The sequence below is a fragment of the Pseudoxanthomonas sp. SE1 genome, assembly GCF_029542205.1.
Lineage (GTDB): Bacteria > Pseudomonadota > Gammaproteobacteria > Xanthomonadales > Xanthomonadaceae > Pseudoxanthomonas_A.
Genome location: NZ_CP113783.1, coordinates 1,619,618 through 1,676,557, shown reverse-complemented (window position 1 = coordinate 1,676,557; position 56,940 = coordinate 1,619,618). Strand labels below are relative to the sequence as shown.

General features: G+C 67.7%; 50 protein-coding genes, 2 tRNA genes and 1 pseudogene (2 of these 53 only partly in view). 23 read left to right on the top strand and 30 right to left on the bottom strand.

Translation table 11 applies throughout. The features are described from left to right. From OY559_RS07935 to OY559_RS07915, 5 genes are all read right to left on the bottom strand, one after another. Nucleotides 1-42: the 5' portion of a bleomycin resistance protein gene (locus OY559_RS07935; protein WP_277729492.1), read on the bottom strand. Its footprint begins 318 nt before the window's first position; the window shows 42 of its 360 coding nt (coding positions 1-42); it begins with the start codon at nt 40-42; its stop codon lies beyond the left edge, outside the window. 123 nt (nt 43-165) lie between these two features. Next, the gene (locus OY559_RS07930; RefSeq protein WP_277729491.1) at nt 166-405 is read right to left on the bottom strand and encodes a hypothetical protein; all 240 of its coding nucleotides are present in this window, start codon (nt 403-405) and stop codon (nt 166-168) included. A 34-nt stretch (nt 406-439) separates the two neighbouring features. Next, entirely contained in the window at nt 440-982 is a 543-nt protein-coding gene (locus OY559_RS07925) for an SRPBCC family protein (protein ID WP_277729490.1), read from the bottom strand. Next, on the bottom strand, nt 979-1,890 hold the full coding sequence (locus OY559_RS07920) for a M48 family metallopeptidase (protein WP_277729489.1): 912 nt from the start codon (nt 1,888-1,890) through the stop codon (nt 979-981). The genes OY559_RS07925 and OY559_RS07920 overlap by 4 nt, the downstream gene beginning before the upstream one ends. Before the next feature lie 17 nt (nt 1,891-1,907). After that, nucleotides 1,908-3,638, bottom strand: coding sequence for a formylglycine-generating enzyme family protein (locus OY559_RS07915; protein WP_277729953.1), 1,731 nt, complete (start codon nt 3,636-3,638; stop codon nt 1,908-1,910). 243 nt (nt 3,639-3,881) lie between these two features. Between OY559_RS07915 and rnd the strand changes: the two genes are divergently transcribed. The 5 genes from rnd (at nt 3,882) to paoC (ending at nt 9,738) form a co-directional block, all read left to right on the top strand. Then, nucleotides 3,882-4,991, top strand: coding sequence for a ribonuclease D (gene rnd, locus OY559_RS07910; protein ID WP_277729488.1), 1,110 nt, complete (start codon nt 3,882-3,884; stop codon nt 4,989-4,991). A 17-nt stretch (nt 4,992-5,008) separates the two neighbouring features. Then, nucleotides 5,009-5,084 (top strand) — tRNA-Ala (locus OY559_RS07905). 858 nt (nt 5,085-5,942) lie between these two features. Next, complete coding sequence (paoA, locus tag OY559_RS07900; protein WP_277729487.1) at nt 5,943-6,593, top strand: aldehyde dehydrogenase iron-sulfur subunit PaoA; 651 nt, start codon at nt 5,943-5,945, stop codon at nt 6,591-6,593. After that, nucleotides 6,590-7,546, top strand: coding sequence for an FAD binding domain-containing protein (locus OY559_RS07895; protein WP_277729486.1), 957 nt, complete (start codon nt 6,590-6,592; stop codon nt 7,544-7,546). The genes paoA and OY559_RS07895 overlap by 4 nt, the downstream gene beginning before the upstream one ends. Next, nucleotides 7,543-9,738, top strand: a complete 2,196-nt coding sequence (paoC, locus tag OY559_RS07890; protein WP_277729485.1) for an aldehyde oxidoreductase molybdenum-binding subunit PaoC — start codon at nt 7,543-7,545, stop codon at nt 9,736-9,738. Before OY559_RS07895 ends, paoC begins: the two co-directional genes overlap by 4 nt. 42 nt (nt 9,739-9,780) lie before the next feature. On the opposite strand, the pseudogene OY559_RS07885 reads toward paoC, so the two are convergent. The 4 genes and pseudogenes from OY559_RS07885 to OY559_RS07870 form a co-directional block, all read right to left on the bottom strand. Further along, nucleotides 9,781-10,095: pseudogene (locus OY559_RS07885) on the bottom strand (IS30 family transposase); the annotation flags it as partial. 244 nt (nt 10,096-10,339) lie between these two features. Next, the gene (locus OY559_RS07880) at nt 10,340-13,108 is read right to left on the bottom strand and encodes a TonB-dependent receptor (protein WP_277729484.1); all 2,769 of its coding nucleotides are present in this window, start codon (nt 13,106-13,108) and stop codon (nt 10,340-10,342) included. Nucleotides 13,109-13,423: 315 nt separating this feature from the next. Continuing rightward, a complete protein-coding gene (locus OY559_RS07875) occupies nt 13,424-14,350 on the bottom strand; it encodes an alpha/beta hydrolase (RefSeq protein WP_277729483.1) in 927 nt (308 codons plus the stop codon). Between the two features lie 17 nt (nt 14,351-14,367). Then, nucleotides 14,368-15,984 (bottom strand): alpha-glucosidase family protein, encoded by a 1,617-nt coding sequence (locus OY559_RS07870; protein ID WP_277729482.1) that lies wholly within the window; start codon nt 15,982-15,984, stop codon nt 14,368-14,370. Nucleotides 15,985-16,358: 374 nt separating this feature from the next. Here OY559_RS07870 and OY559_RS07865 point away from each other — a divergent pair, with 374 nt between their 5' ends. Beyond that, entirely contained in the window at nt 16,359-17,744 is a 1,386-nt protein-coding gene (locus tag OY559_RS07865; protein WP_277729481.1) for an MFS transporter, read from the top strand. Between the two features lie 50 nt (nt 17,745-17,794). Next, on the top strand, nt 17,795-19,420 hold the full coding sequence (locus OY559_RS07860; RefSeq protein WP_277729952.1) for an alpha-amylase family glycosyl hydrolase: 1,626 nt from the start codon (nt 17,795-17,797) through the stop codon (nt 19,418-19,420). Between the two features lie 167 nt (nt 19,421-19,587). On the opposite strand, the gene OY559_RS07855 is transcribed toward OY559_RS07860, so the two are convergent. The 7 genes from OY559_RS07855 to OY559_RS07825 form a co-directional block, all read right to left on the bottom strand. Continuing rightward, entirely contained in the window at nt 19,588-20,625 is a 1,038-nt protein-coding gene (locus tag OY559_RS07855) for a LacI family DNA-binding transcriptional regulator (RefSeq protein WP_277729480.1), read from the bottom strand. 180 nt (nt 20,626-20,805) lie between these two features. Further along, nucleotides 20,806-21,288: an OsmC family protein gene (locus tag OY559_RS07850; protein ID WP_277729479.1), complete on the bottom strand. Its 483-nt coding sequence runs from the start codon at nt 21,286-21,288 to the stop codon at nt 20,806-20,808. Further along, nucleotides 21,285-21,953 (bottom strand): c-type heme family protein, encoded by a 669-nt coding sequence (locus tag OY559_RS07845; RefSeq protein ID WP_277729478.1) that lies wholly within the window; start codon nt 21,951-21,953, stop codon nt 21,285-21,287. Before OY559_RS07845 ends, OY559_RS07850 begins: the two co-directional genes overlap by 4 nt. Beyond that, on the bottom strand, nt 21,950-25,201 hold the full coding sequence (locus tag OY559_RS07840; protein WP_277729477.1) for an efflux RND transporter permease subunit: 3,252 nt from the start codon (nt 25,199-25,201) through the stop codon (nt 21,950-21,952). The genes OY559_RS07845 and OY559_RS07840 overlap by 4 nt, the downstream gene beginning before the upstream one ends. Nucleotide 25,202: 1 nt before the next feature. Beyond that, nucleotides 25,203-26,276, bottom strand: coding sequence for an efflux RND transporter periplasmic adaptor subunit (locus tag OY559_RS07835; protein ID WP_277729476.1), 1,074 nt, complete (start codon nt 26,274-26,276; stop codon nt 25,203-25,205). Nucleotides 26,277-26,290: 14 nt separating this feature from the next. Beyond that, nucleotides 26,291-26,494 carry a YgaP family membrane protein gene (locus OY559_RS07830; protein ID WP_277729475.1) on the bottom strand — a complete coding sequence of 68 codons (204 nt, stop codon included), beginning with the start codon at nt 26,492-26,494 and terminating at the stop codon, nt 26,291-26,293. A gap of 34 nt (nt 26,495-26,528) precedes the next feature. Further along, nucleotides 26,529-27,800, bottom strand: a complete 1,272-nt coding sequence (locus OY559_RS07825) for an NAD(P)/FAD-dependent oxidoreductase (protein WP_277729474.1) — start codon at nt 27,798-27,800, stop codon at nt 26,529-26,531. 107 nt (nt 27,801-27,907) lie between these two features. On the opposite strand from OY559_RS07825, the gene OY559_RS07820 reads away from it, so the two are divergent. The 5 genes from OY559_RS07820 (at nt 27,908) to OY559_RS07800 (ending at nt 30,333) form a co-directional block, all read left to right on the top strand. Then, nucleotides 27,908-28,297: a rhodanese-like domain-containing protein gene (locus OY559_RS07820; RefSeq protein WP_277729473.1), complete on the top strand. Its 390-nt coding sequence runs from the start codon at nt 27,908-27,910 to the stop codon at nt 28,295-28,297. Then, complete coding sequence (locus OY559_RS07815) at nt 28,294-28,653, top strand: ArsR/SmtB family transcription factor (protein WP_277729472.1); 360 nt, start codon at nt 28,294-28,296, stop codon at nt 28,651-28,653. Before OY559_RS07820 ends, OY559_RS07815 begins: the two co-directional genes overlap by 4 nt. Continuing rightward, nucleotides 28,650-29,015, top strand: a complete 366-nt coding sequence (locus tag OY559_RS07810; RefSeq protein ID WP_277729471.1) for a rhodanese-like domain-containing protein — start codon at nt 28,650-28,652, stop codon at nt 29,013-29,015. The genes OY559_RS07815 and OY559_RS07810 overlap by 4 nt, the downstream gene beginning before the upstream one ends. A gap of 23 nt (nt 29,016-29,038) precedes the next feature. After that, nucleotides 29,039-29,392 carry a carboxymuconolactone decarboxylase family protein gene (locus OY559_RS07805; RefSeq protein WP_277729470.1) on the top strand — a complete coding sequence of 118 codons (354 nt, stop codon included), beginning with the start codon at nt 29,039-29,041 and terminating at the stop codon, nt 29,390-29,392. Between the two features lie 80 nt (nt 29,393-29,472). After that, nucleotides 29,473-30,333, top strand: a complete 861-nt coding sequence (locus OY559_RS07800) for an MBL fold metallo-hydrolase (RefSeq protein ID WP_277729469.1) — start codon at nt 29,473-29,475, stop codon at nt 30,331-30,333. A 6-nt stretch (nt 30,334-30,339) separates the two neighbouring features. Here OY559_RS07800 and OY559_RS07795 read toward each other — a convergent pair whose 3' ends face one another. The 6 genes from OY559_RS07795 to OY559_RS07770 all read right to left on the bottom strand — a co-directional run bounded on the left by OY559_RS07795 (nt 30,340) and on the right by OY559_RS07770 (nt 37,926). Then, a complete protein-coding gene (locus OY559_RS07795) occupies nt 30,340-31,077 on the bottom strand; it encodes a murein L,D-transpeptidase catalytic domain family protein (protein WP_277729468.1) in 738 nt (245 codons plus the stop codon). A gap of 56 nt (nt 31,078-31,133) precedes the next feature. After that, nucleotides 31,134-32,174, bottom strand: a complete 1,041-nt coding sequence (locus tag OY559_RS07790) for a L,D-transpeptidase (RefSeq protein WP_277729467.1) — start codon at nt 32,172-32,174, stop codon at nt 31,134-31,136. Nucleotides 32,175-32,347: 173 nt separating this feature from the next. Beyond that, nucleotides 32,348-33,637 (bottom strand): threonine synthase, encoded by a 1,290-nt coding sequence (thrC, locus tag OY559_RS07785; RefSeq protein WP_277729466.1) that lies wholly within the window; start codon nt 33,635-33,637, stop codon nt 32,348-32,350. A 53-nt stretch (nt 33,638-33,690) separates the two neighbouring features. After that, the gene (locus OY559_RS07780) at nt 33,691-34,620 is read right to left on the bottom strand and encodes a homoserine kinase (RefSeq protein WP_277729465.1); all 930 of its coding nucleotides are present in this window, start codon (nt 34,618-34,620) and stop codon (nt 33,691-33,693) included. A gap of 31 nt (nt 34,621-34,651) precedes the next feature. Further along, nucleotides 34,652-37,141: a bifunctional aspartate kinase/homoserine dehydrogenase I gene (gene thrA, locus OY559_RS07775; protein WP_277729464.1), complete on the bottom strand. Its 2,490-nt coding sequence runs from the start codon at nt 37,139-37,141 to the stop codon at nt 34,652-34,654. A 329-nt stretch (nt 37,142-37,470) separates the two neighbouring features. Beyond that, nucleotides 37,471-37,926, bottom strand: coding sequence for a GNAT family N-acetyltransferase (locus OY559_RS07770; protein WP_277729463.1), 456 nt, complete (start codon nt 37,924-37,926; stop codon nt 37,471-37,473). Between the two features lie 117 nt (nt 37,927-38,043). Here OY559_RS07770 and OY559_RS07765 point away from each other — a divergent pair. From OY559_RS07765 to OY559_RS07740, 6 genes are all read left to right on the top strand, one after another. Further along, nucleotides 38,044-38,120, top strand: a tRNA-Arg gene (locus OY559_RS07765). A 258-nt stretch (nt 38,121-38,378) separates the two neighbouring features. Further along, nucleotides 38,379-39,911 (top strand): L-piperidine-6-carboxylate dehydrogenase, encoded by a 1,533-nt coding sequence (locus OY559_RS07760; RefSeq protein WP_277729462.1) that lies wholly within the window; start codon nt 38,379-38,381, stop codon nt 39,909-39,911. Nucleotides 39,912-40,057: 146 nt separating this feature from the next. Then, nucleotides 40,058-40,336: a DUF4190 domain-containing protein gene (locus OY559_RS07755; protein ID WP_277729461.1), complete on the top strand. Its 279-nt coding sequence runs from the start codon at nt 40,058-40,060 to the stop codon at nt 40,334-40,336. Nucleotides 40,337-40,350: 14 nt separating this feature from the next. Further along, the gene (locus tag OY559_RS07750) at nt 40,351-41,406 is read left to right on the top strand and encodes a quinone-dependent dihydroorotate dehydrogenase (RefSeq protein WP_277729460.1); all 1,056 of its coding nucleotides are present in this window, start codon (nt 40,351-40,353) and stop codon (nt 41,404-41,406) included. Further along, nucleotides 41,403-42,443 carry a UDP-N-acetylmuramate dehydrogenase gene (gene murB / locus OY559_RS07745; RefSeq protein ID WP_277729459.1) on the top strand — a complete coding sequence of 347 codons (1,041 nt, stop codon included), beginning with the start codon at nt 41,403-41,405 and terminating at the stop codon, nt 42,441-42,443. Before OY559_RS07750 ends, murB begins: the two co-directional genes overlap by 4 nt. 231 nt (nt 42,444-42,674) lie before the next feature. After that, on the top strand, nt 42,675-43,583 hold the full coding sequence (locus OY559_RS07740) for a DMT family transporter (RefSeq protein ID WP_192200864.1): 909 nt from the start codon (nt 42,675-42,677) through the stop codon (nt 43,581-43,583). 12 nt (nt 43,584-43,595) lie between these two features. Here OY559_RS07740 and OY559_RS07735 read toward each other — a convergent pair whose 3' ends face one another. Next, on the bottom strand, nt 43,596-46,316 hold the full coding sequence (locus OY559_RS07735; protein ID WP_277729458.1) for a serine/threonine-protein kinase: 2,721 nt from the start codon (nt 46,314-46,316) through the stop codon (nt 43,596-43,598). A gap of 95 nt (nt 46,317-46,411) precedes the next feature. On the opposite strand from OY559_RS07735, the gene OY559_RS07730 reads away from it, so the two are divergent. After that, nucleotides 46,412-47,308: a GGDEF domain-containing protein gene (locus OY559_RS07730; RefSeq protein ID WP_277729457.1), complete on the top strand. Its 897-nt coding sequence runs from the start codon at nt 46,412-46,414 to the stop codon at nt 47,306-47,308. Nucleotides 47,309-47,323: 15 nt separating this feature from the next. Here OY559_RS07730 and OY559_RS07725 read toward each other — a convergent pair whose 3' ends face one another. Next, nucleotides 47,324-48,265, bottom strand: a complete 942-nt coding sequence (locus OY559_RS07725) for a DedA family protein/thiosulfate sulfurtransferase GlpE (protein ID WP_277729456.1) — start codon at nt 48,263-48,265, stop codon at nt 47,324-47,326. Nucleotides 48,266-48,648: 383 nt separating this feature from the next. Here OY559_RS07725 and OY559_RS07720 point away from each other — a divergent pair, with 383 nt between their 5' ends. Together OY559_RS07720 and OY559_RS07715 are read left to right on the top strand one after the other, a co-directional pair. Beyond that, nucleotides 48,649-50,064, top strand: a complete 1,416-nt coding sequence (locus OY559_RS07720; protein ID WP_277729455.1) for a pectin acetylesterase-family hydrolase — start codon at nt 48,649-48,651, stop codon at nt 50,062-50,064. Between the two features lie 55 nt (nt 50,065-50,119). Continuing rightward, complete coding sequence (locus OY559_RS07715; RefSeq protein WP_277729454.1) at nt 50,120-50,731, top strand: hypothetical protein; 612 nt, start codon at nt 50,120-50,122, stop codon at nt 50,729-50,731. A 171-nt stretch (nt 50,732-50,902) separates the two neighbouring features. Here the strand turns inward: OY559_RS07715 and OY559_RS07710 are convergent, their stop codons facing one another. Together OY559_RS07710 and ispG are read right to left on the bottom strand one after the other, a co-directional pair. After that, nucleotides 50,903-51,574: a phosphatase PAP2 family protein gene (locus OY559_RS07710; RefSeq protein WP_277729951.1), complete on the bottom strand. Its 672-nt coding sequence runs from the start codon at nt 51,572-51,574 to the stop codon at nt 50,903-50,905. Nucleotides 51,575-51,578: 4 nt separating this feature from the next. Beyond that, complete coding sequence (ispG, locus tag OY559_RS07705) at nt 51,579-52,844, bottom strand: flavodoxin-dependent (E)-4-hydroxy-3-methylbut-2-enyl-diphosphate synthase (protein WP_277729453.1); 1,266 nt, start codon at nt 52,842-52,844, stop codon at nt 51,579-51,581. An 83-nt stretch (nt 52,845-52,927) separates the two neighbouring features. Between ispG and OY559_RS07700 the strand changes: the two genes are divergently transcribed. After that, a complete protein-coding gene (locus OY559_RS07700; protein ID WP_277729452.1) occupies nt 52,928-54,163 on the top strand; it encodes an ATP-binding protein in 1,236 nt (411 codons plus the stop codon). Between the two features lie 13 nt (nt 54,164-54,176). Beyond that, a complete protein-coding gene (locus OY559_RS07695) occupies nt 54,177-54,728 on the top strand; it encodes a response regulator transcription factor (RefSeq protein ID WP_277729451.1) in 552 nt (183 codons plus the stop codon). 3 nt (nt 54,729-54,731) lie between these two features. On the opposite strand, the gene OY559_RS07690 is transcribed toward OY559_RS07695, so the two are convergent. The 4 genes from OY559_RS07690 to OY559_RS07675 form a co-directional block, all read right to left on the bottom strand. Further along, nucleotides 54,732-55,397, bottom strand: a complete 666-nt coding sequence (locus tag OY559_RS07690; protein WP_277729450.1) for a hypothetical protein — start codon at nt 55,395-55,397, stop codon at nt 54,732-54,734. A gap of 123 nt (nt 55,398-55,520) precedes the next feature. After that, nucleotides 55,521-56,003 (bottom strand): copper chaperone PCu(A)C, encoded by a 483-nt coding sequence (locus OY559_RS07685; RefSeq protein ID WP_277729449.1) that lies wholly within the window; start codon nt 56,001-56,003, stop codon nt 55,521-55,523. Further along, entirely contained in the window at nt 56,000-56,155 is a 156-nt protein-coding gene (locus OY559_RS07680; RefSeq protein WP_277729448.1) for a hypothetical protein, read from the bottom strand. Before OY559_RS07680 ends, OY559_RS07685 begins: the two co-directional genes overlap by 4 nt. A 22-nt stretch (nt 56,156-56,177) precedes the next feature. After that, nucleotides 56,178-56,940 carry the final stretch of a TonB-dependent receptor gene (locus OY559_RS07675; protein WP_277729447.1) on the bottom strand. It continues 1,439 nt past the right edge of the window, so only the last 763 of its 2,202 coding nucleotides appear in the window; its start codon lies off the right edge, out of view; the stop codon is at nt 56,178-56,180.

Sequence of the window (56,940 nt, the reverse complement as noted above, 5' to 3'; positions counted from 1 at the left end):
CGGCAGATGGCGGACAGGTTGCATGGGAATGATGTGGGGCATGGAAACTTGCTCTCCGTAGGATGGGTTGAGCCGAAGGCGATACCCATCGGGCTGGACCATGAATTCGCAAGCGATGGGTATCGCCTTCGGCTCAACCCATCCTACGAAAATGTACTGCCCGCCTTACTCCGCTGCCCACACCACATCGATGCCGTCCGACTCGCCGACCGCCGTGCGCAGCAGCGCGATGAACCCGGCGCTGGCACCGAGGCTCTCCAGCGCATCGATGGCGGTGTGTTCCACGTAATAGTCTTGGTCCCTGGACGATTCCTCTTCCATGTAGTCCACCAGCATCTGCAGGTCGACTTCCGAGATGCTGCCCAGCGTGCGGCCACTGTCCTTTTCCGACAAACGAATGCTCATGCGGTCTTCCTTTCCTCGAACGTTGGGGTGGATGTCAGCGCGGGGCGCCGTCGGTGCCCTTGCGCAGGAAGGCGGCCAGGCCACCGAGTTGCAGGCCCTGCACCTTGTCCACGACGGGCGCGAACTTGCTCATGTCATCCGGCGTGTAGCCGCCGGCGCGATACCACAGGGTGATGCGGGTGCCGCCGTTCTCTTCGGTGAAGCGCCACTCCAGTGCACCGTGCAGGCCCATGCCCTGCAACGGGCCGAGGCCGCCGGTCATGCGCATGAGCTTGCCCGGATCGGTGAAGGTCACCGTCATGTGCCACGCCTGCTGCGCGCCGTTGATCTCGCAGAAGCAGCCACCGGCCTTGTCGCTGATGGCGAGCTTCGACGCGTCGCCCCACCAGGTGTGGTCGGCCGGCCACCAGCGGCCGACATCGTTGACCAGCGCCGCGTACGCCACCTGCGGCGCGACCGGCACCCATTCGGAATTCTCGATGGTGAAGCCGCTGGGCTGCGCGTCCTTGACCGCAGCCTGCGCCGGTACCGCGAAGCCCGCGACGAAGAACAGCAGGACACCGGCCAGCCCCCTCATTGCGCCGCTCCCTGCGGACAGAACTTCTGGCGGTACTCCATCGCCTTGGGCATCAGCGCGGTGAGGTTCTGGATGCGCGTGCCGGGATTCGGGTGGGTGGAGGAAAACTCCGGCGGTGCCTGTCCGCCGCTGGCTTCGCTCATGCGCTGCCACAGCGGCACGGCTTCCTGCGGGTTGAAGCAGGCGGCCGCGGCCAGCATCAGGCCGACTTCATCGGCCTGCGTCTCGTGCTCGCGTGCATACGGCAGCAGGTAGCCGTACCCCATCGCGGCCATCACCATCTGCTGCTGTTGCGGGTCCATGCCGCTCATTGCGCCGGCCATCTGGCCGATCTGGGTGAGCTTCTGCTGCGACATGCGCTGCGCGCCGTGGCGCAGCAGCGCGTGGGCGATCTCGTGGCCCATCACGACCGCTACCGCGTCGGCGTTCTTCGCCACCGGGATCAGCCCGGTGTAGACCGCCATCTTGCCGCCCGGCAGGCAGAAGGCATTAGCCTGGTCGGACTGGATGACGTTGACGTCCCACTCGAAGGTCTTCCAGTTGCCGCTGGGCTGGGTGCCCTTCTCCGCCGCGATGGCGGCTTCGACTTCGGGGATCTTCGCGATCAGGCGTTGCGCGATGGTGCGCACCTGTTGCGCGATCTGCGAGTTGGGATCGACCGGGCGCTCCTGCTGCAGGATTTCCTCGTAGGCCTGCAGGCCCAGGGCCTTTTCCTCTTCCACGCCGATCGAGTTGTCGATCAGCACTTTCTCGCCGGTGTACGGATCGACCACGCGATTGTTGAGGTAATAGCAGCCGCCATACACCAGGAAGCCCAGCAGGATCAGCCAGCGCAGGTTGCCCAGTCCGCCGCCCCGCCGCCCGCCGCCCTGCCCGTAGTGCGAGCGCCCGTTTGGATCTTGCCTCATCACCCTCTCCCTGGCGGCTAGATGCCGCGAACGACGCGGAAGCCCACCCGCGCATTAGTCATATCCGAATCCGACGACGAGCGCCACGCGGCACGTGCCTGTGCCGGTGAACTGGCCCAGGAGCCGCCGCGCACCACCCGCGACCGGCAGCCGGGATTGAACCATGCCGCGCCATCCGCCGGAGCGCGCCGGTAGCTGGCGTGCCAGCAGTCGCCGACCCATTCGCTGATGTTGCCGTCCAGGTCCTTCAGGCCGAAGGCATTGGCGCGGAAGCGGCCCACCGGCGCCGGCCCCCAGTAGCCGTCGCCGTAGCCGATGAAGGCGTTGTTCCAGGTCCGCCCGCTGGGCGAACGGTCGTTGCCCCCGGTCAGGTTGGCCACCCCGCGGGGGGGCTGGCCGTTGCCCCAGGGATAGCGGCCCTGCTGGCCGGCACGCAGGGCGTATTCGTATTCGGCCTCGCTGGGCAGGCGGTAGCCATGGCCGGTCTGGCCGGCCAGCCATTCGGCGTAGGCCTCGGCGTCGTACACGCTGACGTGCAGCACCGGCATGTCGTCGCTGGCGGGCTGGCCGTTGTAGTCCGAGCGCCAGTCCACGCCGCTGCGGCGCACGAAATTGCCGCTGCGCTCGTCGTAGACGATGGAGTGCCCGCGTCGCGTGGCGCGTGGGCGGTACTGGGTTGCTTCCACGAAGCGGCGGAATTCGCCCACCGTCACCGGGTGCAGGGCCATCGCGAATCCGCGATCGAACCGCACGTAGTGGGCGGGCTTCTCGGCATCGGCGGCATCCTTTTCGTCCTCGCCCGCGCCCATGCTGAAGCCACCATGCGGCACCACCACCATCGCCGGCCCGCGGCCACCATGGTGCAGTGCATCGGTGAAAGCCTGGCCCGGACGGTACAGGCCGTAGTGCGTGGCCAGGTCGATGCGCTGGCGGAAATCGGCCGCCACGCGGTTGCCGGGCTCGGCGATGCGCAACACCTCGGCCAGCTTCACGCGTGCGTCCTTCAGCCCGAGCGGGGTGGCCATGTCGCGTACGCCGGCATCGCGCAGTTCGGCGATGCGCGCCATGCGGATGGCCTCCACGCGCACGCGCGCATCGGCCACGGTCTGCGCGTCCTCGCGGACCTTGGCGGCATGGTCCAGCCAGAGGCGCGTGGTGGCGAAGTCGCTGGCCAGCGCCGCCTCTTCCGCGCGGCGGATCATGGCGCTCTCCACTGCGGCAACACCCTGCATGGCGCGCGGCTGGCCGGGCTTCCATTTCAGCACTTCGCGGAAACCCGCCAGTGCGCCGCCGCCGTTCTCGCCCAGCGTGCCTTCGCGCAGGGCGCGTTCGCTGGCCACGTTCAGCCGGGTGAGCTGGTCGGCCTCGTCCACCCGCGCGAGATAGGCGATCACCGCCGGATCGGCCGGGGCCACGGTACGCGCCACGGCGGCGATCTGCCGTGCACGACGGAGGGCCTCGGTGCGGTCCTCGGCATGGCGCATCACCTGCGCGCCCTGGTCCAGCAGGCGGTCCAGGCTGCGGCCGAGGCCGGTCTTCGCGCGCGCATCGCCGGCATCGAGCCGCTGCAGCGCGAGGTAAAGCGGAATCGCGTCGTCCGGCCCATCGAACAGGCGCCCTTCGGACAACGCACGCGCCGCGCGCCGGTGCGCGTCGGCAGCATCGTCGGGCACCAGGGCCACGGCGGGCGGGCGCCAGTTCAGTTCGTCCACGCCGCTGTCGTCGCCCGTCACGGTCACGCTGGGCATGCGCACGGCATCGGCGGCGGCACCCGCTTCGTCCGGCGTCGCCGCATCGCGCGAACACGCGGCGAGCCACGGCAGCGAGATCAACAAGGCGGCAAGGATCGCGCGCAAACACCCTCCGTGATGGGAGCCACCGGCCCCCGTGAGAGAATGCCGGCAGACATGACCGGCAGACGATACGGGTTGAGCCCGGACCTTAGGTTATTGTCCCCTGACTGAGCAAACCACGCATCACGCGGAGATTTCGTGCCCCACTGGATCGACACCCCCACCGCGCTGGACGCGCAGCTGCAACGCCTGCCTACGCGGATCGGCCTGGATACCGAGTTCGTGCGCGAACGCACCTATTGGCCGCAGCTGGCGCTGGTGCAGATCGCCATCGACGACGACGTGCTGCTCGTCGACCCCCTGGTGCCCGGCATGACCGATGCGCTGAGGCCGTGGCTGCTGGACACCACGATCACCAAGGTCATGCACAGCGCGAGTGAAGACCTGGTGGCGTTCAAGTTCGCCTGCAATGCGCTGCCGACGCCGTTGTTCGATACGCAGATCGCCGCCGCCATCGGTGGGGTGGCCGCCGGCCTGGGCTACCAGAAGCTGGTGGAACGCATCACCGGCGTGGTGCTGCCCAAGGGCGAGACCCGCTCGGACTGGCTGCGCCGGCCGTTGAGCGAGTCGCAGCTGCACTATGCGGCCGACGATGTGCGCTATCTGTTCGCGGTGCACGACGCGCTCCGGACCGGACTGGCATCCAGTGGCCGCCTCGCATGGCTGGAAGAAGACTGTGCCCGCTTCGTGGAGAACGCGGCGCAGGACGAGGGCGAACGTTGGCCGCACCTGTCCATGCGCAGCGCGCAGTTCCTCGACGCCGAGGCGCAGCAACGGCTGGTGCGCCTGTTGCGCTGGCGCGAAACGCAGGCCCGCGCCAGCGACAAGCCGCGCAGCTGGATCCTGGACAACGAGCTGGCGGTAAACCTCGCCCGCACGCCGCCGATGGACAAGGCGGCGCTGTTGCGCCTGTTCGACACCCAGCCCAAGGCGCCCCGCAAGCTGGCCGACGCGATCTGGCAGACGCTGTCCACGCCGCTGGACGACGAAGCCGGCATGCCGCTGGCGCGCAACGCCACCGATGGCGACAAGGCGCAGATCAAGCGCCTGCAGGATGCGGTGTCGGCCCGCAGTGCCGAACTCGGCCTGCCGGACGGCGTGCTGGCCTCGCGCCGGTACCTGGAGGCGCTGCAGGAATCGGGCCAGTGGCCCGCCGCCCTGTCGGGTTGGCGGCGCGGCGAACTGGAGCCCACGCTGGCGCCCATCCTGGCCCGCGCGGGCTTGGCACAGGAAGCGGCCGCGGGCTAGAATGGCGCCGCTCTTGTGGGGCCATAGCTCAGCTGGGAGAGCGCGTCGTTCGCAATGACGAGGTCGGGAGTTCGATCCTCCCTGGCTCCACCAACATTCAAAGCCCCGCTTCGGCGGGGCTTTCTTTTTCAGGGATTTTCCGCTCTTGCACCTGGGCGCGGATGGTCCTCGCCCTGAGATTGATGCGCGGTCTCTCCGCCTCTCCGACTTACAAGGAACTTACGGAATCGAAAGAAGGCGCGTCCAACTGACCACGATGATCGTCGGCTACCGCCCTGCTCACGGATCACCCCGATGATGTCAGCAACGCGCTGGTGAGCGGCTTTCTGCTCCGGGTGCAGCCTGGGGGGCACAGGGGCTGGATCGTCACTTGGGCACACGGGAAGCGTCACGCTGGGGCTCGTCGAACACCTGCCACTCGTCACGCCAGGGATGTCGCCCTGAATCACCCCGGGTTTCGCAGCAGGACGCATCAATTGACCCTCGCATCCGTAGCGAGCGGGTCAGAAGCTCATGCACGATGACGACGCTCCTCACGGTGGCGCTGGAAGTCCTTGAACCATTGCGTAAACGCGTGACCGACTGGTCCGACGTGGGCGACAGTCGGAACCAACTCCACACAAGGCGACATCATCGAGCTTGAAGCTGGCGACCGCGTCGCGTCACGAGGCGGATGCAGGGTCAATCCGGAATGCCAGCGGCGATGGCGAAACACTCGTGGAGCGGTATCGACAAACTGTTGCGTCGATCGGTTGAATCCAAGGCCAGAATCGGACATCTCGGCGGAGCGCGCCTTGCCCACCCGACGCTCGGACTGTCGCACCCATGCAACGGCTGGCCGCATCGTTCACAGCGTCATAAGACCTCTCTGCTACACAATCAGCTGTCTAGCCACAGGCAAGCCCAGTGCCTCGGCACTCCCGCTTGGCTTGCAGCCAAAGGGTCATCGCCATGACAATTCCGCAAGAACCTTTCAAGTTCAGCCGCCGCGAAGTGCTCCTGGCGGGTGCTTCCTCCGTTGCCGCAAGCACCTCGCCCAGAGCCCTGGCTTCCGCGGTTCAGGGAGCATCCTCTGCTGCCAGACCACCCGTCCTGACGAGGGTGAGCTTTAGCGTCAATGGCGCGACGCACACCCTCGACCTGGACACCCGCACGACACTGCTCGATGCGCTGCGGGAGAATCTGAAACTGACTGGCAGCAAGAAGGGTTGCGATCACGGTCAGTGCGGCGCATGCACGGTGTTGGTGGAGGGTCGCCGGGTGAACTCATGTCTAAGCCTGGCCGTGCTGCATGAGGGCGACCGGATCACCACGATCGAAGGCCTCGGCAAGCCGGAGGCGTTGCATCCGATGCAAAAGGCCTTTGTCGATCACGATGGCTACCAGTGCGGGTACTGCACGCCGGGCCAGATCTGCTCTGCGGTCGCGGTGTTGGATGAAATCAAGGATGGCATCCCCAGCCACGTCACCGCAGACCTGACGGAGCGGCCGCGCGTCACCGCTGCCGAGCTGCGTGAGCGCATGAGCGGCAACATCTGCCGGTGTGGTGCCTACTCCAACATCATCGATGCCATGACCGACGTCTCTGGAGCTCGCTCATGAAGGCATTCTCCTACGAGCGAGCAAAGACGCCTGCGGAGGCCGCCGCCGCCGCGGTTCGTATGCCGGGAGCGCGCTTCATTGCCGGCGGCACGAATCTGGTCGACCTGATGAAGCTGGAGGTGGAAGCTCCGACGCATCTGATCGACATCAACGCTTTGCCACTGAACAAGATCGAGAAGACCAAAGAGGGCGGATTGCGCATAGGAGCCCTGGTACGCAATACCGATCTGGCCGCGGATGCGCGTGTGCGCAAGGACTACGCGGTGCTCTCCCGCGCGTTGCTGGCCGGCGCGTCGGGTCAGTTGCGCAACCGCGCCACGACCGCGGGCAATCTCCTGCAGCGTACGCGATGCCCCTACTTCTACGACACCGCGCAGCCGTGTAACAAGCGCCTGCCGGGCAGTGGGTGCGCGGCTATTGGCGGCTTCGACCGTACGCATGCGATTCTCGGTGCCAGCGAGGCATGTATTGCGACCCACCCCAGCGACATGGCCGTGGCGCTGCGCGCCCTGGATGCGGTTGTGGAGACAGTCAAACCCGATGGCAGCACGCGGCGGATTCCTTTAGGGGAGTTCCATCGACTGCCGGCATCGACGCCTCACTTGGAAACGGCGCTTGAGCAGGGTGAACTGATCACTGCAGTCACATTGCCCGAGCCTGTGGGTGGCAAGCATTTCTATCGAAAGGTCCGCGATCGCGCGTCCTATGCATTTGCGTTGATCTCCGTGGCCGCCATTGTCCAGCGCGACGGCAAGGGCCACGTCGCGCTGGGCGGCGTTGCGGCGCGCCCATGGCGCGTGGAGGAGGCAGAGCGCGAGCTGCCCAACGGCGCCGCCGCCGTGGCCACGCCCTTGCTGGCGGGGGCCAGGACCAGCGAACTCAATGCGTTCAAGGTGCCACTGGTGGAGCGGACCATCGCGTCCGTGCTGGAAGATGCAGGAGTGCGCTCATGAAATTCGACACGCCCGCCACCACCAATCCGATCGACCAGTTGAAGGTCGTAGGCAAGCCCACGGCACGGATCGATGGCCCGCGCAAGGTCACCGGAACTGCCCCTTATGCCTACGAACGGCACGACGTGGTGGCCAATCAAGCTTACGGATATCCGGTCTGTTCCACGATTCCCAAAGGCCGCATCGTCTCGATCGACACCTCTGCCGCGCGTAACGCGCCTGGCGTGCTGGCCGTGGTCACGGGCAAGAATGCGGGCACGCTGGCCAAGGGCAACTTCAATACCGCGCATCTGTTGGCCGTGACGGATGTCCAGCACTACCATCAGGCCGTGGCACTGGTCGTGGCCGAGACGTTCGAGCAAGCCCGGGCCGCTGCCCAGCTGGTCAAGGTGGACTACGCACGGGCCCAGGGCCGCTTCGACCTCGCCGCGGCGAAAGCCTCGGCCACCATGCCCAAGAGCGACCCCGATACAGGGGCCGGCGACTTCGAAGCGAATTTCCCCTCCGCTCCCGTCCAACTGGACGTGACCTACACCACGCCCGACCAGTCCCACGTGATGATGGAACCTCATGCCAGCATCGCGGCCTGGCAGGGCGACGCGCTGACTCTGTGGACGTCCAACCAGATGATCAACTGGGGCAAGCAGGACATGGCGCGCACGCTGGGCATTCCTGCGGACAAGGTGCGCCTGGACTCGCCGTTCATCGGCGGAGGTTTCGGCTCCAAGCTGTTCCTTCGCTCGGATGCGCTATTGGCGGCGTTGGGCGCGCGTGCGGCCAAGCGTCCGGTCAAGGTGGCGCTGCCGCGCCCGTTGTCACTCAACAACACGACGCACCGGCCGGCGACCATCCAGCGGATCCGCATTGGGTGCGGCAACGACGGCCGCATTTCGGCCATTGCTCACGAGAGTTGGTCCGGTGATCTCCCCGGGGGCGGTCCAGAGGTCGCCACGCAGCAGACGCGCTGGCTCTACGCTGGCGAACACCGCAAGTGCGCGCTGCGCCTTGCCGAGCTCGACCTGCCTGAGGGAAATGCCATGCGTGCTCCGGGTGAAGCGCCGGGCATGATGGCGTTGGAAGCAGCCGTGGACGAAATGGCCGAGAAGCTGGCCATGGATCCGGTGGAGTTTCGCATTCTCAATGACACCCAGGTCGATCCGGAAAAGCCGGAGCGCCCTTTCTCGCAGCGCCAACTGGTGCAATGCCTGAAGACAGGTGCGGACAAGTTCGGCTGGGCCAAACGCAATGCCAAGCCCGCGCAGGTGCGTGATGGCCGTTGGTGGGTCGGGATGGGCGTGGCGGCCGCCTACCGCAACAACCTGGTGATGAAGTCCGGCGCCCGGATCCGGCTTACCCCTCAAGGGCGAATCGTTGTCGAAACGGATATGACCGACATCGGTACGGGGACGTACACCATCATTGCGCAGACCGCTGCGGAAATGATGGGCGTCCCGCTGGATCGGGTGGATGTCCGTCTGGGTGATTCAAGCTTCCCGGTCTCAGCGGGCTCGGGCGGCCAATGGGGCGCCAACAGCTCCACCGCAGGCGTATACGCGGCCTGCGTCAAGTTGCGCGATACCGTGGCAACCAAGCTCGGGCTGGATCCCGCTCGCGCGCAGTTCATCGACGGGCATGTTGTGAACGCGGGCAAGGATATCCCTTTGGTCCAAGCCGCCCACGACGGCGAGCTGGTGGCCGAGGACACCATCGAATTCGGCGACCTCCAGAAGAAGTTCCAGCAGGCCACTTTCGGTGCGCACTTCGTTGAAGTCGGCGTGGACGCCTATACGGCCGAGATCCGTATCCGTCGCATGCTGGCTGTCTGCGCCGCGGGCCGGATACTGAATCCCACCTCGGCCCGAAGCCAGGTCATCGGCGCCATGGTCATGGGGGCCGGCGCCGCGCTGATGGAAGAGCTGGCCGTCGACAAGCGGCTAGGCTTCTTCGTCAATCACGATCTGGCCGGCTACGAGGTCCCGGTACATGCGGACATCCCTCACCAGGAGGTGATTTTCCTGGATGAGACGGACCCCATCTCCTCGCCGATGAAGGCAAAGGGCGTTGGCGAACTCGGCATCTGTGGCGTCGGCGGAGCGATCGCCAATGCCGTCTACAACGCGTCAGGTGTTCGCGTCCGCGAATACCCGATCACGCTCGACAAGCTGATCGAAAAGCTCCCTCTCAGGGTTTAGGCATGTGATCCTTGATGTCCGCTTCGGGTCCTGGGTTCGACCGATCGACGCAACAGCTTTTCGCTGCCGCTCTGCCTGTGTTTCGTAGCCAAGCGTGCATGGCCGCTCGTTGAGCTGGCGCGCCACGGCATCCAGCATGGCGTGCGAGACATCCTCCAGGCCGATCCCCCTGGGGAAGTACTGCCGCATCAGGCCGTTGCTGTTCTCGTTGGTGCCCCGTTGCCAAGGAGGATGCGGATCGCAGAAATAGACGTGGATGTCCGTGGCCAAGATGAAGCGGCGACGCTCCGTCATCTCCTCGCCTCGATTCCAGGTCAGTGAAGGGCACAACTGCTTTGGCAGGCGCCGTGCGTTCTTGAAGCGCCGCGCCCTGGCCGGTGACTAGGGGGGCGCCAGATGCCCGACAAACGGCGTTGGCAGATATCCGGTACGTCGATCCTCGTGAAAACGCGTGAAACCTCGCTGATGTACTCAGCTTCGTTGAATCCACGTCTCCATCCGCGCGCGTAGACACGGTGCCTACAGCCAGTCTTGTCCCCTCCCAAAGAAAAAGCCCGCCGGCACAAGGCCGACGGGCTGGGAGAACAAGATATCGCGTGGATCAGAACTTGTAGCTGACGCCCAGCAGGTAGCTGCGGCCCCACTCGACGTATTCCAGCGGACGATCCTTGGTGCCGGCGTAGGTCTGGTAGGCCTCGTCGGTCAGGTTGCTGGCCTGGAACAGCACGCTCAGGCCACCGAGCGCATGCCCGTCCGGGAACGTGTAGCTGACCTGCGCGTCGGTGATGTTCTCGCCGACCACGTAACGCAGCGTGCGGTTGCCGTTGAAGTTGCCGATCTCACCGATGAAGTCCGAACGCCGACGCTGGTTGATGCGCGCCTCGAAGCCGTTCTTCTCGAAGTACACCGTCAGGTTGTAGACCCGCTTGGACAGGCCCGGCAGGTCGATGTCGCCCGCACCCACGCTGGACGCACTCTCCGGGTCGCGGATCTGGATGTTGCTGTCGTTGAACGTGGCGCTGGCCACCGCACCGAAGCCCTGCAGTGCATCGCTGAACATGTCGAACGGCAGCGACGCCGACAGCTCCAGACCCTGCAGCGTCCCGCCCTCGCCGTTCACCGGCCGCGAGTAGCTGCCCGTCGGGTTGACACCGACGCCCGGGAAGTTCGGGTGCGGCGGGATGTCGGACGTGTAGTCCGACAGATCGTAGAACGGATCGGTCTGGGTATAGATGTACGACTGCAGGTCCTTGTAGAAGTACGCCGCCGCCACATACGCCTTGGTGCCGAAGTACTTCTCGTAGGACACGTCGAACGCATACGCCCGCCACGGATCCAGCAGCGGATTGCCGCCGCTGGCGAAGCTGTTGCGCAGGCCGGTGCCGTTGTTCTGGTCCGGACCGTCCGACGCCGTGACTTCCAGCGAAGCGCGCAGCTGGTCCACGCGCGGACGCGCCACCTGCTTGGCCATCGCGACGCGCAGGGTCTGGTCGTTGTCGAAACCGAACGCCAGGTTCATGCTCGGCAGCACGTCGGTGAAGGTCTTGCCCATGTGGATGGGCAGCGGATTGCTGCCGCCACTGAGCCTGATCGCATCGGAGGACTGGTCGACGTGCTGGACCTGCACGCCCGCGTTGCCGCGCACGCTCACGTTGCCCCACGCGGTGTCGATGTTGCCGCGCACGTAGGCCGTGGTGGTCTTCTCGCGCACGTCCCACGCCTTGGCGACGAGATACGGGAATGCGCTGTCGCTCGGCTCGAACGTCATGTAGCGCGCGACGGCTGCGGGCACGTTCCAGGACGGGATATAGCCGATGCCGGCAAAGCCGAGGTCGACCGGACGGTACTGCAGGTCGGACCCGATCGTCGTGTTGCCTTGCGGGCCCAGGTTGATGTTGGCCTCGGGCTGGCGCTTGTTCTTCTCGCGGTCGGCGTAGTTCAGGCCGACATCGATGTCCGACATCCAGGACAGGAACGCCGGCGCCGGGAACGATGCTGCCAGCTTGCCGGTGCGGAGTTCATCGACGACGCTCGGCACCTTGCCGTAGCCCGAGCCGTAGATCGTGCCGGTCAGGTACAGCGACTCCGGGTTCGAATAGTCGCGACCGGGGTTGATCTGCGAGAAGCCGTTGTTCCGGATCTGCAGCTGCAGCGTGTCCAGCTGCGGTGCCGGCAGCAGCTGCGTGTTGTTCTCGAGGTTGAGCTCGTCACGCTTGGCGCGGGACCAGCCCACGTCGGCGATGATGCGCACCTGGCCGGTCGTGAACTCGTTGTTCCAGCCGAAGGCGTTGATCTCGTCTTCGCGACGGTTGTACATGCCGCGCACCAGCGGGTACACGTTGCCCATGGTGCCGCCGGTGAACGTGTTGTCGCCGTTGATGACGGGATTGGTGACGTCCAGACGGCCATAGCCGCCGTTGTAGTCGCCGATATGGACTTCGAACTGGTTGGCCGTATCGACCTGCTCGGCTTCCGAATGGAACAGGTCCAGCGTGCTCGTCCACGCGTTCGACGGACGGAACTGCACCGTGGCCATCACGCCATCACGCTTGGTTTCGCCGGTGCGGCGCAACGCCTTGATGCCGTCGGAATAGAACGTGCCGGCCGGCACGCCCGGGCGCCAGTTGTCGCCGATGGCCTGCCAGGGCTCGTACAGGCCCACCTGGTTTTCCTGGATCGGCGTGGTGGTATGCGAATACCCGATCGAGAAGCCGAACGTGCGCGCTTCGTTCTGGGTGATGTAGCTGGCGTTGATGCGCTCGCCGTAGGCCGACGCATCGGCCGCCGCGCCCAGCGAGTTGCGCTGGCCGCGCACGCCGACGGTGCCCACCGGCGCATCGAAGCTCAACGGGCGCACGGTCTGCATGTCGATGGTGCCCGACAGGCCCTGGCCGATGAGGCCGGCATCGGGTGTCTTGTACACCGTCACGCCACCGACCAGCTCGGACGGATACTGGTCGAACTCGACGCTGCGGTTGTCGCCGGTGCTGACCATCTCGCGACCGTTGAGCAGCGTGGTGGAGAAATCGGGCGACAGGCCGCGCACGCTGATCACCTGCGCACGACCCGCGACGCGCTGCGCGGCCAGGCCGGGCAGGCGGCCGATGGATTCGCCGATGCTGACATCCGGCAGCTTGCCGATGTCTTCGGCGGATACCGCCTCGACGATGGAAGTGGAATCGCGCTTGACCGAAATCGCGCTCTCGATGCCGCGGCGGATGCCCGTCACCACCACCGTTTCCAGCTCGGTGGCATCGGTCGATTGCGTCTGTTCGTCGGCGGTTTCGGCGGTCTGGGCCTGTACGCCCGTCGCGGTGAGCGCGATGGCGGACGCCAACGCCGCGCTCAGCAGGTTGCGCTTGAGTTGCATGTTCCCCTCTCCAAGGACGTTGTATGCGATGAACCGGGTGCGTCGCACGATGCGATCGCCCGGGTCTGCCACGCCAGGGGCAAGTGCCCCGAAACGTGCGGCAATGGTAGTGGCGCGCGCAGCTGCACAATCCGCGCTGCATACGTATTCATGCATATTCCACGCACTGGCGTAACACGGGTTCCGTGGGCGCGGACGACCACGCGCACGCACGATGAAGGCATCGTCGTGGTCGTTCAGGCAACAGGTCGCCACGCGCGGCGCGCGATCATGCGCGCACGCCGGCGGTGGGGCGCGCGCGCGAAGGCGCTGCCGTCAGGGCCGCAGCAGGAAGCCCAGCGGCACTTCGATGCGATCCCGCCACGCCGCTTCGTTATGGTTCGCGCCCAGGTAGCGGTGGCTCAGGAAATCCACGCCCGGACGATAGCCACGCGCGCGCATCACGCTGTCGACACGCTGCTGGTAGGGCTCGTACAGCGCGTCGATGGCCTCGGTGCCGTAGTCGAAGTAGAAACGGTTGCCGCCGGGCGCAGGCAGGTGTTTCGCCACGTAGCCTTCGACGATGCCGCCTGCGATCGGCCAGTGCGTGGATACGCACCCTGCCCCGCCGAACACCTGCGGATATTCGGTCACCGCGTATGCGGAGATCAGCCCGCCCATGCTGGACCCCATCACGAAGGTGTCCGCCGGACCGGTGAGCGTGCGGTACTGCGCATCGATGAACGGCTTCAGCTCGGTGACGAGGAAGGCCAGGTAATCGTCCGCGACGATCTCGGCCGTGGGAAACGGCGGATCACCCGGCGTGGGGATGAATGTTTCGCCATCGATGGCCTTGCGCGGCATGTATTCCTGCAGGCGCTTCGGCGTGTTCCACACCGCGACGACGATGGCCGCGCGCGCATGCCCGTTGGCGATCAGGCGTGTCATCGCCTCGTCCACGCCCCAGTCCACGCGGGTGTACGAGGTCGACGGATCGAACACGTTCTGGCCGTCGTGCATGTAGAGCACGGGATAACGCGTGCCTTCCGCTTCCGTGTAGCCGGGCGGCAACCAGACGTCCACGTTCCTCGCTGCGACACGACGGGAAGGGAACTGCGCGTGCCGCAGCAGCGTGCCGGTGACGCCTTCGCCGGCCACGACCTGCGCAGCGGGGATGGCGGCCGCGCGCTCCTGTGCCTGCGCCCCGAGCGAGGCGGCGGCCAGCAGCAGCGCAATCCCGATCCTGCCCATGCACATGCCCATCTTCGTATCCCGTTGCGTCAATCGATGAGGGCGTAGTACACGCCACGCGGCGGCAGCATGAGCCTGCCATCCTGCAGGGTGCCGGATGGCAGCCGGTGGCTGTCCACCGCACGCGGCTCGATCCCGGCGGGCAGCGCCCACGAGGCGTCGCGCGGCGACAGGTTGAAGACCACCAGCATCGCAGCGCCTTCGGTCTCGCGCACGAAGGCGAGCACCGGTTCGGGGGCATCCAGGAAACGGATGCTGCCCACGCGCAATGCCGGCTGGGTACGTCGCCACGCGAGGAAGCGGCGCACCTGGTTGAGGATGGAACCGGCATCGGCTTCCTGCGCGGCGACGTTGATCGCGCGGTGTTCGGCCGGGATCGGCAACCACGGAGTGCCGTGGCTGAAACCGGCCTGTTCGCCCTCGTTCCATGGCATCGGCGTGCGGCAGCCATCGCGGCCCTTGAAGTTCGGCCAGAAGGTCTTGCCGTACGGATCCTGCAGCGCTTCGTAGGGCACGTCGGCTTCGGGGAGCCCGAGTTCTTCGCCCTGGTACAGGCAGACCGAGCCCCGCAACGAACACACCAGCGCAACCAGTTGAGCCGCCAGTGCCGGCGACGCATCGCCGTTGCCCCAGCGCGTGACCGCACGCTGCACGTCGTGGTTGGAGACTGCCCAGCACGGCCAGCCTTCGACCATCGCGGCCTCCAGCCGCTCGACCGTGTCGCGGATGTAGGCGGCGCTGCCGTCATCGGTCAGCAGCTCGAAGCTGTAGCCCATGTGCAGGCGCTGGTCGCTGACGTACTCGGCGGTGGTGGCCAGCGAGTCCTCGGACGAGATCTCGCCCAGCGCGGCCGCGTCCGGATAGCGGTCAAGCAGTCCGCGCAGGCGCTCCAGGAACGGGATGTTCTCGGGCTGCGTGTTGTTGAAGTAGTGGTACTGGTACGCGTACGGATTGTCGGGGCTGAAGCCGCGCCCGACCCGCTTCTCTTTCGGCTTGGGCGGGTTGTCGCGCAACTGCGCGTCGTGGAAGCAGAAGTTGATCGCGTCCAGCCGCAGGCCATCCACGCCCTTGTCGAGCCAGAACTGCACATTGTCCAGCGTGGCCTGCTGCACGGCCGGGTTGTGGAAATTCAGGTCCGGCTGGCTGGCCAGGAAGTTGTGCAGGTAGTACTGCTCGCGTCGCGGCTCCCAGCGCCATGCGACGCCACCGAACAGCGACATCCAGTTGTTCGGCGGCGTGCCGTCTTCCTTCGGATCGGCCCACACGTACCAGTCGGCCTTGGGGTTGTCGCGGCTCTCGCGGCTCTCCTTGAACCACGCGTGGTCGACCGAGCAGTGGCTCAGCACCTGGTCGATCATCACCTTGACGCCCAGCGAGTGCGCCTTGGCGAGCAGGCGGTCGAAATCGGCCAGCGTGCCGAACAGCGGGTCCACATCGCGGTAGTCGGCGATGTCGTAGCCGAAGTCCGCCATCGGCGACTTGAAGAACGGCGAGATCCAGATGGCGTCCACCCCCAGGCCGGCGATGTAGTCGAGCTTCTCGACAATGCCCGGCAGGTCGCCCACGCCATCCCCGTTGGTGTCCAGGAAGCTGCGGGGGTAGATCTGGTAGATCACCGCACCACGCCACCAGTTGTTCTTCGTCATCGATGCACCCGTCCGCAATGCGCGGCGCACCCCTCCGGTGCGCTCGGCGGGCGCCACTATTCCACGAGCCACCGGCATGCGTGAGCGGAGGTCGTCATGGGTGTGCATGAATACGTATGCAGATGATCGGCCGTGGCCACGCGGCACCGATCGCCCCGGTGATGGTCCATCGCGCATCCGACCGCGCGAAACGCAGGCGTGCCAACGGTTTCCTTCGCCGCAACGCGCCGTGGCGGCGCTCCGGCGCGGCGGTCTCCGCGCATCGGCATTGTTTGCGGTGCAGCATGGAATCGGACGCGCATGCCGGCAAGATGCCGCGACGCTCGCCATCGGGTGCGCGCACTCCGACCGCATCGCACCGCCAGGGATACCGAATGACCGCCAAGCCCCGCCTGTCCTTCTGGCAGATATGGAACATGTCGTTCGGCTTCCTCGGCATCCAGTTCGGTTTCGCGCTGCAGGGCGGCTTCATGTCGCGCATCTTCCAGACACTGGGCGCGGAGAAGGATGCGCTGCCCCTGTTGTGGATCGCCGCACCGCTGACCGGCCTGCTGGTGCAGCCGGTGATCGGCTATCTGAGCGACCGCACCTGGCATCCGCGCCTGGGGCGCCGCCGGCCGTTCTTCCTCATCGGCGCCATCCTCAGCTCCATCGCGCTGGTGTTCATGCCGCACTCGCCCACGCTGTGGATCGCGGCAGGCCTGCTGTGGGTGCTGGATGCCAGCATCAACATCAGCATGGAACCGTTCCGTGCGCTGGTGGCGGACAAGCTGCCGGAAGAGCAGCGCTCTTACGGTTTCGTGCTACAGACGCTGATCATCGGCGTGGGCACCTGGGTGGCCAGCAACCTGCCGTGGTTCATCACCCAGCTCGGCGTGCCGAACGAAGCCGGCCCCGGCGTGGTGCCGCCTTCGGTGAAGGTGGCGTTCGCGATCGGCGCGTTCGTGTTCATGGCCAGCATCCTGGTGACCATCCTCACCACGCCCGAATACCCGCCGGAAGACCTGCAGCGCTTCCGCGAGGAACAGAAGCGGCGCGGCAACTTCGCCGGCGAGATCGTGCACCATGTGATCCACATGCCCGCGCAGATGCTGAGGCTCGGCCTGGTGCAGTTCTTCAGCTGGCTGGCGTTCTTCGCCATGTGGAGCATGGCCACACCCGGCCTGACCGAGCATGTGTTCAAGGCCCCCGCACCCGACCCCGCCGCCTTCGACATGGCGGTACCCGCGCAGGCTGCGGCTTTCCAGTCGACCAATGCCGCGTTCCAGAATGCGGCGGACCTGGTGGGTTCGTACATGGGCTACTACGGGCTGTCGTCGATGCTGGTCGCCTTGCTGCTGAGCTTCTATGCGGCGCGCTTCCCGCTCAACCGCAAGGCGGTGCATGCGGGCTCGCTGGTGTTGGGCGGCATCGGCTTCCTGTCGATGTGGTTCGTGCCGCACCCGGCCTGGCTCATCGGCTCGTTCGCGCTGGTCGGCGTGGCGTGGGCCAGCATCCTGTCGATGCCGTACGCCCTGCTGTCCAGCCATGTCCCGGCGGAGAAGATGGGCATCTACATGGGCATCTTCAACATGTTCATCGTGGTGCCGCAGATCGTGGCCGCCACGCTGCTCGGGCCTTCGCTGCGCATCTTCTTCGCGAACGAATCCGTGTTCGCGCTGGTCATCAGCGGCAGCAGCCTGCTGCTGGCCGCCGCCGCCCTTGTCTTCGTGCGCGAGCCCGCGCACAGCCCCGCCCCTCTTTCCTCGCAGGCCCATTGATGAAGCACGCCCGCCGCCCCCTCGCCATCGCGCTGGCCTCCCTGGTCGGCATGCCCGGCGTCGCGCTCGCAGCCGACGCCTTCTACGGCACCACCGAACCCTTCGCGAAGGAAGCCGTGTACTTCGTGCTGACGGACCGTTTCGTCAATGGCGATCCGTCGAACGACCATCGCGACCAGGGCGGAAAGAACCCGACTTTCGACCGCGCCACCCCCGGCGCACCCGAAGGCCAGACCGACAACGTCGGCTACCTGGGCGGCGACTTCAAGGGCGTACTCGACAACGCCGGCTACATCCGCGACCTCGGCTTCACCTCGGTGTGGATCACGCCGATCATCGACAACCCCGACGAAGCCTTCACCGGTGGCGAGGAGGTGAAATGGGCCGGCATGTTCACCGACCGCGGCAAGACCGGCTACCACGGCTACTGGGGCATCAACTTCTACAGACTCGACGAGCACCTGCCCAGCGAAGGGCTCGATTTCGCCGGTTTCACGAAGGCGATGAAGGAGCAGAAGCTCGACGTGGTACTCGATATCGTCGGCAACCACGGCTCGCCCGCGTATTCGATGCCGAAGATGCAGCCGCAGTACGGCAAGGTCTGGGACAAGGACGGCAAGCTGATCGCCGATCATCAGAACCTCGACCCCGACAGGCTGGACCCGCGCGGCAAGCCGATGCACGCGTTCTACAACACCGGTGGCGGACTGGCGCAGCTGTCGGACTTCAACGAAAACAATCCTGCGGTGATGGAGTACCTGGTCGGCGCGTACGGACAGTGGATCGACCAGGGCGCGGCCGCGTTCCGCGTGGACACCATCGCCTGGATGCCGCACGCGTTCTGGAAGGAATTCGCCGACCGCATGCGCGCGAAGAAGCCGGGGTTCTTCATGTTCGGCGAGAACTTCAACTACGACGCCGCCAGCATCGCCGGCCACACGTGGGTGCGCAACGGCAGCTACAGCGTGCTGGACTTCCCGCTGAAGGGGAAGCTGACGGAGGTGTTCGAGAAACCCGGCACCAGCTACGAGGAGATCGGCAAGGCGCTGTACCTGGAAGACGGCCCGTACGCGAACCCGTACGACCTGATGACCTTCTACGACAACCACGACATGGCGCGCATGAACGCCACGGACGAAGGCTTCATCGATGCGCACAACTGGCTGTTCACCGCACGCGGCATCCCGGTGATCTACTACGGCTCGGAAACCGGCTTCGAACGCGGCCATGCGGAACATGCCGGCAACCGCAACTACTTCGGCCAGGACCGCATCGACGCTGCGCCGCAGAGCCCGATCTTCGCGCCCTTGAAGCGCATCGCCCAGCTGCGGCGCGACACACCGGCCCTGCAGCGCGGCCTCCAGCTCAACGTGCGCATGAAGGGCGACCAGGCGATCTTCTACCGCGTGCTGCAGCACGAAGGCGTCAACCAGACCGCACTGGTGCTGCTGAACAAAGCGGATGCACCGGCGAAGCTGTCCGTTTCCGACCACCTGCAGCCAGGCCAGTGGCGCGATGCGTTCACCGGCAGGAAGCAGCGCGTACGCAACCGCCTGCAGGCCGAAGTGCCCGCACATGGTGTGCGTGTGTTCCTGCTGGACGCACCGATCACCCGCACCGATACCCGCGCGCGCCTGGCCGAGTTGATGGCACGCAAGGCGCCCAAGGCGGATTGAGGTCAATGCCTTCTGTACTGTAGGAGCGACGTAAGTCGCGACCGCAGACTACGCATGCCATGAGCGCATGTTCGCGTGCCCGCAACGAAATTTCGTCCATGACGTCGAGCGCCAAAGCGGGCTGATGGCATCCGGTCGCGACTTACGTCGCTCCTACAACGGGGCCCTCACTTTGCAGCGGTCGACCCGCGCAGCGCCAGCCGGACCGGGATGGTCTGGCTTTCCGCCGGTTCACCATTGATCAGCGCCAACAATGTCTCGACCAGCAATGCACCCGCGCGCTTGGTGTCCTGCTGCACCGTGGACAGGCCGGGGTTGACGAAGCTGGCCAGCGGAATGTCATCGAAACCGGCCACGGCGATATCTTCCGGCACGCGCAGGCCACGCTCGAGCAAGGCCTTCATCGCGCCCGCCGCGATCAGGTCGCTGGCCGCGAAGATCGCATCGAACGGCACGCCACGTGCGAGCAGTTCGCAGGCGGCTTCGTGGCCGGACTGCTCGGTGGTGATGGCATCCACCTGGAGGGCGCTGTCCGACTCGACGCCTGCGGCGTCCAGTGCCTGCCGGTGCCCGAGGTAGCGCTCGAAGAACTCCGGATAGTGGTTGGACGCGTGCCCGAGGAAGGCGATGCGGCGGCGCCCCTGTTCGATGAGGTGCGCGGTGATGTCATGCCCGCCCTGGGTGTTGTCGCACCCGATCGACACGCCCGGCGTACCCGGCTGCACGGCGCCCCAGCGCACGAAGTGGGTGCCCTGCTCCACCAGCCGCTCCAGCCGGCCGCGCGATTCGAGGTAATCGCCATAACCCAGCAGGATGATGCCGTCGGCCTTCTTGCTGTCCTCGTAGTCGGCCTGCCAGTCGGTCGACAGCTGCTGGAACGAGATCAGCAGGTCGTAGCCGCGCAGCGCACAGGCGCGCGTGATGCTGCCCAGCATGGACAGGAAGAACGGGTTGATGGACGACTCGTCCGGGGTGGGGTCTTCGAAGAACAGCAGCGCCAGGGTGCCGGAATGCTGGCGGCGCAGGTTGGAGGCGTTCTTGTCGACCTTGTAGTTCAGCTGCTCGGCGATGGCCAGGATGCGCTTGCGCGTCTCCTCGTTGACCATCGGGCTGCCGCGCAGCGCGCGCGACACGGTGGGCTGGGACACGCCCGCCAGGTGGGCGATGTCCAGCGAGGTGGCCTTCCCCTTGATGGGCGCGATCACGGATGGCTTCGGATACGGACTGCGGAGGACCGGATCATGCCACGCCCGATGGTCGGCGGCGATCCGGGAGCGCGAGGCGAGCGCGGTCCTTCCCCTGCCTTGTGGAAGCGACGCAAGTCGCGAAGGGGCAGCGGTGACGCTTCATCGCGACTTGCGTCGCTCCCACAAGAGCAGCCAGCCTCACGACTCGCCGTGGTCCGCCCGCGCGGTGCCATGCAGCTGGACGCCGTCGGCATCGGTGATGCTGACGGACACATCGATCCCGTGGCGGACGCTCTCCGTCACCACGCAGAAGTTCTCGAACTGGGCCAGGATGCGCTCCAGCGACGCATGCGCCGTGCCGGCTTCCGCGAGCCGGATGTCGGCATGGATGTGGCCCACGCGCAGCCTGCCCTGCTCGTTGCGCACCAGCTCCGCGGTGGCATGGGTCACCAGCTTGCCCGGCGTGTTCTTGAACTTGCGCAGCGCGAACAGCAGGCTGGCCGACAGGCAGTTGGCCACGGCCGACACCAGCAGCCGCGTCGGATTCGGGCCTTCGCCCTTGCCCAGCGGCTCGGGCTCGTCGGTCATCAGATCGGCGATGGTGGTGTCGTCGAAGCGGATGCGGAAGCTGTAGTCCTCTTCCTGTTCCAGAGTGATGCGGATCGGTGCGTCGGTACTCATCGCGTAGCCTCGTCGGGAGTATGGGCAGCGGCGGGCACTTCGACCCATAGCCCGCCGCGCAGGTCGCCCACCGCAAAACCGGTGGCCGCATCGTCAGGATAATGCGCCGCGATGGCCGCGCGGACCTGCGGAGCCATCTTGGTGCCATGGCAGGCCAGGCAACCGGGTTCGGTGGCGATGCCGCGCATCATGCGCAAGGCGATACCTTCGGGAAGACCTTCGCGGACCACCGACATCTGCTCCGCGGCAGGCGCACCCTCCAGGACGGCTTGCTGGAAGGCTTCCAGCGTGGCGAGTTGCCAACCTTCGGCGGCCTGTCCGGCGTTGCGGTGGCGCCCGGGCAGCGCGACGCGGCCCAGGCGCACGCCGTGCTCGGTCATCACCGCGTCCGCGATGGCCGGCGCCTCGGCCTGGCAGACCTCGACGGCAGCGGTGGGTCCGCCGGTCTGCATCGCGGCCTGCAGGCGGCCGCGCAGGCGACCGCTGAAGGCCTGGGCCGCCGCCTTCGCGCGGTCGAGAGCCGGATCGGCCGACGACAGGGGCGTTGCGCTGGTCGCCTGCCCTGTGGCGGCGACCCGGCCGCCGTCCCCGGCTGCGGAAGTGCAAGCGGCGGCGCCCGCCAGACATGCCACCCACAGCAGCCGACGGAGGTCTGGAGCACTCATGCGGTTCCTTCCTTGTGCGCGCGATGTTTCAGCCCGTAGTACAGCAGCGGGATCACCACCAGCGTCAGCACCGTGGACACCAGGATGCCGAAGATCAGCGAGATCGCCAGGCCATTGAAGATGGGGTCGTCCAGGATGAAGAACGCACCCGCCATCGCCGCCAGTGCGGTCAATGCGATCGGCTGTGCGCGCACTGCGCAGGCGTCGACGACCGCCGATTCGAGCGTCTGCCCGCGCTCGACCAGATGGTTGATGAAGTCCACCAGCAGGATCGAGTTGCGCACGATGATGCCCGCCAGCGCGATCATGCCGATCATGCTGGTGGCGGTGAACTGCGCGCCCAGCAGGGCGTGGCCCGGCATCACGCCGATCACGGTCAGCGGGATGGGCGCCATGATCACCAGCGGCACCACGTAGTTGCGGAAGTAGGCCACCACCAGCAGGTAGATCAACACCATGCCGGCCGCGTAAGCGATGCCCATGTCGCGGAAGGTCTCGTACGTGATCTGCCACTCGCCATCCCACTTGATGCCGAAGGCGGTGGTGTCGGGGGGCTGGCGGATGAAGAACTGCGCCACCTGCTGTCCGTCGATGGCGTTGTCGGCGATCTGGCCGACCAGGTCGAACATGCCGTACAGCGGACTGTCGACGGTGCCGCTCTCGTCGCCCATCACGTACACCACCGGCAGCAGGTCCTTGTGGTGGATGGCGCCATCCCACCAGGTGGAACGCGCCTGCACCAGTTCCGACAACGGCACCAGCTGACCATTGCCGCCGCGTACCCGCAGCGCGAGAAGCCCGTCGAGCGAAGCCTGGTCGGCCACCGGCAGGCGCAGGCGAATGGGGCGCGGATACTTGGAGCCGCCGTCGATCACGTGGGTAGCGTCCAGCCCCGACAGGCCGGCGGCGATCGTTTCGGTGATCGCCGACTGCGGCACGCCCAGGCGCGCCGCCCGCACGCGGTCGATCACCAGGATGTCGCGACGCGCATCGGCTTCCACGCTGGTGTCCACGTCGACGATGCCGTCGGTAGCCATGAAGCGCTGTTCGAGCGCCCGCGCCACCCGCCGCTGGCGGGCGTAGTCGGGCCCGTACACTTCAGCGACGATCGGCGACAGCACGGGCGGACCGGGCGGCACTTCCACCACCTTGACCGACGCGCCATGGCGACGGCCGATCGCATCCACCTGCGGGCGCAGGGCGACGGCGATCTCGTGGCTCTTGCGGTCGCGGTCGTGGCGGTCCACCAGGTTCACCTGCAAGTCGCCCACGTTCGCACCCTCGCGCAGGTAGTACTGCCGCACCAGTCCATTGAAGTTGATCGGTGCGGCCGTGCCGGCATAGCCCTGGTAGTGCAGGACTTCCGGCGTGCGGTCCAGCACGCCGGCCAGTTCGGTCAGCAGGGCGTTGGTGTCCTCCAGCGCGCGGCCTTCGGGCAGGTCGACCACGATCTGCAGTTCGGACTTGTTATCGAACGGCAGCATCTTCAGCACCACCAGCTTGAACACCGCCAGGCTGGCGGCCAGCGCCACCAGCGCGGCCATGGCGACGAACAGCAGGCGCCGGCGCCGCGCACCTGCGCCGGCATCGAGGAACGGCGTCATCACGCGTTCGAACAGGCGATGCAGGCGCGCGGCCATGGTGCCTTCCGCGTGCCCGTGGGCGGCGCCCTCGCCCGCATGCGCGACCGCATGTCGCTTGAGCAGCTTCAACGACAGCCACGGCGTCACCACCAGCGCGATCATCAGCGACAGCAGCATGCCGACCGAGGCATTGATCGGGATGGGCCGCATGTACGGCCCCATCAGGCCGGTGACGAAGGCCATGGGCATCAACGCCGCGATCACGGTGAAGGTGGCCAGGATGGTCGGACCGCCCACTTCGTCCACTGCCGGCGGAATGGCCTCGGCCAGCGACTTGCCACCCTGCGCCATGTGCCGGTGGATGTTCTCGACCACCACGATGGCATCGTCCACCAGGATGCCGATGGAGAAGATCAGCGCAAACAGCGACACGCGATTGAGGGTGAAGCCCATCGCCCACGACGCGAACAGCGTGACCGCCAGCGTCAGTACCACCGCGCTGCCGATCACGATGGCCTCGCGACGGCCCAGCGCGAACAGCACCAGCAGCACCACCGAGCCGGTGGCGAAGACCAGCTTCTTGATCAGCGTCTGCGCCTTGTCGCTGGCCGTGAGGCCATAGTCGCGCGTGGTCTCCACCTGGATGCCGTCGGGAATCACGGTGCCCCGCAAGGCGTCCACCCGCGCCAGGGCGGCGGACGTGATGTCGGCCGCATTGCTGCCCGGCTTCTTGGCGATGGCCAGCGTCACCGCGGGCGCCACGCCACTGGAAGGTCCTGCGCGTTTCGCGGGCGCACCGTGCCAGACATAGCTCGATGGTGCGTCGGCCGCATCGCTGACTGTCGCCACATCTTCCAGCCGCACTGGCTGGCCACCCGCCACGCCCAGCACCAGGCCGGCCACGTCCGCGCGGTCGGCCAGGAACTGGCCCGAAGTCACCTGCACCACCCCATCCGTACCGACGCGCTCACCCGCCTGGCGCGCCAGGTTGGCGGCCTGCAGCGCTGAAGAGAGATCGTTCACCGCCAGGCCATGGCTGGCTAGGCGCGCCGCGTCGAGCTGCACCATCACCGCCCGCTCGGGCGCGCCGAGGGTGAACACGTCGCGCGTGCCGGGGATGCGCTTGAGTTCGGTTTCCAGCGTGTGGGCCACTTCGGCCAGGTCGCGTGCGCCGCGCTGCGGATCGTCCGTCCACAGGGTCAGCGCCATCACCGGCACGTCGTCGATGCCCTTGGGCTTGATGATGGGCTGGCCCACGCCGAGGTTCGCCGGCATCCAGTCCTGGTTCGAGAACACCTTGTCGTACAGCCGCACCAGCGCGGGCTGGCGCTTGACGCCCACGTCGAACTCCACCGTCAGCACCGCCATGCCGGGACGGCTGATCGAATACGTGTGCTTGATCTCCTCGATCTCCGACAGCTTCTGCTCCAGCGGATAGGTCACCATCTGCTCGACCTGGCGCGCATCCGCGCCCGGGAACGGCACGATGACGTTGGCCATGGTGACGTCGATCTGCGGCTCTTCCTCGCGCGGCGTGATCATCACCGCCACCAGGCCCAGCAACAGGCCGAGCAGCGCGAGGATCGGCGTCAGCGGATTGGCCTGGAAGCTGCGCGATATACGGCCGGAGATGCCCAGTCGCGGCGGCGACGTCAGCGGCGCCATGTCAGCGCTCCTTGCGCGCGGCGACCAGCGCCTGCTGCGCGACCACCGGATCGGTGGCGACGGTGTCGCCGGGTTTGAGTCCCGAGATCACATCGACGTGCTCGGCAGCGACTTCACCCAGCCTGACCTGGCGCAGCGAAAGCCGGCCGTCGACGAGCACATAGACGGCCGTCACCTCGCCGCGGCGCACCAGCGCGCTGGCGGGCACACGGGGGAACGCGGCGCCTTTCACTGCCGGAAACGCCACCTTGGCGGTAGCTCCCGGTTGCGGCGGCGCATCGAGCGCGGGAAGTTGCACGCGGACGCGCACGGCATGGGTAGACGCGTCGGCCGCGGGAAAGACGGTGACATCATCGGCCTCGATCTGTCGCCCGCTGTCGAGCGTGACGGTGGCCACCGGGGTGGCGCGTATCGCCTCGGCTTCGGACTGGGGCACGGCGACGTCGACGCGCAACGCATCCGGTGCGAACACGGTCATCAGGGTCTGACCGACGCCGACGCTCTCGCCCGGTTCGACATCGCGGGTGGCGACGATGCCCGCATAGGGCGCGCGGATGGTGGTGTAGTCGGTCTGCTGGCCGGCATTCGCCAACTGGGCACGCGCGGCGTCGCGCGCGGCGAGGGCCGAGTCGCGCGCCATCCGGGCCTGGTCCAGTTGCGCCCGGGAAACGAACTGACCCTTGGCCAGGTTGGCGAAGCGCTGATAGTTGGCTTCCGCCTCGGTCGCGGACGCTTCCGCCGCGCGCACCTGGGCGCGTGCGGCGTCGACACCGGATTGCTGCTCGACCGCACTGAGCCGCACCAGTACATCGCCAGCGGCCACGCGATCGTTGACATCGCGCGACACGGCGATGACGCGCCCGTTCGTCTGCGCCGACAGCGTCGCCTGCCGCACGGCCTCCACCACGCCTTCCCAGGCGCGACCGTCCGCCGCGTCGGCGGCATGCACCTGGAAAGTCTGCAGTCCGTCGATGCGCGCGGGAGGCGCGGCGGACTCTTCATGCCCGCACGCGGCAAGCGCGACCATCAGCAACAGCGGCAACAACGGGCGCGACGACATCACGGTTCGACTCACGGCAGGCCCCACACTCACTTGAATGCGCAGCCGGCGCGCACGCCCAGCTTGCGGAAGACGATGGCCGCCGGACAGAAGCCGGTGACGCTGGCCTGCAGCAGGTTCACGCCGATGAAGACGGTGAACCACAGCCACAGCGGCGAAACGAAGTGGGCCAGCGCCAGGCTGGCGAGGGTCATCACGCCGGCGAAGGCGAGGACGGCACGGTCGAGGTTCATGGTGGGGTTCTCCGGAGTGGTTCGGGGACGGGGATCAGCGGGTGCGCATGATGCCGAGCAGCTTCAGCACGTATCTCTCGTAGATCGGTTCTGTGTTGCCCGACTTGATCTTCATCAAGAAATACTTCTCGAACGCGATCTTGGCCACGTGCACCCACTTGCCGACCTTGGCCCAGGTGACGTTGCGGGGCGGCATCTGCGGCAGCGCCACGAAGGCGGCGCCGGTGTCGCCCATGTCGGCCAGGCAGATCGCATTCCAGGTGGCTTCGGCCGTGGCGGGCGTGCCGGCCAGTTCGGCCTGGATGTTGTGCGCCACCGCCGTGACCATGGACTCGATCATGAAGCCGGTCTTCGGCGCGCCCGTCGGCACCGGCGTGGCCTCCACCGGCGGGATGGCCACGCACACCCCGAGCGAGAAGATGTTGGGATAGGCGGGGTTGCGCTGGTGCTTGTCGATCAGGATGAAGCCGCGCGGATTGCACAGCCCCTCGCCCTGGCGCACGGCCGGCACGCCGGTGAACGCCGGCAGCACCATCGAATACGTGAACGGCAGCGTGTGCGCCTTCTTCGGCTGGCCGGCGTCGTCCATTTCGGACACGTCCATCTCGCCGTCGCGCACCGCCGTGATCTTCGCGTTGGTGATCCACCGGATGTGGCGCTGGCGGAATTCCGATTCCATCAGGCCCTTGGAATCGCCGACACCTCCAAGCCCCATGTGTCCGACGTACGGTTCCGGGCTCACGTAGGTGATCGGCACCTTGTCGCGCAGCTTCCGCTTGCGCAGGTCGCTGTCCAGGATCATCGCGAATTCGTACGCCGGCCCGAAGCAGCTGGCCATCGGCGCGGCGCCCACGACGACCGGGCCCGGATTTTCGAGGAATGCCTGGTACGCCTGCCACGCAGTGGTCGCATGCAGCGTGGTGCAGATCGACTGGGTGAAGCCACCTTCAGGCCCCAGGCCCGGCACCTCGTCGAAGGCCAACCGCGGCCCTGTCGCGATCACCAGATAGTCGTAATCGACGTAGCGCCCGTCGCGCAGCAGCACGCGGTTGTCGCCCGGTTCGACCCGCTCGGCGCCGGCACCCTCGAACGCGATCTTTTTCTTCGCCAGATAGCGGGCGACCGGCATCTCGACATCGGACGGCTTGCGCCAGCCCACGGCGACCCAGGGATTGGACGGCGTGAACGAGAAGCGGTCGCCCTCGCCGATCACCGTGATCTCCGGGCCCTGGCCAAGCGTGCCGCGCAGTTCGTACGCGGCACTCATGCCGCCGATGCCTGCACCCAGTACGACGATGCGTGCCATGTCTTCCCCTCCAGGTCGGATGGTGCCCCCGGCGGGAATGCCGGTCGGCTTGCAATGAAAATTAGCATTTACTAATATTAGCGTCAACTAATGTATTGGAGGCATCCATGGCACGCACCGTCCAGGATCTGGTGGCCGAGGCCCGCAGCCGCATCGAAGAGATCGCGCCCGACCAGTTCGCCGCGCAGGGCGGCGGCGTCGTGATCGACGTGCGCGAACCGGCCGAGTACGCGCAAGGCCACCTGCCGGGCGCGATCAACCTGCCGCGCGGCGTGCTGGAGTTCCAGATCCACGCGCACCCGGCGATGGCCTGCGCCACCAGCGAGGCGCTCGCCATGCCTGACCGCGCATTGCTTCTCTACTGCCTGACCGGGGGGCGCTCGGCGCTGGCCGCCGACAGCCTGCAGTCGCTGGGCTTCACCTGCGTGCGCTCGCTTGCCGGCGGCCTCACGGCATGGCGCAATGCAGGCCTGACTCTTTCCACGGATGCCGCATGACCCGACGCACCACCACGCCCGTCTTCGATATCGCCGCCATGCAGGCGCATGCCGGCGACGCGGCGCAGTTGCTCAAGGCCCTCGCCAACGAGAAGCGCCTGCAGATCCTCTGCCTGCTGACCTCGGGCGAGCGCTCGGTGGGCGAGCTCAATGCCCTGCTCGACCTGAGCCAGTCCGCGCTGTCGCAGCACCTGGCCGTGCTGCGCGAAGAAGGCCTGGTGCAGACGCGGCGCGAAGCACAGAACGTGTTCTACGCGTTGATGCCCGGCCCGGCCGCGCAGGTCATGCATACACTGCACGGCATCTACTGTGCTCCTGTCGCACCACCGCGCAAGGCCGTAAGGACATCCCGATGATCGCGCTGCTGAAGGCCCTGTTCGGCGTTGGAGCCCCGCAGGTTTCGCCGCGTGATGCCGTGCAACGGATGAACCAGGGCGCGGCGCTCGTCGACGTGCGCGAGGCGGGCGAGTTCGCCGCGGGGCATGTGCGGGGCGCGTGCCACATCCCGCTCGGCGACCTGCGTGCCGGCGGCCCCGCGCTGCTGGACGCACGCCTTCCGGCGGCCACGACCGAGATCCTGCTGATCTGCCAGAGCGGCATGCGGTCGCGCTTGGCGCAGTCGGGCCTGGCCGGCAAGGACGCACGCACCTATCTGAACATCGCCGGCGGCATGTCCGCATGGCGCGCCCACGGCCTGCCGGTATCCCGGCAAGGTTGACCCCCTCCGTCATCGAGAATCCCATGTCCAGTGCAGACCGCTACCAGGAACTGACCACCCGCATCAACCGCCACCTCGCTCCCTTCCGCACAGCCGCACCCGCGGTGATGCAGGGCTTCGGCGCCATGGCGCGTGGCGCGATGGCCGCCGGCACGCTGGACGAAAAGACCAAGGAACTGATCGCCATGGCCATCGGCGTGGCATCGCGCTGCGATGGCTGCCTCGGCTTCCACGCCAAGGCGCTCGTGCGGCTGGGCGCCACGCCGGAGGAGTTCCACGAAATGTTGGGCGTCGCCGTCTACATGGGCGGTGGTCCCTCGCTGATGTACGCCGCGCACGCGCTGGAAGCCTTCGAGGAGTTCTCGCAGGCGGCCTGAACCCGCTTGGCCTTGTCCGCTCCGACTGCGATCATCCGCATTCCTCGGCCTGCCGGCCTCGCGACACCGGGAGCAGCGTCATGTCGATCCCCTCCGTCCACGCCCAGTTCGACGAAAGCACCAACACCATCAGCTACGTAGTGTGGGATCCCGCCACCGCGCAGGCGGCCATCATCGACCCGGTGCTGGACTACGACCACCGTTCGGGCCGCGCTTCGCACCGTTCCGTAGATGCCCTGCTCGCCTTTGTCGCGGAACAAGGGCTGTCGGTTGCGTGGATCCTGGAGACGCATGCGCACGCCGACCATCTCAGCGCAGCGCCGTGGCTGAAGGAGAAGACCGGCGCACCGATCGGGATCGGAGAGCACATCCGCGACGTGCAACGCACGTTCGCGCCCATGTTCGGACTCGACGATGTCAGCAGCGACGGCCGTGAATTCGATCGATTGTTCCGCGATGGCGAGACGTTCCCGCTCGGCGGACTGCAGGTTGGCGTCATGCATACCCCCGGGCATACACCGGCCTGCGTGTCCTACCGCATCGGTGATGCGGTATTCGTCGGTGACACGCTGTTCATGCCCGACTACGGCACCGCGCGCGCCGACTTCCCCGGCGGCGATGCGCGCACCCTGTACCGTTCGATCCACGCACTGCTGTCGCTGCCGGACGACACGCGCCTGTTCCTGTGCCACGACTACAAGGCACCGGGACGCGACCACTACGCATGGGAAACCACCGTCGCCGACGAGAAGGCGCGCAACGTGCACATCGGCGGTGGCGTGACAGAAGACGACTACGTGAAGATGCGCGAAGCGCGCGACGCAACGCTGGCCGCACCCGTGCTGTTGCTGCCATCGCTGCAGGTCAACATCCGGGCCGGACGACTGCCCGGGCCTGAAGCGAACGGGCGGCGTTACCTGAAGATCCCGCTGGATATCTGAGCCGCGTCAGCCACCCGCGCCCGACGGCGCAGGATGCGCGACCACGCCCTGGCCGCAGTCCGCGCCCAGCAGGCGCGACTGCTTCAGCCAGGCGGGATCGGGGTAGTACGCGAACACGAACGAGCCGCCGCGGATGCTGTCGATCAGCGGCTGCGCCACGGCCGCGCGGATGGCCGGACAACCAAGGCTGCGCCCCAACCGCCCCTGCGCGCGCACCAGCGCGTCGCTGACATAGGGTGCGCCATGGATGACGATGGCGCGTTCGCGCGCGTTGTCGTTGAAGCCCGGTTCCAGGCCCTGCAGGCGCAGCGAGTAGCCATTGGCACCGCGATAGGATTCCTGGGTGACGAACGCGCCCAGGCTGGACATGTAACTGCCGGTCGCATTGGAGAACCGCGTCGCCAGGTTCTCGCCGGTATTGCGGCCGTGCGCGACGCGCTCCTCGAACAGCAGGCGGGCCTTTTCCAGATCGAACACCCACAAGCGCGGCTGGGTCGAGGGCCGCGAATAATCGATCACGCTGAGCCGACGCATCGGCACGGGTTCGCCACGCCGGATCGAGCACGTCATCGCCCGCGTCGCCATGGACAGCACGTTGCGGTCGAGCGAAGGCGCCGCACGATGCAGGACATCGACCATGCGCTCCGACGGCACGGGCGGCGGGGACGCAGCGCGCGCAGCGCCCGCCGACGGAATGACCACGGCGGCAAGGCTCAGCGACAGCAGGCGGCGGGATGGGGTCATGACGGCATCCGGGTATCGATGGAGAAGCGCCAGCGTCCCGATTCCATCCGCAAGGCTCAGCGTACGGCCGTTGTGGGGCTGGCTTCGTCCGATTCCAAGACCGGCACGGACGGCTGGTCATCGGGCGTTGCGCGTACGCCGGGCAGGTCCGACAGCAGCACCGTGGTGCCCGGCTTCAGCACCGTGTACAGGCGACGCGCGAAATCCTGCGGAATCCAGAACGCGTCCCCGAGCGAACGCAGCGGCGGCATCGGCGCGCCCTCTTCGCCCAGCACGCGGTGCGCCACCCAGCGATGTTCCTTCTGCTGCGGATCCAGCAGGCTGGGGATGTCCTCCATTTCCGTCGTCATCACCAGCAATACCGTGCCGTTGAGCGCGAAGTCCCGGATCATCTGCAACGGCGCCGCGCCGATCAGCACGCCATTGCGCAGTACCGACACCCGCTGGTCGTACAGGCTGACCAGGATGCTGACCGGCCCCTCCGGCGACGCCGCCTCGTTCCAGTACACCTCGTAGGCCGACAGGTCCGGATGCGCCGCCTGTCCCCCGGCAGTCACCGGCGCCAGCACGGCGGGGTGCACCAGGCTGGCGGGCGACGCCTTCGCGTTCGCCACCACCACCGAGTCGCCGAAGCGGGTGATGCCGAACAGTTTCTCGGCGAAGGCCTGCGGCAGGCGGACGCAGCCGTGCGACGCCGGATAGCCGGGCAGGTGGCCGCCATGCAGCGCGATGCCATCCCACGTCAGCCGCTGCATGTAAGGCATCGGTGCGTTGTTGTAGAGATTGGACCGATGGTCCTTGTTCTTCTGCAGGATGGTGAACACACCGGTCGGCGTGTCCTTGCCCGCCTTGCCCGAACTGATCGTCGACACGCCGATGGCGATGCCGTTGCGGTACACGTAGGCACGCTGTTCGTCGAGGCTGACCACCAGCACCACGGGACCCTCGGGCGCGATCTGCGGATACCACAGGAATTCGCCCGGCTTCAGCGCGCGGACGTCGGCCTGCGGGACGGCGGATTGCGCGTGCGCGGCGAAGGGGGTGGCACCGGCGAGCAGGCTGGCCAGCAGGAGGGTGGGCAGGAAGTTTCGTGTCATCGGATGAGCTTAGCGCAGGAGGACCCGCACCGCCGATCCTGTACAGAAGGACCGAAGGCGCGTCTGCAACAGCGCAGGCTGCCTGCCTTGTGGGAGCGACGTAAGTCGCGAACGGTCCATGCGATAGCCGTTCGCGACTTACGTCGCTCCCACATGCGCAACGTGGAGCCGGACTACTGCAGCAGGCGCTCGCGCAAGGCGTCGTAGTCGGCGGGAATCGGGTCTGCCTGCGCAGGACGCGCCAGCAGTTCCGCCAGCGCGGGCGGCACTTCGACCTCGCGGCCGATCAGCGATTCCACCACGCTTTCGAACTTGGTCGGATGCGCCGTGGCCGCGACCGCCCAGTCGCCCCGCTCGCTCCGGACGCGCAGGTCCTCCAGCACCTTCACCGCTGTCGCCGTGTGCGGGCAATGCACTTCGTCATGGTCGCGGAAGCGACGGGCGATCACCTCGCGGATGGTTGCGTCATCGACCATGGATGCGCTGAACGCCGCACGCAACGCCGCATCGTCGCCCGCGTAGAGCCAGCGCAGACGCTCGAAGTTGCTGGGCGCACCGACATCCATCGCATTGGCCAGCGTCGCCACGCTGGCGGCCGGAACATAGTCGCCGCCCGCGAAAAAGTCGGGCAGCACGCGGTTCGCATTGGTCGCCAGCACGATCCTGCCGAGCGGCACGCCGAGCGCACGCGCCAGGATCGCCGCCATCGCGTTGCCCAGATTGCCGGTGGGAATGACAACGTTCAGAGCGCGCCCCGTCTCCGCACGATGCATCAGAGCCGCATGGGCGTAATAGCTCATCTGCGGCAGCAGGCGACCCAGGCTGATGCTGTTCGCCGAACTGAGCGGCGCCCGCGCCTGCAGCTCGGCATCGTTGAGGGCGCGCTTCACCAGCGCCTGGCAGTCGTCGAACGAACCCGCCACGCGCAATGCGGTGATGTTGTCGCCGAAACATCCCAACTGGTGCGCCTGCCGCGGCGACACGCGCCCGTCCGGATACAGCACGACCACGCGCAGGCCCGGTTGGCGATGGAACGCTGCGGCCACCGCCGCGCCCGTATCGCCGGAGGTGGCGACGAGGATCGTCAGGGGCGTGGCTTCATCGCGACGCAGCCGCGCCATGCTGGCGGCAAGGAAACGCGCGCCGAAGTCCTTGAACGCCGCCGTCGGTCCGTGGAACAGCTCCAGCACATGGTCGTCCGGCGTGCCCAGCGATCGCAGCGGCGCCGGGAAGTCGAAGGCCTCGCGGCAGATCGACGCCAGTTCGCCCTCCAGCGCATCGCCGGCGAAGAACGGGGCCAGCAGGGCCGTCGCCGTCCCGGCAATGTCGCGCCCGGGTATCAGGTCGCGGACGGGCGGCAGCGCTTCGGGGACGTACAGCCCGCCGTCGGGCGCCAGTCCGGCGGCGATCGCCTCGCTGAGCGTGACGGTGGGCGCGGCATTGCGGGTCGAGATGAAGTTCATGGTCTGTCGTCAGGAGAGCGCCACGCACGGAGCGCGGCCGCTGGAAGAGAAGTTCAGTTGGAGGGGAGAAGTTCCGCGCCCGTCGCGTTGATCGGCGACACCCAGGCCTGGCTGTCGAAGCCCGCAGCCGCGAAGGCTGCCTGCACGGCGGGCACCGCGGCTTCCGCTTCGCCGCGCGACTCGAACCAGGCGAATACGCTGGGGCCGGCGCCGGAGATGCTGGCCCCCATCGCACCGGCATCCAGCGCCGCCTGTTTCGCCGCATCGAAGCCGACGATCAGTGGCGCGCGGCGTGGTTCGACCAGCACATCGCGCAGGCCTTCGCGCACCAGCCCGGCATCACCGGCATGGCAACCGGCGAGCACCAGTGCAAGGTTCGCGCTCTGCGCCACGAAGTCCTTCAGCTCGTATGCGCCCTGCAACGCGGCGCGCGCGCGGCGCGTCTCCAGGATCGCATCCGGGTGCACCAGCACGCTGTGCCAATGCTCCGGCACGGGCACGCGCACCAAGCGGTCGGCCGTGGACAGGACCAGTCCACCGAGCAGCATCGGGCCGAGGTTGTCGCCGTGCCTGCCTCCGCTGGCGACCGCCTCGCCGACCAGCGCGTGCGGGTACAGCTGCTCGCGCGTCAGCGGCACGTCGAGCAGCGCGTTGGCTGCGACAAGCGCAGCGACGCACGACGCGGCGGAACCGCCCATGCCGGAGCCCAGCGGAATGCCCTTGTCGATCTCCACGTCGAACCCGAATGGCAGCGCCAAGGCATCGCGCAGCGAGATCAATGCTGCGCCAGCCGTATTGCCCGGCGCGTCCAGCGGCAGGTCCACGGTGGCGCCGCGGATGGCGGCGATGCGCACGTCCGGCGATGCCGTCCGGCGCACGGTCACCGTGTCGCCGACGCCTTCGATCACATGGCCCAGGATGTCGAACCCCACGCCGACGTTGCCCACCGATGCCGGCGAAAACGCACTTGCCTGCTGCCTCATGCCCACTCCATCTCGTTCGTCCCCGGATGCGTCACAGCTTCGCGCCCTGCCCTGCCGCCACGCGCAGCACGTCGGCGAACACGCCGGCCGCGGTGACTTCCGGGCCTGCGCCCGGCCCCTGCACGATCAGCGGATTGTCGCAGTAACGGCGCGTGGTGAACTGCACGATGTTGTCGGTCAGGCGCAGGTTGCCGAAGGCATGCGCCGCCGGCAGCTCTACCAGCCCCACGCTTGCGCGGCCTTCCGCATCCAGTCGTGCGACGTAGCGCAACACGTTGCCGTCCGCGCGCGCGCTCGCCAGGCGGGCATCGAAGCCGGCATCCACCTCGGCCAACCGCGCCATGAAGTCGTCCACGCTGGCCTGTCGCAGCGCTTCCGGCACCAGGCTTTCGACCTGCACGTCCTCCAGCGCCAGTTCGCGACCGGCCTCGCGGGCCAGGATCACCAGCTTGCGCGCCACGTCGGTGCCCGAAAGGTCATCGCGGGGGTCCGGTTCGGTATAGCCCAGGCCGCGCGCCTCGGTGACCAGCCGCGAGAACGGCACGCTGCCGTCGTACTTGTTGAACAGCCACGCCAGCGTGCCGGAGAAGATGCCTTCCACCGACACCACCGTGTCGCCCGTATCCAGCAGGTCGCGCAGGGTGGAGATCACCGGCAGGCCGGCGCCGACGGTCGCCTCGTAGCGGAAGCGCGCGCCGCTGGCCGCGGCGGCGTCGCGGATGGCGTGGTAGCGCGCCAGCGGACCTGCGCCGGCCTGCTTGTTCGGCGTCACCACATGGATGCCGGCGGCCAGCCATTCTGCGTAGCGGTCGGCGACGAGGGGGCTTGCGCTGCAGTCCACGATCACCGCATGCGGCATGTGCGCCGACAGCAGGTGCTGGGTGAAGCGGTCGAGATCGGTGGCCTGCGCACTGGCATCGAAGCGCGCGCGCCAGTCGTGGTCCGGACTGCGATCGTCCAGCAGCATGCGCGTGCTCGAGGCGATGGCGCGCAGGCGCAGGTCGAGGTTGGCCTTGGCCAGCAATTGCGGCTGCGCCGCACGCAACTGGTCGATCAATGCCGCGCCGACGTTGCCGGGACCGATCACCCCTACCGCGAAGGTCTGCGGCGACAACCAGAAGCCGGCGTGCGCGGCGCGCAGGGCCTTGGTCGCGTCGGCACCGTCGATGGCCACGGAAATGTTGCGTTCGGACGAACCCTGCGCGATCGCCAGGATGTTCACCTGGGCGCGTCCCAGCGCGCCGAACAGGCGCGCCGACACGCCCGGCGTCCCGGCCATGCCATCGCCGACCGCGGCCAGCACGCTGACGCCGTCGCGGCGCTGCACGCGCTGGATCTGCCGGGTGTCCAGCTCATGTGCGAATGCATCGAGCAGCGCCGCCTGTCCCTTGCCCGCCTCGCTGGCCCTGACCACGCAGCAGATCGAATGCTCCGACGAACCCTGCGAGATCATCACCACCGACACATGCGCATTGCGCAACGCCGCGAACACGCGCTCCGCCGTGCCGGGCACGCCGATCAGGCCGGTGCCTTCCAGGTTGAGCAGGGCGAGGTCGGCGCTGAGCGTCAGGCCCTTCACCGGGCCCACCGCGTCGCGCTCGGCGGTGATGCGGGTGCCGGGATGTTCCGGATGGAAGGTGTTGCGGATGATGATGGGCAGCCCGCGTTCCATGGCCGGCGACATGGTCTGCGGATGCACGACCTTGGCGCCGAAGTACGCGAGTTCACAGGCCTCGTCGTAGCTCAGGGCACCCAGCTGCACGGCTTCGGGCACCACGCGCGGATCGGCCGACAGCACGCCGTCGACATCGGTCCAGATGTGCAGTTCGGCCGCGTCGTACAGCGCCGCGAAGATCGCACCGGAATAGTCGCTGCCGTTGCGGCCCAGGGTGGTGAAGCGGCCTTCGCGATCGCGCGCGACGAAGCCGGTGACCACCACGCGCCGCTGCGGGTGCGAGGCCTGCCACGCCGCCAGGCGTTGCGCGCTGGTGTCCCAATCGACCACCACGCCGAGTTCGCCGTGGTCGACCCGCAGCACGTCGCGCGCGTCCAGCACGGCACAGTCCTCGCCCTGCAGCGTCAGGTATTCGCCCAGCAATCGCGCGGAGCACACTTCGCCCAGTCCCTGCACGCGCTGCAGCACCAGTTCCGGCAGGCCGCCGATGACGATCAGCGCGTTGAGGATCTCCTCCAGTTTCCCGAAGCGTTCGTCCACCCATTCGATCACCGGTCCCGCCGCCTCTCCCAGCAACGCCACGGCAGCGCCGCGATGGCGTGCCCGCAACGCATGCCAGCTTTCGTGCCATTCGGGGCGGTTGGCCGCCGCCAGCTCGCACAGTTCGATCAGCGCGTCGGTGACGCCCTTCATCGCGGAGACGACGGTGACCTGCACGTCCTCGTCGCGCGCGAGCAGCAACTGCGCCACGTGGCGGTACCGGTCGGCATCGGCAACGGAGGTGCCGCCGAACTTGTGGACGACGGTGCGGGGTTTGGATTCGACTTCAGCGCTGCGGGACGACATGGGTCAGGAACCTCGGTAAGGAGGCCCGGCACGCATCAGGAAGTCGGGTGGCCCTGCATCCTGATCCGGGTGCGGGGCCGTGGTTTGCGAGCTACGCGAACACGACCAGCCGCACCTGACGAGTCAGAGTGGTAATGGTCGTAATCAGGGTGGTGCGTCCATCGCACGCAAGCATCGACGCCGCCATCAAGGCCGGGGACGTGTTCGCGGGAGCGTGGGCAAGGGAACGCATGGAGGAAGAAAACCACGACACCCCCGGGGGCTGTCAAGCGTTGCGATGCAACAAAGCCAATGATTTCAGATGGATGCAACTGAAACCAATGCGCACCTTAGAGCGTGCGGGTCATGAAAACGCTGTTCGGGTCTTCCGCATAGTCATCGAAGGGCGCACAGGCGATGAAACCGGCGCGTGCATACAGCGCGCGTGCGGGTGCGAAGTAGGCCATCGACCCGGTCTCCAGGCTGAGACGTGCGTAGCCCCGTCCGCGCGCCTCGGCCAGGATATGGTCGAGCATCCGCGCCGCCACGCCACGACGCAGATGGGTCTGCGCCGTGCGCATCGACTTCACTTCGCCATGCCGCGCGTCCAACTCGCGCAGCGCACCGCAGCCCGCGAGAGCGTCGCCATCCCAGAGCGCCCAGAAGGTGATGCCAGGCCCGCGCAATGCGTCCAGATCCAGCGCGTGAACGCTTTCCGGTGGCGAGATGCGGTGCATCCAGTCCAGGTGCTCCTGCAACAGCGCGATCACGGCGGGATGGCGGAGGTCGTCGATGCGGATGTCCATGCGATCCGGGCGTACGGGTATACCCGCCACACTGCCATGCGGATGCTCGCCCTGGTACCCATACCCTGCACGGGAGCGTCGTGCGCGAGAGCGCTTCGTGCGAGAATCGCCGCCGATGGCCCCGTAGCTCAGCTGGATAGAGCGGTCCCCTCCTAAGGGACAGGTCGTGCGTTCGAATCGCGCCGGGGTCACCATCTTCCTTCACATGCCGACACCCTGGCGCCACACCGCCCGCTCGGCGAATCGCCGAACGCCTTCATCGCCAGTCGGCGAACCGAACAAACCCCGGCAGCGGATCAACGGCTGCGCCCGCAAGCGCCTGTTTGCGCAAGAACCATTGGAAAAACACAGGCTTACGCGCGGTCCGCCCGGCCCGCTCTGGTAGAATTCCGCTCCTCTTCCGGTGCCGCACCCCGTTCGGCGGCATCCCGCGCAATGACCCTGGAGCTTCCATGCCTGCTGACCTCCTCAAGGCCCTTGGCCTCGCCACCACCAACTCCGGTACCTACCTCGGCAGTGGCGAGTGGTCCACGACCACCGATGCCGGCCTGCTGCAGTCGATCAACCCGACCACCAACGAGGTGATCGCCGAAGTGCACGCCAGCAGCCAGGCCGACTACGAGAAGATCGTCGAACGCGCCCAGGCCGCCTTCAAGGTGTGGCGCACCACCCCCGCACCGCGTCGCGGCGAAGCCGTGCGCCTGTGCGGCGAAGCGCTGCGCAGGCACAAGGATGCGCTGGGTTCGCTGGTCGCGCTGGAAATGGGCAAGAGCAAGCCCGAGGGCGATGGCGAAGTGCAGGAGATGATCGACATCGCCGACTTCGCCGTGGGCCAGAGCCGCATGCTGTATGGCTACACCATGCACTCCGAGCGCCCTGGCCACCGCATGTACGAGCAGTACCAGCCGCTCGGCCTGGTCGGCATCATCAGTGCGTTCAACTTCCCGGTCGCCGTGTGGGCGTGGAACTCGTTCCTGGCCGCGATCTGCGGCGACATCTGCATCTGGAAGCCGTCCAACAAGACGCCGCTCACCGCGATCGCCAGCATGAAGATCTGCAACGAAGCGCTGAAGGCCGGCGGCTTCCCGGACATCTTCTTCCTGATCAACGATGCTGGCGTCGAGCTGGCGCAGCAGTTCGTCGACGACAAGCGCATCCCGCTGATCAGCTTCACCGGCTCCACCCAGGTCGGCCGCACCGTCGGTGAGCGCGTCGCGCGCCGCATGGGCCGCAGCCTGCTGGAACTGGGCGGCAACAACGCCATCATCCTGGACGAAACCGCCGACCTGAAGCTGGCCGTGCCCGGCATCGTGTTCGGCGCCGTCGGCACTGCCGGCCAGCGCTGCACCACCACGCGCCGCCTGATCGTGCACGAATCCATCTACGACACCGTGCTGTCCACGCTGGTCAAGGCGTACAAGCAGGTGGAAGGCAAGATCGGCGATCCGCTGGACCCGGCCAACCTGATGGGCCCGCTCAACAGCCAGGGCGCCGTGCAGCAGTTCCTGGACTCCATCGCCAAGGCCAAGGCCAGCGGCGGCACCGTCGAGACCGGCGGCACCGCGATCGACCGCCCGGGCAACTTCGTGCTGCCGGCCATCGTCACCGGCCTGAAGAACTCCGATGAAGTCGTCCAGCACGAAACCTTCGCGCCGATCCTGTACGTGATGAAGTACAAGACCCTCGACGAAGCCATCGACATGCAGAACGCCGTGCCGCAGGGCCTGTCGTCGTCGATCTTCACCCAGAACCTGAAGGCGGCCGAGCAGTTCCTGTCGGCGGCCGGCAGCGACTGCGGCATCGCCAACGTCAACATCGGCACCAGCGGCGCCGAGATCGGCGGCGCGTTCGGTGGCGAGAAGGAAACCGGTGGCGGTCGCGAGTCCGGTTCGGACGCGTGGAAGGTCTACATGCGCCGCCAGACCAACACCATCAACTACTCCGACTCGCTGCCGCTCGCGCAGGGCATCAAGTTCGACCTTTGATCCGCAAGGCAGCCGGCGTGCCCGCATGCCGGCTGCCCCGAACGGGCCAGCATCTGGGATAATCGCGCCACCTTTTACGGGCGGCGCGTTTTTTTGCCTGCCCGATCCAGCGCCATCGCCTCCCTGACCCCTGCACGGAGCCCCTGATGAACCAAGCCCGCACCACCAGCAGCCTCGCCATCGCCAGCCTCGTGTCGGGCATCCTCGGCTGGACCCTGCTGCCCTTCATCGGCACGCTCGTGGCCATCGTCACCGGCCACATGGCGCGCGCGGAAATCCGCCGCAGCGCCGGCACGCTGGAAGGCGACGGCATGGCCATCGGCGGACTGATCCTTGGCTGGGTGTCGGCGCTGCTGTGGGTGGTCGGCATCGCGGTGATCTTCCTGTTCCTGGGCGGGATGGCCTGGCTGGCGACGCTGAACTGAACCCGCCCGCCTCCATGTATTCCCTCGCCCGACCTTTCCTCTTCGGCCTCGATGCCGAGACCGCCCATGGCATGGGCCTGAAGGCACTGGACCTTGCCTACCGCACCGGCACCACGCCGCTGGTGGCGCGCCCGATCACCCCCATGCCCACCAAGGTCATGGGCCTGACCTTTCCCAATCCCGTGGGCCTGGCCGCCGGCATGGACAAGAATGGCGCGCACATCGATGCGCTGTTCGCGCTGGGTTTCGGCTTCGTCGAAATCGGCACGGTCACGCCCAAGCCGCAGCCCGGCAATCCGAAGCCGCGCATGTTCCGCCTGCCGCAGCACCAGGCCGTCATCAATCGGCTCGGCTTCAACAATGACGGCGTCGATGCGTTGATCCGCAATGTCCAAGCCGCGCGCCGCGACCGTGGCCTGCTGGGCATCAACATCGGCAAGAACAAGGACACCTCCAACGAGCGTGCCGCGTCCGACTACCTGTACTGCCTGGAACGCGTCTATCCGTTGGCGGACTACATCACCGTCAACATTTCCTCACCCAACACCGCCGGCCTGCGCGAACTGCAGGAAGAACAGGCGCTGCGCCAGCTGATCGGCACCCTGCGCGAAGCGCAGGAAGACCTGGCGGCGCAGCACGGCAAGCGCGTGCCGATGCTGGTGAAGATCGCCCCGGATCTGTCGGACAGCGACATCGATGCCGTGGCGCGCGTGCTGGGCGACATGCAGGTGGATGGCGTCATCGCTACCAACACCACGGTCTCCCGCCTGAGCGTGCAGGACCATCCCCACGCGCGCGAGACCGGTGGCCTGTCCGGCGCGCCGCTGATGGGCCAGGCCACGCTGGTGCTGCGCCGCCTGCGCACGCGTCTGCCGCACAGCATCCCGCTGATCGGCGTGGGCGGCATCCTGTCCGGTGCCGATGCGGTGGCGAAGATGTCCGCCGGCGCCTCGCTGGTGCAGTGCTACACGGGACTGGTCTACCGCGGGCCGGAGCTGGTCCGCGAATGCGTGGAAGCCATCCGCCGCCGCCGCGAAGCCCCCAGCGGTGGTCCGGTAGCCCCGGAATGACCACCGGATACCGCGTCACCGCGAACGCATCGATGCGCGAGCGCAACACCTTCGGCGTGCCTGCCGCAGCGCCGTGGCTGGTCGAAGTGGACGATGTGGCCGCGCTGGAGGAGGTGCTTGCCCTGCCGCAGGTCTCCGGTGCGGAAACGCTGGTGATCGGTGGCGGCAGCAACCTGCTGTTCGCAGGCGATGCGCCGGGCGCGGTGATCAGCCTCGCGACCCGCTCGACCCGCATCGTGTCCGACGATGGCGAGCGCGTGCGCGTGCGCGCCGACGCCGGCGTGCCGTGGCATCCGCTGGTGGTCTGGACGCTGGAACAGGGCCTGTGCGGACTGGAAAACCTGGCGCTGATCCCGGGCACCGCGGGGGCCTCGCCCATCCAGAACATAGGCGCCTATGGCACCGAGGTCGGCGAGTTCATCGATATCGTCGAAGCGTTCGACCGCCACCATGGCGTGCGCGCAAGACTGGACCGCGAAGCCTGCGCCTTCGCCTACCGCGACAGCGTGTTCAAGCGTGCGCCTGACCGCTACCTGGTGACTGCGGTCGAATTCCTGCTGCCGCGCACGCCGTCCCTGCGCCTGGACTACGCCGGCATCCGCGAGGAACTCGGCGCGATGGGCATCGTCGCGCCGACCGCACGCGACGTGGGCGATGCCGTAGTCCGCATCCGTCGCCGCAAGCTGCCCGATCCGGCCGTGATCGGCAATGCCGGCAGCTTCTTCAAGAACCCCATCGTGTCGCAGGCGCAGGCCGAAGCACTGCTGGTCGATTACCCCACCCTGCCCGTGTTCCGCGGCGATGCAGGACACAACCGCAAGCTGTCGGCGGCCTGGATGATCGAAGCCTGCGGCTGGAAGGGGCATCGCGACGGCGATGCCGGTGTATCGGCCGCGCACGCACTGGTGCTGGTCAACCATGGCGCGGCGACCGGCGCGCAGTTGCTGGCGCTGGCAAGGAAGATCGCGGCGTCGGTGCAGGCGCGCTTCGGCGTGGCCATCGAGCCGGAGCCGAAGCTCATCGGGGCGAGCTGGTAATCCCGCGATGATGCGCATCGGCGCCCTTGAACCCGCTCCCTCCCCCGTTCACGGGCGAGGGTTGGGGTGGGGGCGGACCGAAGCCAGTCCCCTGCGGTCTGCGCGACGGACTCGACCGCCGCGGCTTGTCGTGTCGCCACGGATCAGCGGTGGGTTCGACGTCCGTTACTTCGTTCGCTCCCATCCCATCCTTCCCCCGCGTGCGGGGGAAGGGGCCGGTTCCCGCCGCTGATGCCCACCCTGCCCGCCCACTACCGCGCCGCCGTGCTGATGCTGGGCAGCACGGTGTTCTTCGCGCTGATGGTGGTGGCGATCCGCCTGGCCTCGGCCACGCTGCACACGTTCGAGATCGCGTTCTTCCGCAACTTCTTCGGACTGCTCGCGGCGGCGCCGCTGATCCTGCGCCATGGTCCCGGCTTCCTGAAGACCACCCAGTTCCCGCGCTACCTGTTCCGTTGCGTGATCGGCATCTGCTCGATGCTGGCCGGCTTCTGGGCCATCGGCCACCTGCCGCTGGCACAGGCCGTCTCGCTGTCCTATTCCACCCCGCTGTTCGTCACCATCGCTGCCGCCGCAATGCTCAACGAGCAGGTGCGCGCGCGTCGCTGGACGGCGGTGGTACTCGGCTTCATCGGCGTGCTGGTGATCGTGCGGCCGGGCACGTCGGCCTTCACCGCGGATGCGCTGATCGCCGTGCTCGCGGCGGTGATGAGCGCGCTGGTGGCGATCCAGATCAAGCAGCTCTCGCACACCGAACCGGCCGACCGCATCGTCATCTACACCACGCTGCTGTGGGTACCGATGTCGTTGCTGCCGGCGCTGGCGGTGTGGGAATGGCCGCAGGGCATCACCTGGGTATGGGTGGTCGCGGCCGGCGTACTCGGCACCGGCGGCCACATGCTGTGGACGCGCGCGTTGAAGCTGGGCGAGGTCTCCGCGCTGACGCCGATCAGCTTCATGCAGCTGCCGGTGGTCGCGGTGTTCGGCTGGTTGCTGTTCGACGAGACGCTGGATACCTGGACGCTGCTGGGCGCCGGCATCATCTTTGGCGCCAATGCCTATATCGCCCACCGCGAAGCCGTGCTGTCGCGCCGCGCGGCGTCGGAAGCCTCCAGTTCGGCGGCCAAGCCAGGCGAGTGAGGCCGGGCGTTCTCAGGTCTGCTTGCCGGGCCGCTTTCCTTCGCGATAACGGTCGACGAACTCGGTATCGGCATCGTCCAGCGTCTCGGGATCCGCTGCGAGCAGCGGTGCGATGTACTGCCGGTGCAGCGCGTCGGCCTCGGCGCCGCGCCCGAGCTCACGGTAGGTGTCGATCAGGTTCCAGGCCGCCGTGCGCGTCTCGACGTGCGTCTCGCCCAGCACCGCGCGACGCAGGGCGAACAATTTCAGGTATTCCTCCAGCGCCTCGCGCGTGCGCCCGGTGGTGCGCAGCGCTTCGGCACGGATGACCATCGTCAGCTGCGCCTGCGGGTGCTTGTCGCCCAGCACCTTCAGCGCCAGGGGCTGGATGTCGCCGAGCAGGCGCAGCGCGGCCTCGGGTTGCTTCGCATTGAGCAGCGTGCCGGCATGATTGACCAGGATCGACAGCGTGTCCGGGTGCGATGGCCCCAGCACGCGGCTGCGTACGGTGATCACCTGCTCCTCGAGCGGCAACGCGGCGGCATAGTCCTTCAGGCGTGCATGCGCGGTCGCCAGGTTGAGCCGGGTGCGCACGGTCTGCGGATGATCACGGCCCAGCACGCGTTCGCGCGCGGCCAGCGCGTCCTTCAGCAGGGGCAGCGCCTCATCGGCCTGGCCTGCGTCGACCATCATCGTGGCCAGCGTGCTGCGCGCCTGCAGGGTGACCGGGTGTTCGCTGCCCAGCTTGCGCGTGTAGCGTCCGGTCAGGTCCCGCTGCATCGCGATGGCGGCATCCTTTTCGCGATTCATGATGCGCAGCACCGCGAGGTTGCCCATCGCCGAAAGCGTTTCCTCGTGGTCAGCACCCAGCGTGGCCGTGCGCAGCCGGACCACCTTCTCCATGTTGGCGCGCGCCTCGGGCAGTTCGCCCAGGTTGCGCTGCACGGCCGCCAGGTCGTTGGTGGCTTCCAGCGTCGCCGGGTCGCCCTCGCCCACGCTGGCCAGCAGGCGCTCCTGCACGGCCTGCACCACGCCCTTCGCGCGCGGCCGGTCGCCACGTGCGGAGATCACCTGCGCCTGCGCGAGTTCCAGCTTCACCCGCACGCGGTCGTTGACCGGCAATGCGAACGCGCGCGGCAGCGCCTTCTGCAACACCGCCTCCGCCTGGTCGACATGGGCGCCTTCCAGCAGCGCCTGCACCTGGTCACGCCGCGCGCGCAGGGTTTCCTGCGCACCTTCGCCCAGCACCGTGCTGCGGTAGTCCGCCACATGCGCGAAGTGCGCCGCCGCCTTGTCATGGCGGCCGATGGCGGCGTACACGTGCCCCACCGACTCGCGCAGGCTGGCCGCCACGTCGGGTTGATCCGCGAAATCGCGCGCGATCGCATCTTCGGCGTTCGCCAGCAACTGCCGGTCCACGAGGTCGCGCGCCAGGTCGCCGGTGCTGGTCTTCGCCAGCGTGGCGCCGAACGCCTCGGCTGCCGACGGATCGAGGCTGCCGACCTGCCGGACCAGACCCTCCGCCAGGCCCACGCCCATGGTCTCGATGTCGATCCCTTCCAGCATCGACTGCTGGAAGGCCGCCACCTTTTCCAGTTCCGCGCTGCGGGCCTCCGCCACGCTGCGCTGCATCTGCGCCTGTTGCAGCCCATACAGCGACAGCCCCAGTCCGCCCAGCAGCGCCACCAGCGCTACGCCGGCCGCGACGGCCGCAGCGCGGTGGCGGCGCAGGAACTTGCGCCACACGTAGCCACGGCTGGCGGGCACCGCGGAGACCACCCGGTCATCCAGGTAGCGCTGCAGATCGTCTGCCAGGGCCGCAGCCGAATCGTAGCGGGCGTCGCGCTCGTGCTGCATGGCCTTCAGCACGATCCAGTCCAGGTCGCCGCGCAGGCGATCGCGCATCCGCGCGAGCGAAAGCCCCCGCTCCTGCGCCATTTCGCGTGCCTGTTCGGCCGGCAGCCCCGCCAGCCGCGACGACGGCGCGACGGCCGTGGGCGTCTCCGCGGACCAAGTCTCGCCCACGGCTTCCGGCCGCACGCCGGTCACCAGTTCGCACAGCACCACGCCGAGTGAGTACACATCGCTGCGGGTATCCACTTCGCGCGGATCGCCCTGCGCCTGCTCGGGGCTCATGTACTCCGGCGTTCCCGCGCGTTCAAGCACGGCATCGCCCGCCAGCGACGCGGTGGTCGCGATGCCGAAATCGATGATCTTCGGCACCGGCCTGCCGTCCAGGGTGTCCACCAGCAGGTTGCCGGGCTTGAGGTCGCGATGCACCACGCCCTTGTGGTGCGCGTGCTGCACGCCCTCGCAGACGCGGATCAGCAACGCGACGCGGGCATCCAGCGACAGACGCTGGTCGCGGCAGTAGCGCGTGATGGGGGTGCCTTCGATCAGCTCCATCGCGAAGAACGGGAAGCCTTCTTCGGTCGCGCCGGCGTCGTAGATCTGCGCGATCGCCGGATGGCGCATCTGCGCGAGCACCTGCCGCTCCACTTCGAAGTACGCCAGATGGCGCGCCTGCAGGCGTTGCGCGCGCATCAGCTTCAACGCCACCTCGCGGCGGACCGGTTCCAGCTGCGCGGCACGGTAGACCTCGCCCATGCCGCCCCGACCCAGCAGCCCTTCGATGCGGTAACGCCCCAGCCGTGCACCCGGCGCGAGCGTCCCGTCGGGCGCGGTGGGCGCGTCCTGCAGGCGCGTGGCCAGGCTCTCGGTGGGTGCGAGGTCGTCGTAAGGTTGCGATGTCATGCCACTGTCCCCGGTGCGCCCGGCCATGGTAGCGGAAGCGTGAGTTGACGGACCGATCCGTTACACTCGGACCCGCACCTGCCAGCAGCACACGCATGCCCCGGGATTTCCACGATCCGCCCACCACGCAACGGACCATCCTGAGCGATGGCCCGCGTCCGCACGCGCCGCGTTCGGCGTGCGTGGTGGTGATCCATGGCGAAGGCTTGGGCCGGCGCGCGGACATCGATGCCCAACCGGTGCGCGTGGGGCGTTCGCAGGAAACCGACCTGCATATCCCGCACAACAGCGTCTCGCGCGTGCACTGCGAGATCTGGCGCAACGGCGATACCTACTGGGTGCGCGATCTCGGCGCCACCAACACCACCCGGCTGAACGACATGCCGGTGACCGAGGCGGCGCTGGTGGACGGCGACCACATCACGCTGGGCGAAAGCATCCTCAAGTTCATCAGCCACAGCAGCGTGGAAGCGCGCTACCACGAGGAGATCTACCAGCTCGCCACCCACGATGCCCTGACGGAGATGTACAACCGCCGCCACTTCATCGAAACGGTGGAGAAGGAGATCGCGCGCGCCATGCGGCACCAGCGCGCGTTGACGATGTGCATCATCGACGTGGACCTGTTCAAGCCGATCAACGACCGCTACGGCCACATCTCCGGCGACCTCGTGCTGAAGCAGATCGCCACCCTCGTGCGGCGGCACGTGCGCAACGACGACGCCGCGGCGCGGATCGGCGGCGAGGAGTTCGCCGTACTGCTGCCCGAATGCGGGCCCGAGGCCGCCTACGGCTTCGCCGAGCGCCTCCGCGAGGCCGTGGAAGCGGTGGTGTTCCGGCCCGGTGGTGAAGCCCAGCGGATCACCGTCAGCATCGGCATCGCCGCGCTGACGCCTGATCGCGACACCGTGAGCCGTATGATGGCCGCCGCCGACGCGGCGCTGTACCGCGCCAAGAGCGAAGGTCGCAACCGGGTGTGCATCGAGCACTGATCCCGGCGCGCGGGTTCAGCCGCCGATGCGCTCCACCCGGTAGCCCGCGCTCCGCCAGGCATCGATCCCTCCCCGCAACGGCAACACATCGCGGAAGCCCGCCTTGCGCAGCCTTGCCGCCATCCAGGCGGCCGACACCTCGTCGGGACAGGCGCAGTAGATGACGATCTTGCCCTCGCGCGGGTACGTGGCCAGGATGCCGTCGAGCTGGCGTTCGTCCGCGAACACCGCACCCGGGATGACGTAGGGGTCCACATCGCGGAAACCGGGCGCGCGGATGTCGAACACCACCGGCGGCGGGCCCGCCTGGACCAGTGCCTCCAGTTCCGGCGGATCGATCCGTGCCGCTTCCAGCGACCTCAACAGCGAACGCCGACGCCACCAGCGCCAGCCCACATAGGCAGCCAGCAGCGCGCCGATGACCACGCCTGCACCGGTCCCCAGTTGCGACAGCGTGTCGATGACCGTTTCCACCTGGGGAGCGAACACCACGCCCAACCCCAGGCCCAGCGCGGCCCACAGCGTCGCACCCAGTCCGTCGTAGCGCAGGAACGGCGGCAGCCGCACCTGCATCGCGCCCGCCAGCGGCACGGACACCATCGACAGCCCCGGGATGAACTTCGCCACCGACAGGATGCGGATGCCGAAACGGCCGTAGAAGCGCTCGGTGCGCTTCATGCAGGTGTCGCGCGACAGCGACAGCCGGCACAGCGACTGCAGCGTGCGGTTGCCATAGCGGCGGCCGGCGTAGAACCACACGCCGTCGCCGATCAGGCTGGCCAGCACGGAGACGGCCAGCACGCCCAGCAGCGGCAGCCACATCGCCTCCGGCTGCAACGCCAGGCCGGCGCCGACGAGGATCAAGGTCGGCATGGCGGGCACGGGCAGCCCGAGCGACAGCGCCAGCACATTGGCGAACACCAGCAGCACGCCGTATCGGTCGACCAGTTCCTGCATTGCGATCCCCGTGAAGCCTTCCACTGCGCACGATGCGAGGGACGCACATGTTCATGCTGCGCCGGACGGGCGGCAAGGCATTACCACGCAACGGTCCGTTGCCAGCGTCCATCGCGCACGCCCGTACAACCACGCGCCCATGCGTGCTGCAACGCAGGATCGTCTCCCTCACCGACAGCTCTCCGTCTGGTTCGAAGGGGGGTATTCCGGCCAACACGGGGGGTGACGGCAGCCAAACCGGACGCCATCACACCCGCTTAATTCACCTGCGCCGCGAAGCCACCACCATCCGCCCCTGTACGGTCGCCGCCCCCACGCGTGCCGCACGCCAAGGCAGTCCATCCCGTTGAACGTCCACCTGACTCTCGCCGGAGGATCCGATCATGGTTGCACCCGTACGACCCGCACGCCTGCCCCTCGTCCTGGCGGCCGCCAGCTTCACCCTGCTGGTGGCGGCGCCACTGAAAGCCGAGCAAGGCGATTACAGTTTCTGGCAGACCTTGGTGAACCTGGTCTCGCCCCCCAAGGCCGACAACAAGGTCACCGCCGCGCAGCGCACCGGCACCTATCCGTTGCTGGCCAATCCGTCCGGATTCAACGACGGCTTCCAGCCCGGCCGCTACGACGCATGGCAGACCATCCAGCTGGCACCGCAGACGGGCGCCGTGTGCGGCGACGGTTCGCCGTTCAAGTTCTTCGTCAACCGCGTGGCGGATACGCGCAACACCATCATCTACATGGAAGGCGGCGGCGCGTGCTGGGACTACGCCAGTTGCAGCGGGCAGAGCGGCATCCGCGGCGCGCGCAATCCCAACGGCATCCCCGACGACTACATGAGCCTGCTGAACCCGGGCGCCAGCCTGGTCAGTCCGTTCGTCACCCGTGTCAGCCCGTTCGATGGGGTGAAGACGCAGGGCTGGAACATGGTCTACGTGCCCTACTGCACCGGCGACATCTACAGCGGCGACCGCGTCGCGGTCTACAACGACCCGAGCGGCCAGAACACGCCGCTGGTCTGGCACCACAACGGCGTGCGCAACGTGCGCGCGGTGGCGGGCTGGTTGAAGGACAACCTGCCCAGGCCCACGCAGATGCTGTCCACCGGCTGCAGCGCCGGCGGTGCGGGCAGCCTGACCAGCTACCACCCGCTGCGTCGCGACATGGCTCCCACGCGCAGTTTCCTGATCGACGACTCCGGCCCGATCTTCCCCACGCCGAAGAACGGCAATCCGGCGGACTACCCCTCGCAACCGTTGATGGCGCTGATCCGCAGCGCCTGGGGCCTGGACCAGCCCAACGGCCCACTGCCCTACCTCGCCAGCGGCCTGCCGCAATTCGATCTGAACGAACTCGGCAGCCTGTATCCCGCGCTTTCCAGCAAGTATGCGAACGACCGACTCGGCCATACGCACTTCTGGAAAGACCTCAACTATTCCTCGTATTCGTACGAGCGCTTCTATCCCGACATCGCCAATGCGCCCGACCAGGCGACCAAGGAGGCCCGCATCCACGCACGCTGGGATGTCGACACCGCACGGCTGCGCGACCGCCTGAACGGACTGGACAACGTCGGCGGCTACTTCCCGCAGTACCGCGCGCTCAACGAGAGCCACTGCACCACCATCGTCGACTTCAAGAACGCCGACGTGCAGGCGCAGAACCTGGAACTGAAGCACTTCATCGACAGCGTGCTCGACGGCCAGGGCAAGGTGCTCGACGCCAGCGAGCAGGACGACAAGGCCGACAAGGCCAAGCCGTTCAACCTGTTGTACTGGCTGGTGGACCAGTTGATGGGCTGAGGCCGATGTCCGGGGCCGCCCTGCCGTGGCGGCCCCGGCGCACGAGGGACGCTGCATGAAGAAGCTGCTGATACTGCTGGTGCCTTGCCTGGTCTTCGTGGCGGCCGTGCTGTGGTGGAAACGCGATGACGCGGGCATGCCGTCGGACGCACGACGCCCGCAGGCCGAAGTGCCCGATGCCTCTTCATCGGCACTGTCGTCGTTGCAAGCCACGCCAGAGGCGCAGGAGCATCTCGAGCGCCAGCGCTTCGAGGCCGATGCGAAAGATTTCTTCGCGCGTTCCGCGTCGTTGCGCGCGGTGGAACGCAGCGAACGCGCCGATGCGCTGACGCGCCAGATCGACAAGTACGAAGCAGCGGGCGGCCTGTCTGCGGGCGAAGCCGTGCTGCTGCGCACCGCGCTGATCAAGGCGACCGTGGACGATCCCGCGCGGCAGGCGGAGGAAGTCGCGGCCATCGCCGACCGCTATCGCGCCCACGCCGACCAGCGCATGGCCGCCTTCGCCGCGCAGCAACGCAATGACCCCCGCTTCCAGTCCTACAAGGCGCGCGAAGCACAGGTCGTGGCCGAGGTCGCGGCGATGTCGACCATCCCCGCTGGCCTCACCCGCGACCAGTACCTGCGGCAGCGACTGCAGGAGGAGCGCGAGCGGGCGTATGCGCCGTAGGACGCGGCTGTTTGTAGGAGCGACGTAAGTCGCGACCGCACGCCGTCACTCACAGCAGTGCCATCGCCTGCTCCGGCGAGAGGCCAACGAACAAGGCGCTATCGGTTACGCACCGGAATGTTCAATTCGTGCGGTCGCGACTTACGTCGCTCCTACAGGAGAGCAGACGCCTCATCTGACCTGCCACGGCCGCTCACGGATGCGGTACAGCACCAGGTAGACGCCCGAGACCCAGGCGACGCCGGCGGCCCAGCCGCCGAGGATGTCGGATGGGTAGTGCACGCCCAAATAGATGCGCGAGGCGCCGACGGCCAGCGCGAACAGCGCGGCAAGCACGACGACCGGCCAACGGAAGCGGGTATGCCAGCACAGCAGCAGGACCACCATCGCCAGGGTCGCCGAGCCCATCGCGTGGCCACTGGGGAAACTGAAGGTGTGCTCGGGCGCGATGGATTCCCACAGCGCCGGCCTATCGCGCTGGAAGAACTGCTTGGTCGCCATGTTCAACAGCGCGGACCCGCCCAGCGACACGCCGGCGAAAGTCGCTTCGCGCCAGCGGCGTGCGACCAGCAGGCCCAGCGTCAGCGCGATGTCGGCCGGGACCACGCCCCACTGGTAGCCGAGCGCCGACAGCACCATGAAGAACCGGTCAAGGCTGGGGCCGGAAAGCGCATGTGCCTGCAAGAGCAGCGCATCGTCGAAGTAGAAGTCTTCCAGCTCGTGGATTTCGTCGGCCAGTTCGACGAACAGCCACAACGGCGCCAGCAGGCAGAGGAACAGCAGGACCAGGCGCCCGCCGTGTTCGCGGAACAGGCCGGCGATGAAGCGCCGGCCGTTGGCCAGCGTGTCAGCCGGCAGCACGCGCGTACTTGGCCTCGACGTAGTCGTCGATCAGCGCGACGAACTCGTGCGCGATGTTCTCGCCGCGCAGGGTGATCTTCTTCTCGCCATCGACGAATACCGGCGCCGCCGGCGCCTCGCCCGTGCCCGGCAGCGAGATGCCGATGTTGGCGTGGCGCGATTCGCCCGGGCCGTTGACCACGCAGCCCATCACCGCCAGCGTCATGTTCTCGGCGCCGGGATGGGTGACCTTCCATTCCGGCATCTTGCCGCGCACGTGCTCCTGCACCACCTTCGCCAGCTCCTGGAAGAATTCGGAGGTGGTGCGGCCGCAGCCGGGGCACGCGGTGACCATCGGCGTGAATGCGCGCAGGCCGGTGGTCTGCAGCAGCTCCTGCGCGACGATGACTTCCTGTGTACGCGACTGGCCGGGCTCGGGCGTCAGCGAAATACGGATGGTGTCGCCGATGCCTTCCTGCAGCAGCACCGCCAGCGCGGCGCTCGAAGCGACGATGCCCTTGCTGCCGATACCGGCCTCGGTCAGGCCCAGGTGCAGGGCGAAGTCCGTGCGGGACGCCATGTCGCGGTAGACGGCGATCAGTTCCTGCACCCCGCTGACCTTGGCCGACAGCACGATGCGGTCGCGCGGCAGGCCGATCTCGACGGCACGTTCGGCCGAATCCACCGCCGAGCGGATCAGCGCCTCGCGCAGCACGCGGCCGGCGTCCCACGGCACCTCGCGCGCATGGTTCTCGTCCATCAGCTGCGCGGCCAGCGCCTGGTCCAGCGAGCCCCAGTTGGCGCCGATGCGCACCGGCTTGCCGTAACGGATCGCGAACTCGATCAGCTGCGCGAACTGGGTGTCGCGCTTCTTGCCGAAGCCGACGTTGCCGGGGTTGATGCGGTACTTCGCCAGCGCTTCGGCACAGGCCGGTTCGCCTGCCAGCAGCTGGTGGCCGTTGTAGTGGAAGTCGCCGATCAGCGGCACCGACACGCCCATCATCTCCAGCTTGTCGCGGATGCGCGGGATGGCGGCGGCGGACTCGGGATTGTTGACGGTCAAACGGACCATCTCCGAGCCGGCGCGCCAGAGTTCGGCCACCTGTTTCACGCTTCCGGCGATGTCGGCGGTGTCGGTATTGGTCATCGACTGCACCACCACCGGGCGGCCGCCGCCGACGGTGGCGTTGCCGATCTGGACAGCCTGGGTGATGCGGCGCGGCCAGGGCGCGGCGTCGGTGGGGGGCGTGGGGCGGGTGACGGCGTCGTGCATGCGGGCATTGTAGCGTGGGCGCCCGGCCCGCCTGCGACGCCATGCCGCAGGCTGCCCGGACCCGCTTGCACTAGCATGTCGCCATGCCGAATACCCTCTTCATCACCACGCCCTCGTTCCTGCGCACCCTGTGCAACCTGCGCTGGGTGGCGATCGTGGGCCAGGCGGTGACGGTACTGGTGGCGCTGGGCCCGCTCGGCATCGCCCTGCCCCGCTGGCCGTTGTGGGGCGGCATCGGCGCGCTTGCGCTGTTCAACGTCTACGCCACGTGGCGCAGCCATCGCCCCGGCGAGGAGACGCCGGCCGAGGCCTTCGCCCACATGCTGGTGGACGTGGCGGTGCTGTCCTGGCTCGTCGCCTGGAGCGGCGGCATCGGCAACCCGTTCAGCTCGATGTTCCTGCTGCTGATCGCCGTCTCCGCGCTGGCCCTGCCGCTGCGCTGGGTACTGGCCACTGGGGTGGCCTGCCTGCTCGGCTACATCCTGACGGCGGTGCTGGGACGTCCCCTGCCGCACCTGCATGGCAACAGCTTCAATGTGCACCTGTGGGGCATGGCGGTGAACTTCGTGCTGTCGGCCGGCGTAGTGCTGTACTTCTCCACGCGGCTGGTGGCCGCGCTGCGCCTGCGCGAACAGGAGCTGGCCCGCCTGCGCGAGCGCTTCGCGCGAAACGAGGGCATCGTGGCGCTGGCCACGCACGCGGCGGCGGTCGCGCACGAACTCAACACCCCGCTGGCGACCATGACGTTGCTGACGGAAGACATCCGCGAACACGCATCCGAACCCGACATCCGCGAAGACGCCGGCACCATGCGCCAGCTGATCGACCTGTGCCGCGACCGCGTGCGCGCGCTCGCGGCCTCGGCCGACATGGGCGTACGCCAGCGCGTCGACCTGGACGAGGTCGCGCAGCGCTGGCAACTGGTCCGCCCCACGGTGGAACTGCAGCGCACCGGCGCGCTGCCGCCATGGCTGGCGACCGACGCCTCCACCGGGCACCTGCTGCAGGCGCTGCTGAACAATGCCGCCGACGCCAGCCGCCAGGCGGGTTCGCAGCGCGTGGATCTGGACCTGCGCTGCGAGGGCGACGAACTGGTCGGCACCGTGCGCGACTACGGCAACGGTTTCCACGAAGCGCTGCCATTCCAGTCCGAACAGCTCTTCCGCACCAGCAAGCCCGAAGGCATGGGCGTGGGCCTGGCCCTGTCGCATGCCACCATCGAACGGCTGGGTGGGCGCATGACCATGCGCGCGGTGCCGCCGAAGGGCGTGCAGGTGCAGTTCCGCCTGCCGGTGACGGCCAATGACGAAACTCCCTGATGAGAGGCATCCGATGAAAGGCCTGCTGGTCGACGACGACGAACTTTACGCACGCACGCTGCAGCGCAGCTTGGCGCGCAAGGGCATCGAGACCGAAATCGCGCTGGATGCCGCCAGCGCGATTGCGCGGGCACGCGAGTATCAGCCCGACTTCGCCCTGGTCGACCTGAAGCTCGGCAGCGATTCCGGCCTGGCCCTGATCGAGCCATTGCGTGCGCTGCGCGCCGACATGCAGATCCTGCTGGTCACCGGCTACGCCAGCGTCGCCACGGCGGTGGAATCGATCAAGCGCGGCGCGGACGATTACCTGCCCAAACCGGCGACGGTGCCGACCATCCTGCGTGCACTTGGGCTGGAAGCGCCCGCCGCTGCGGATGACGCCGGCGCCACCGACGACACCATGACCCCGCTCAGCCGGCTGGAGTGGGAACACATCCAGCAGGCGCTGGCCGAAACCGAAGGCAACATCTCCGCCGCCGCACGCCTGCTGGGCATGCACCGGCGCTCGCTGCAGCGCAAGCTGGCCAAGCGACCGGGGCCGGAACGGCGCTGGATCGACGAGTAAGCGTCAGCGCGCGGGATCGCGGTCCGGGTCGACCGTCGCCCCGACGCCCACGCCTGCGGCGCCTCCCACTCCGGCGCCGCCCGCACCACCGCCACCGCCCAGGCGCCCCTCGCCTTTTGCGCCATCGCCCTTGCCTTTGGACGCCACCGGTCGCGCCGGTCCCTGGCGGGGAATCGCCAGCGACGACGGGATCGGTTCCAGGTCCAGCACGCTGCGGATGAAGTCACGCAGCGACACCACCAGTGCGTCGGTGCGGATGGGACGGCCTGCTGCCAGGTCCGTCGCCGCCTGCGCGGCCAGCTTCACCTGCTCATCGGTGCCCAGCAGGATGATGTCCGACAGGGCGGCCTCGACCGCGTCGCGGATGCGCCGGGGCCGCTCGTTGCCCTCGTCGAAGGTGTCGGCGCCGGCCTCCCTTGCCTGCACACGCAGGTCGCGCAGGTGTCGGGGGTCGACATCCAGTGCGCCGGTGAAAGAACCACCCAGCACCTTGTAGGCCGCGATCAGCGTGCGCAGGCGCTCGTTGATCTGGCGGTTCTCGCGCGCACGCCGCTCCTGCACCGTCTGCATCACCAGCAGGCGGATGCCGACGCCGATCACCGTGATCAGCGCCAGCCCCGCGAGCGTGGTCAGCAGGCCCTGCCACGAACTGAAATCGAGACCGCGCATGCCGCGCACCCTTCGACGATGAGGTGGCCGTCATCCTATCCAGAAAGGCGGACGCCGATGCGAAGATCGCGCGCGACGTCCGTTGTCCGGCAATTCCGCTAGACACCCGAGCCTCGGCGGGCGTCAGTGATGCGGCACTGCGCCCGACGCACCGAGCGGCCGGACCTCGAACGTGACGGGGACGCGTCCGGCATGATCGAAGACCAACGTGGCGTCCACCTGTTCGCCCGCCTGCAGCGGACGTTGCGGCTGCATGAACATCAGGTGGTGACCACCCGGCTGCAGCTGGACCGTGGCACCGGCAGGCAGCGGCAGGCCGTCGGCCAGTTCGCGCATGCGAGCCACGCCACCCTCGTCACGCATCACGTGGATCTCCACCCGCTGCGCCAATGCGCTTTCGACCGCCAGCAGCCTGTCGTCGTCCGACGATGGATTCTGCAAGGTGAGGAAGCCGCCCGCGACAGGCGCACCGGGCGGCGTCTCGCGCAACCAGGGTGATGCCACGGCGATGCCGCTGGCATGTCCGTCGTCACCGGCAGCGGTTTGCGGTGTGGGCTGGCATGCCGCCAGCAGCAGGGCCAGCAGGCTGGCAAGAGGAAGCTTCATGTCGTGGTCTCCCTATCGGATGCGGATGCAGGGGTGTCGAACAACGCCAGCGGACGTGCGGTCGCCGCCGCCCGCGCGAGCCACTGAAGGCCGAGCGCGGATGCCCACGCGATCAGCCAGGAGCCGACACCGAGGAAGAAGATCGTGCCCATGGGAATCTCCTGCGCGCCGCACTCAGAACGTCTTGCGCAGCACGACTTCCCAGCTGCGCGGATCGCCGAGATAGGCCATCGTGCTGCCCAGCGCGTACACCACGTGCGTGCGGTCGCCGAGGTTGCGGCCACGCAGGGTCAGCTCCGTGCTGGCGTTCCACTTGAAGCCCACGTGCGCGCCCCAGGTGGCGTAACCCGCCGTCGACAGGGTGTTGGCGGCGTTGGCGTAGCGCGAGGACACGCCCCGGGCGTCGACGCCGGCGGACCAGCGCGGTCCGAACGTGTAGTCCACCCACAGGTTGCCCACGCGCGACGGCGTATTGGTGGGCCGGTTGCCGGCGCGGGAAACCGGCACGCCACCGACGTTCTCATGGAAGTCATCGAGCGTGGCGTCCACCCACGCCAGGTTGCCCTCCACCTTCAGCGCCTCCAGAGGGCGCCAACCGAAGGTCGCTTCCACGCCGCGCGAAGACTGCTGGCCTATCGGCAGCGTCTGCCCCGGATTTGCGGGATCGGTGATGGCGAGGTTCCGCCGCACGATGCGGTACGCGGCCAGCGTGGCGAAGTGGCGTGCATCCCGTGACTGGAACTTGGCACCGATCTCGCCCTGCCGTCCCGTGGTCAGGTCGAAGTCGCGCAGCGTGGCGAAATTGGCTGTGCTGAGGATGCCGGCCGGCGGATCGGCCGCGGTGCTGTACTGCACGTAGACGCTTGCCTGCGGGGTGATGGCCCAGTTCAGCGCGGCGCGGCCCGTGATGGGCGTGTATTCGCGATCGAAGCGCGCC

What these genes read in the sequence shown, in the direction of transcription:
- OY559_RS07930 (WP_277729491.1), bottom strand. Translation starts at nt 405, where the DNA reads ATGAGCATTCGTTTGTCGGAAAAGGACAGTGGCCGCACGCTGGGCAGC.
- OY559_RS07925 (WP_277729490.1), bottom strand. Translation starts at nt 982, where the DNA reads ATGAGGGGGCTGGCCGGTGTCCTGCTGTTCTTCGTCGCGGGCTTCGCG.
- OY559_RS07920 (WP_277729489.1), bottom strand. Translation starts at nt 1,890, where the DNA reads ATGAGGCAAGATCCAAACGGGCGCTCGCACTACGGGCAGGGCGGCGGG.
- OY559_RS07915 (WP_277729953.1), bottom strand. Translation starts at nt 3,638, where the DNA reads ATGCCCAGCGTGACCGTGACGGGCGACGACAGCGGCGTGGACGAACTG.
- paoA (WP_277729487.1), top strand. Translation starts at nt 5,943, where the DNA reads ATGACAATTCCGCAAGAACCTTTCAAGTTCAGCCGCCGCGAAGTGCTC.
- OY559_RS07895 (WP_277729486.1), top strand. Translation starts at nt 6,590, where the DNA reads ATGAAGGCATTCTCCTACGAGCGAGCAAAGACGCCTGCGGAGGCCGCC.
- paoC (WP_277729485.1), top strand. Translation starts at nt 7,543, where the DNA reads ATGAAATTCGACACGCCCGCCACCACCAATCCGATCGACCAGTTGAAG.
- OY559_RS07880 (WP_277729484.1), bottom strand. Translation starts at nt 13,108, where the DNA reads ATGCAACTCAAGCGCAACCTGCTGAGCGCGGCGTTGGCGTCCGCCATC.
- OY559_RS07875 (WP_277729483.1), bottom strand. Translation starts at nt 14,350, where the DNA reads ATGGGCATGTGCATGGGCAGGATCGGGATTGCGCTGCTGCTGGCCGCC.
- OY559_RS07870 (WP_277729482.1), bottom strand. Translation starts at nt 15,984, where the DNA reads ATGACGAAGAACAACTGGTGGCGTGGTGCGGTGATCTACCAGATCTAC.
- OY559_RS07865 (WP_277729481.1), top strand. Translation starts at nt 16,359, where the DNA reads ATGACCGCCAAGCCCCGCCTGTCCTTCTGGCAGATATGGAACATGTCG.
- OY559_RS07860 (WP_277729952.1), top strand. Translation starts at nt 17,795, where the DNA reads ATGCCCGGCGTCGCGCTCGCAGCCGACGCCTTCTACGGCACCACCGAA.
- OY559_RS07850 (WP_277729479.1), bottom strand. Translation starts at nt 21,288, where the DNA reads ATGAGTACCGACGCACCGATCCGCATCACTCTGGAACAGGAAGAGGAC.
- OY559_RS07845 (WP_277729478.1), bottom strand. Translation starts at nt 21,953, where the DNA reads ATGAGTGCTCCAGACCTCCGTCGGCTGCTGTGGGTGGCATGTCTGGCG.
- OY559_RS07840 (WP_277729477.1), bottom strand. Translation starts at nt 25,201, where the DNA reads ATGGCGCCGCTGACGTCGCCGCCGCGACTGGGCATCTCCGGCCGTATA.
- OY559_RS07830 (WP_277729475.1), bottom strand. Translation starts at nt 26,494, where the DNA reads ATGAACCTCGACCGTGCCGTCCTCGCCTTCGCCGGCGTGATGACCCTC.
- OY559_RS07825 (WP_277729474.1), bottom strand. Translation starts at nt 27,800, where the DNA reads ATGGCACGCATCGTCGTACTGGGTGCAGGCATCGGCGGCATGAGTGCC.
- OY559_RS07820 (WP_277729473.1), top strand. Translation starts at nt 27,908, where the DNA reads ATGGCACGCACCGTCCAGGATCTGGTGGCCGAGGCCCGCAGCCGCATC.
- OY559_RS07815 (WP_277729472.1), top strand. Translation starts at nt 28,294, where the DNA reads ATGACCCGACGCACCACCACGCCCGTCTTCGATATCGCCGCCATGCAG.
- OY559_RS07810 (WP_277729471.1), top strand. Translation starts at nt 28,650, where the DNA reads ATGATCGCGCTGCTGAAGGCCCTGTTCGGCGTTGGAGCCCCGCAGGTT.
- OY559_RS07805 (WP_277729470.1), top strand. Translation starts at nt 29,039, where the DNA reads ATGTCCAGTGCAGACCGCTACCAGGAACTGACCACCCGCATCAACCGC.
- OY559_RS07800 (WP_277729469.1), top strand. Translation starts at nt 29,473, where the DNA reads ATGTCGATCCCCTCCGTCCACGCCCAGTTCGACGAAAGCACCAACACC.
- OY559_RS07795 (WP_277729468.1), bottom strand. Translation starts at nt 31,077, where the DNA reads ATGACCCCATCCCGCCGCCTGCTGTCGCTGAGCCTTGCCGCCGTGGTC.
- OY559_RS07790 (WP_277729467.1), bottom strand. Translation starts at nt 32,174, where the DNA reads ATGACACGAAACTTCCTGCCCACCCTCCTGCTGGCCAGCCTGCTCGCC.
- thrC (WP_277729466.1), bottom strand. Translation starts at nt 33,637, where the DNA reads ATGAACTTCATCTCGACCCGCAATGCCGCGCCCACCGTCACGCTCAGC.
- OY559_RS07780 (WP_277729465.1), bottom strand. Translation starts at nt 34,620, where the DNA reads ATGAGGCAGCAGGCAAGTGCGTTTTCGCCGGCATCGGTGGGCAACGTC.
- thrA (WP_277729464.1), bottom strand. Translation starts at nt 37,141, where the DNA reads ATGTCGTCCCGCAGCGCTGAAGTCGAATCCAAACCCCGCACCGTCGTC.
- OY559_RS07770 (WP_277729463.1), bottom strand. Translation starts at nt 37,926, where the DNA reads ATGGACATCCGCATCGACGACCTCCGCCATCCCGCCGTGATCGCGCTG.
- OY559_RS07760 (WP_277729462.1), top strand. Translation starts at nt 38,379, where the DNA reads ATGCCTGCTGACCTCCTCAAGGCCCTTGGCCTCGCCACCACCAACTCC.
- OY559_RS07755 (WP_277729461.1), top strand. Translation starts at nt 40,058, where the DNA reads ATGAACCAAGCCCGCACCACCAGCAGCCTCGCCATCGCCAGCCTCGTG.
- OY559_RS07750 (WP_277729460.1), top strand. Translation starts at nt 40,351, where the DNA reads ATGTATTCCCTCGCCCGACCTTTCCTCTTCGGCCTCGATGCCGAGACC.
- murB (WP_277729459.1), top strand. Translation starts at nt 41,403, where the DNA reads ATGACCACCGGATACCGCGTCACCGCGAACGCATCGATGCGCGAGCGC.
- OY559_RS07740 (WP_192200864.1), top strand. Translation starts at nt 42,675, where the DNA reads ATGCCCACCCTGCCCGCCCACTACCGCGCCGCCGTGCTGATGCTGGGC.
- OY559_RS07735 (WP_277729458.1), bottom strand. Translation starts at nt 46,316, where the DNA reads ATGACATCGCAACCTTACGACGACCTCGCACCCACCGAGAGCCTGGCC.
- OY559_RS07730 (WP_277729457.1), top strand. Translation starts at nt 46,412, where the DNA reads ATGCCCCGGGATTTCCACGATCCGCCCACCACGCAACGGACCATCCTG.
- OY559_RS07725 (WP_277729456.1), bottom strand. Translation starts at nt 48,265, where the DNA reads ATGCAGGAACTGGTCGACCGATACGGCGTGCTGCTGGTGTTCGCCAAT.
- OY559_RS07720 (WP_277729455.1), top strand. Translation starts at nt 48,649, where the DNA reads ATGGTTGCACCCGTACGACCCGCACGCCTGCCCCTCGTCCTGGCGGCC.
- OY559_RS07715 (WP_277729454.1), top strand. Translation starts at nt 50,120, where the DNA reads ATGAAGAAGCTGCTGATACTGCTGGTGCCTTGCCTGGTCTTCGTGGCG.
- ispG (WP_277729453.1), bottom strand. Translation starts at nt 52,844, where the DNA reads ATGCACGACGCCGTCACCCGCCCCACGCCCCCCACCGACGCCGCGCCC.
- OY559_RS07700 (WP_277729452.1), top strand. Translation starts at nt 52,928, where the DNA reads ATGCCGAATACCCTCTTCATCACCACGCCCTCGTTCCTGCGCACCCTG.
- OY559_RS07695 (WP_277729451.1), top strand. Translation starts at nt 54,177, where the DNA reads ATGAAAGGCCTGCTGGTCGACGACGACGAACTTTACGCACGCACGCTG.
- OY559_RS07690 (WP_277729450.1), bottom strand. Translation starts at nt 55,397, where the DNA reads ATGCGCGGTCTCGATTTCAGTTCGTGGCAGGGCCTGCTGACCACGCTC.
- OY559_RS07685 (WP_277729449.1), bottom strand. Translation starts at nt 56,003, where the DNA reads ATGAAGCTTCCTCTTGCCAGCCTGCTGGCCCTGCTGCTGGCGGCATGC.
- OY559_RS07680 (WP_277729448.1), bottom strand. Translation starts at nt 56,155, where the DNA reads ATGGGCACGATCTTCTTCCTCGGTGTCGGCTCCTGGCTGATCGCGTGG.